This window comes from Mesorhizobium sp. M0048, from assembly GCF_040323405.1.
Taxonomy (GTDB): domain Bacteria; phylum Pseudomonadota; class Alphaproteobacteria; order Rhizobiales; family Rhizobiaceae; genus Mesorhizobium.
Genome location: NZ_JAMYUV010000011.1, coordinates 55784 through 113454 on the forward strand (window position 1 = coordinate 55784; position 57671 = coordinate 113454).

The 57671-nt window shown below is 62.3% G+C and carries 48 protein-coding genes and 1 pseudogene (2 of these 49 running past the window's edge); 23 read left to right on the plus strand and 26 right to left on the minus strand.

Annotation, left to right across the window (positions count from 1 at the left end; all coding sequences use genetic code 11):
* Positions 1-2538, plus strand: partial view of an ATP-binding protein gene (locus NKJ84_RS13595; RefSeq protein ID WP_352506853.1) — the 3' portion only. The gene continues 762 nt to the left of window position 1, outside the view; the window shows 2538 of its 3300 coding nt (coding positions 763-3300); the start codon falls outside the window, past its left edge; its stop codon occupies positions 2536-2538.
* A 19-nt stretch (positions 2539-2557) separates the two neighbouring features.
* Entirely contained in the window at positions 2558-3238 is a 681-nt protein-coding gene (locus NKJ84_RS13600; protein WP_254818884.1) for a redoxin domain-containing protein, read from the plus strand.
* Positions 3239-3324: 86 nt separating this feature from the next.
* On the opposite strand, the gene NKJ84_RS13605 is transcribed toward NKJ84_RS13600, so the two are convergent.
* A complete protein-coding gene (locus tag NKJ84_RS13605; RefSeq protein ID WP_352506854.1) occupies positions 3325-6180 on the minus strand; it encodes a trifunctional glycosyltransferase/class I SAM-dependent methyltransferase/polysaccharide deacetylase in 2856 nt (951 codons plus the stop codon).
* Between the two features lie 386 nt (positions 6181-6566).
* On the opposite strand from NKJ84_RS13605, the gene NKJ84_RS13610 reads away from it, so the two are divergent.
* The 6 genes from NKJ84_RS13610 (at position 6567) to NKJ84_RS13635 (ending at position 14370) form a co-directional block, all read left to right on the plus strand.
* Positions 6567-6758, plus strand: a complete 192-nt coding sequence (locus tag NKJ84_RS13610; protein ID WP_352506855.1) for a hypothetical protein — start codon at positions 6567-6569, stop codon at positions 6756-6758.
* 37 nt (positions 6759-6795) lie between these two features.
* Positions 6796-7461 carry a DUF3450 domain-containing protein gene (locus NKJ84_RS13615; RefSeq protein WP_352506856.1) on the plus strand — a complete coding sequence of 222 codons (666 nt, stop codon included), beginning with the start codon at positions 6796-6798 and terminating at the stop codon, positions 7459-7461.
* A 94-nt stretch (positions 7462-7555) separates the two neighbouring features.
* Entirely contained in the window at positions 7556-10126 is a 2571-nt protein-coding gene (locus NKJ84_RS13620; protein ID WP_352506857.1) for an OmpA family protein, read from the plus strand.
* Positions 10127-10141: 15 nt separating this feature from the next.
* Positions 10142-10633: a Rab family GTPase gene (locus tag NKJ84_RS13625; protein WP_254818889.1), complete on the plus strand. Its 492-nt coding sequence runs from the start codon at positions 10142-10144 to the stop codon at positions 10631-10633.
* A 3-nt stretch (positions 10634-10636) separates the two neighbouring features.
* Positions 10637-11707 (plus strand): adenylate/guanylate cyclase domain-containing protein, encoded by a 1071-nt coding sequence (locus tag NKJ84_RS13630; protein ID WP_254818890.1) that lies wholly within the window; start codon positions 10637-10639, stop codon positions 11705-11707.
* A gap of 437 nt (positions 11708-12144) precedes the next feature.
* On the plus strand, positions 12145-14370 hold the full coding sequence (locus NKJ84_RS13635) for a mechanosensitive ion channel family protein (protein WP_352506859.1): 2226 nt from the start codon (positions 12145-12147) through the stop codon (positions 14368-14370).
* Positions 14371-14635: 265 nt separating this feature from the next.
* On the opposite strand, the gene NKJ84_RS13640 is transcribed toward NKJ84_RS13635, so the two are convergent.
* Positions 14636-15532, minus strand: coding sequence for a LysR family transcriptional regulator (locus tag NKJ84_RS13640; RefSeq protein WP_352506860.1), 897 nt, complete (start codon positions 15530-15532; stop codon positions 14636-14638).
* 261 nt (positions 15533-15793) lie between these two features.
* Here NKJ84_RS13640 and NKJ84_RS13645 point away from each other — a divergent pair, with 261 nt between their 5' ends.
* Together NKJ84_RS13645 and NKJ84_RS13650 are read left to right on the plus strand one after the other, a co-directional pair.
* Positions 15794-16528 (plus strand): SDR family NAD(P)-dependent oxidoreductase, encoded by a 735-nt coding sequence (locus NKJ84_RS13645; RefSeq protein WP_352506862.1) that lies wholly within the window; start codon positions 15794-15796, stop codon positions 16526-16528.
* Positions 16529-16569: 41 nt separating this feature from the next.
* Complete coding sequence (locus NKJ84_RS13650; RefSeq protein WP_352506863.1) at positions 16570-17166, plus strand: NADPH-dependent F420 reductase; 597 nt, start codon at positions 16570-16572, stop codon at positions 17164-17166.
* 195 nt (positions 17167-17361) lie between these two features.
* Here NKJ84_RS13650 and NKJ84_RS13655 read toward each other — a convergent pair whose 3' ends face one another.
* Positions 17362-18573 (minus strand): carboxymuconolactone decarboxylase family protein, encoded by a 1212-nt coding sequence (locus NKJ84_RS13655; protein ID WP_352506864.1) that lies wholly within the window; start codon positions 18571-18573, stop codon positions 17362-17364.
* 571 nt (positions 18574-19144) lie between these two features.
* Here NKJ84_RS13655 and NKJ84_RS13660 point away from each other — a divergent pair.
* Together NKJ84_RS13660 and NKJ84_RS13665 are read left to right on the plus strand one after the other, a co-directional pair.
* On the plus strand, positions 19145-19504 hold the full coding sequence (locus tag NKJ84_RS13660) for an ArsR/SmtB family transcription factor (RefSeq protein ID WP_352506866.1): 360 nt from the start codon (positions 19145-19147) through the stop codon (positions 19502-19504).
* 16 nt (positions 19505-19520) lie between these two features.
* Entirely contained in the window at positions 19521-20000 is a 480-nt protein-coding gene (locus NKJ84_RS13665) for an SRPBCC domain-containing protein (RefSeq protein ID WP_352506867.1), read from the plus strand.
* A gap of 437 nt (positions 20001-20437) precedes the next feature.
* Here the strand turns inward: NKJ84_RS13665 and NKJ84_RS13670 are convergent, their stop codons facing one another.
* Together NKJ84_RS13670 and NKJ84_RS13675 are read right to left on the minus strand one after the other, a co-directional pair.
* The gene (locus NKJ84_RS13670) at positions 20438-21034 is read right to left on the minus strand and encodes a DUF8737 domain-containing protein (protein ID WP_352506868.1); all 597 of its coding nucleotides are present in this window, start codon (positions 21032-21034) and stop codon (positions 20438-20440) included.
* A 345-nt stretch (positions 21035-21379) separates the two neighbouring features.
* Positions 21380-21760 (minus strand): hypothetical protein, encoded by a 381-nt coding sequence (locus NKJ84_RS13675; protein WP_352506869.1) that lies wholly within the window; start codon positions 21758-21760, stop codon positions 21380-21382.
* Positions 21761-21842: 82 nt separating this feature from the next.
* Here NKJ84_RS13675 and NKJ84_RS13680 point away from each other — a divergent pair, with 82 nt between their 5' ends.
* A complete protein-coding gene (locus tag NKJ84_RS13680; RefSeq protein ID WP_352506870.1) occupies positions 21843-22814 on the plus strand; it encodes a LysR family transcriptional regulator in 972 nt (323 codons plus the stop codon).
* A 639-nt stretch (positions 22815-23453) separates the two neighbouring features.
* On the opposite strand, the gene NKJ84_RS13685 is transcribed toward NKJ84_RS13680, so the two are convergent.
* Positions 23454-24347: an NAD(P)/FAD-dependent oxidoreductase gene (locus NKJ84_RS13685; RefSeq protein WP_352506871.1), complete on the minus strand. Its 894-nt coding sequence runs from the start codon at positions 24345-24347 to the stop codon at positions 23454-23456.
* On the opposite strand from NKJ84_RS13685, the gene NKJ84_RS13690 reads away from it, so the two are divergent.
* Together NKJ84_RS13690 and NKJ84_RS13695 are read left to right on the plus strand one after the other, a co-directional pair.
* Entirely contained in the window at positions 24346-24534 is a 189-nt protein-coding gene (locus tag NKJ84_RS13690) for a hypothetical protein (protein WP_352506872.1), read from the plus strand. The genes NKJ84_RS13685 and NKJ84_RS13690 overlap by 2 nt on opposite strands.
* 100 nt (positions 24535-24634) lie before the next feature.
* The gene (locus NKJ84_RS13695; RefSeq protein WP_352506873.1) at positions 24635-25282 is read left to right on the plus strand and encodes a TetR/AcrR family transcriptional regulator; all 648 of its coding nucleotides are present in this window, start codon (positions 24635-24637) and stop codon (positions 25280-25282) included.
* Positions 25283-25640: 358 nt separating this feature from the next.
* Here the strand turns inward: NKJ84_RS13695 and NKJ84_RS13700 are convergent, their stop codons facing one another.
* From NKJ84_RS13700 to NKJ84_RS13725, 6 genes and pseudogenes are all read right to left on the minus strand, one after another.
* On the minus strand, positions 25641-26588 hold the full coding sequence (locus tag NKJ84_RS13700; protein ID WP_352506874.1) for a sigma-70 family RNA polymerase sigma factor: 948 nt from the start codon (positions 26586-26588) through the stop codon (positions 25641-25643).
* A gap of 19 nt (positions 26589-26607) precedes the next feature.
* Positions 26608-27540, minus strand: a pseudogene (locus tag NKJ84_RS13705) (alpha/beta hydrolase).
* A gap of 333 nt (positions 27541-27873) precedes the next feature.
* A complete protein-coding gene (gene guaA / locus NKJ84_RS13710) occupies positions 27874-29436 on the minus strand; it encodes a glutamine-hydrolyzing GMP synthase (RefSeq protein ID WP_352506875.1) in 1563 nt (520 codons plus the stop codon).
* 55 nt (positions 29437-29491) lie between these two features.
* Entirely contained in the window at positions 29492-30160 is a 669-nt protein-coding gene (locus NKJ84_RS13715; RefSeq protein WP_352506876.1) for a 5'-methylthioadenosine/S-adenosylhomocysteine nucleosidase, read from the minus strand.
* A gap of 152 nt (positions 30161-30312) precedes the next feature.
* Positions 30313-30771, minus strand: a complete 459-nt coding sequence (locus tag NKJ84_RS13720) for a PaaI family thioesterase (RefSeq protein ID WP_023677140.1) — start codon at positions 30769-30771, stop codon at positions 30313-30315.
* Positions 30772-30897: 126 nt separating this feature from the next.
* Positions 30898-32187, minus strand: a complete 1290-nt coding sequence (locus NKJ84_RS13725) for an RsmB/NOP family class I SAM-dependent RNA methyltransferase (protein ID WP_352506877.1) — start codon at positions 32185-32187, stop codon at positions 30898-30900.
* Positions 32188-32531: 344 nt separating this feature from the next.
* Here NKJ84_RS13725 and NKJ84_RS13730 point away from each other — a divergent pair, with 344 nt between their 5' ends.
* Positions 32532-33209, plus strand: coding sequence for an MIP/aquaporin family protein (locus NKJ84_RS13730; RefSeq protein ID WP_352506878.1), 678 nt, complete (start codon positions 32532-32534; stop codon positions 33207-33209).
* An 81-nt stretch (positions 33210-33290) separates the two neighbouring features.
* Here NKJ84_RS13730 and katG read toward each other — a convergent pair whose 3' ends face one another.
* Positions 33291-35489 (minus strand): catalase/peroxidase HPI, encoded by a 2199-nt coding sequence (gene katG / locus NKJ84_RS13735; RefSeq protein ID WP_352506879.1) that lies wholly within the window; start codon positions 35487-35489, stop codon positions 33291-33293.
* Positions 35490-35637: 148 nt separating this feature from the next.
* Here katG and NKJ84_RS13740 point away from each other — a divergent pair, with 148 nt between their 5' ends.
* Positions 35638-36546 (plus strand): hydrogen peroxide-inducible genes activator, encoded by a 909-nt coding sequence (locus tag NKJ84_RS13740; protein WP_352506880.1) that lies wholly within the window; start codon positions 35638-35640, stop codon positions 36544-36546.
* Positions 36547-36611: 65 nt separating this feature from the next.
* Here the strand turns inward: NKJ84_RS13740 and NKJ84_RS13745 are convergent, their stop codons facing one another.
* A complete protein-coding gene (locus NKJ84_RS13745) occupies positions 36612-37214 on the minus strand; it encodes a cupin (protein WP_352506881.1) in 603 nt (200 codons plus the stop codon).
* 499 nt (positions 37215-37713) lie between these two features.
* Between NKJ84_RS13745 and NKJ84_RS13750 the strand changes: the two genes are divergently transcribed.
* Together NKJ84_RS13750 and NKJ84_RS13760 are read left to right on the plus strand one after the other, a co-directional pair.
* Positions 37714-38952 (plus strand): coiled-coil domain-containing protein, encoded by a 1239-nt coding sequence (locus tag NKJ84_RS13750; protein WP_352506882.1) that lies wholly within the window; start codon positions 37714-37716, stop codon positions 38950-38952.
* Between the two features lie 744 nt (positions 38953-39696).
* Complete coding sequence (locus NKJ84_RS13760; RefSeq protein ID WP_352506916.1) at positions 39697-39864, plus strand: hypothetical protein; 168 nt, start codon at positions 39697-39699, stop codon at positions 39862-39864.
* A 26-nt stretch (positions 39865-39890) separates the two neighbouring features.
* On the opposite strand, the gene NKJ84_RS13765 is transcribed toward NKJ84_RS13760, so the two are convergent.
* The 6 genes from NKJ84_RS13765 to hisS all read right to left on the minus strand — a co-directional run bounded on the left by NKJ84_RS13765 (position 39891) and on the right by hisS (position 47481).
* Positions 39891-40994, minus strand: a complete 1104-nt coding sequence (locus tag NKJ84_RS13765) for a calcium:cation antiporter (RefSeq protein WP_352506884.1) — start codon at positions 40992-40994, stop codon at positions 39891-39893.
* Positions 40995-41398: 404 nt separating this feature from the next.
* Positions 41399-41620: a cysteine rich repeat-containing protein gene (locus NKJ84_RS13770; RefSeq protein ID WP_352506885.1), complete on the minus strand. Its 222-nt coding sequence runs from the start codon at positions 41618-41620 to the stop codon at positions 41399-41401.
* A gap of 61 nt (positions 41621-41681) precedes the next feature.
* Positions 41682-43448, minus strand: a complete 1767-nt coding sequence (locus NKJ84_RS13775; protein ID WP_352506886.1) for an AMP-binding protein — start codon at positions 43446-43448, stop codon at positions 41682-41684.
* Positions 43449-43920: 472 nt separating this feature from the next.
* Positions 43921-44622, minus strand: coding sequence for an ATP phosphoribosyltransferase (hisG, locus tag NKJ84_RS13780; RefSeq protein ID WP_352506887.1), 702 nt, complete (start codon positions 44620-44622; stop codon positions 43921-43923).
* Complete coding sequence (locus tag NKJ84_RS13785; RefSeq protein ID WP_352506888.1) at positions 44619-45740, minus strand: ATP phosphoribosyltransferase regulatory subunit; 1122 nt, start codon at positions 45738-45740, stop codon at positions 44619-44621. Before NKJ84_RS13785 ends, hisG begins: the two co-directional genes overlap by 4 nt.
* Positions 45741-45918: 178 nt before the next feature.
* A complete protein-coding gene (gene hisS / locus NKJ84_RS13790; RefSeq protein ID WP_352506889.1) occupies positions 45919-47481 on the minus strand; it encodes a histidine--tRNA ligase in 1563 nt (520 codons plus the stop codon).
* A 227-nt stretch (positions 47482-47708) separates the two neighbouring features.
* Here hisS and NKJ84_RS13795 point away from each other — a divergent pair, with 227 nt between their 5' ends.
* Positions 47709-47963 (plus strand): hypothetical protein, encoded by a 255-nt coding sequence (locus NKJ84_RS13795; protein ID WP_352506890.1) that lies wholly within the window; start codon positions 47709-47711, stop codon positions 47961-47963.
* Between the two features lie 4 nt (positions 47964-47967).
* On the opposite strand, the gene NKJ84_RS13800 is transcribed toward NKJ84_RS13795, so the two are convergent.
* A complete protein-coding gene (locus NKJ84_RS13800) occupies positions 47968-48603 on the minus strand; it encodes a DNA-3-methyladenine glycosylase I (RefSeq protein WP_352506891.1) in 636 nt (211 codons plus the stop codon).
* A gap of 222 nt (positions 48604-48825) precedes the next feature.
* On the opposite strand from NKJ84_RS13800, the gene NKJ84_RS13805 reads away from it, so the two are divergent.
* Together NKJ84_RS13805 and NKJ84_RS13810 are read left to right on the plus strand one after the other, a co-directional pair.
* Entirely contained in the window at positions 48826-49560 is a 735-nt protein-coding gene (locus NKJ84_RS13805; protein ID WP_352506892.1) for a L,D-transpeptidase, read from the plus strand.
* A 267-nt stretch (positions 49561-49827) separates the two neighbouring features.
* Positions 49828-50748, plus strand: coding sequence for a bifunctional 5,10-methylenetetrahydrofolate dehydrogenase/5,10-methenyltetrahydrofolate cyclohydrolase (locus NKJ84_RS13810; protein WP_352506893.1), 921 nt, complete (start codon positions 49828-49830; stop codon positions 50746-50748).
* 12 nt (positions 50749-50760) lie between these two features.
* Here NKJ84_RS13810 and glcF read toward each other — a convergent pair whose 3' ends face one another.
* The 5 genes from glcF to NKJ84_RS13835 all read right to left on the minus strand — a co-directional run bounded on the left by glcF (position 50761) and on the right by NKJ84_RS13835 (position 56987).
* Complete coding sequence (gene glcF, locus NKJ84_RS13815; RefSeq protein ID WP_352506894.1) at positions 50761-52092, minus strand: glycolate oxidase subunit GlcF; 1332 nt, start codon at positions 52090-52092, stop codon at positions 50761-50763.
* 68 nt (positions 52093-52160) lie between these two features.
* On the minus strand, positions 52161-52544 hold the full coding sequence (locus tag NKJ84_RS13820; protein WP_352506895.1) for a DUF4870 family protein: 384 nt from the start codon (positions 52542-52544) through the stop codon (positions 52161-52163).
* Entirely contained in the window at positions 52541-53797 is a 1257-nt protein-coding gene (locus tag NKJ84_RS13825) for an FAD-binding protein (protein ID WP_352506896.1), read from the minus strand. Before NKJ84_RS13825 ends, NKJ84_RS13820 begins: the two co-directional genes overlap by 4 nt.
* A gap of 222 nt (positions 53798-54019) precedes the next feature.
* A complete protein-coding gene (locus NKJ84_RS13830; protein ID WP_352506897.1) occupies positions 54020-55516 on the minus strand; it encodes an FAD-linked oxidase C-terminal domain-containing protein in 1497 nt (498 codons plus the stop codon).
* 136 nt (positions 55517-55652) lie between these two features.
* The gene (locus tag NKJ84_RS13835; protein WP_352475828.1) at positions 55653-56987 is read right to left on the minus strand and encodes a DUF3422 family protein; all 1335 of its coding nucleotides are present in this window, start codon (positions 56985-56987) and stop codon (positions 55653-55655) included.
* A 298-nt stretch (positions 56988-57285) separates the two neighbouring features.
* Here NKJ84_RS13835 and NKJ84_RS13840 point away from each other — a divergent pair, with 298 nt between their 5' ends.
* A protein-coding gene (locus NKJ84_RS13840) for a FadR/GntR family transcriptional regulator (RefSeq protein WP_352506898.1) crosses the window boundary here: on the plus strand, positions 57286-57671 show its 5' end (the start). It continues 418 nt past the right edge of the window; 386 of the gene's 804 nt are visible here — the first part of the coding sequence; its start codon is at positions 57286-57288; its stop codon lies beyond the right edge, outside the window.

Genomic DNA, 57671 nt, shown 5'->3' on the forward strand with positions numbered 1-57671 from the left:
TCACTGGGTGATGTCGTGTTTCGCGGCAAGGCTGGCAGCGTGCTCGTCCATCGACTGGACGCACCGCTAGCGGTGCCGCGCCCAGCGCGCGGGCTCGAGGCGCTCGGCCTCAGTGCGCCACTAATAGGTCGTGGTGCGGAGCTCAATAGAATGATGGCGAGCCTTGACCAGGCGTGCGGCGGCTCGGCCCAACTTGTCCGCCTCGTCGGAGAAGCCGGCATCGGGAAATCGCGGCTGGTGAAGGAGTTCGTCGCCCGCGTCGGCGACGAGGAGCGTTTTCGCAACGTCGTCGTGCGGCAGGCCACGTGCTCACCGCTGGGCGAACAATCTTTTGGCGCCTTGGGCGCCGTGGTGCGCAGCGCTGCCGGGATGATGCAAAACGACAATGGGGACGAAATGCGGGGGAAGCTCGCAGGCTTGCTTGCCGATCTCGGCCTGCAGGGCGAGGAGGCGAAGCGGCTGATGCCTTTGCTCTATCATGTGCTCGGCCTTGGCGACCCCGATGCCACCTTGCAGCATGTCGAGCCTGAGCAGTTGCGGCGGCAAATTCTCTACGCAGTCCGCACAATCATCGAACGGCGGCTTGCGTTGTCGCCGCTGTTGATCGTCGTCGAAGACCTGCACTGGGCCGACGCCGTGTCGCTCGAGGCACTACGTTTCGTGATGGACAGGTTAGAACGCACGCGGTTGATGTTGCTGGTCACGCATCGTCCGGCGCCGGACAACGACCAGCTCGACTCAAGTCGGGTCAGTCACACAGCGCTCAGGCTTCCGCCGCTCAATGGTGATGACGGACGCAGGCTGCTCGCGGCGCTTTTCGGCGAGAGCTGGGTAAACTCCGCAGGAGGGCTTCTCGATCAGATCCTCGAGCGCGCGGGCGGCAACCCCCTTTTTGTAGAGGAGATTGTTCGCGGCCTTATCGATCGCGGTGTACTGATGCGAGAGGGCCAGCGATGGCGGACTGTGGCCGGCGAAGTCGCAACCGGCATCCCCGCCACTATCCAGGCGATGTTGCTTGCCCGCGTCGACCGGCTGCCCCCAGAGGTGCGCCGGTTGGCTCAGGAGGCCGCGGTAATTGGCCCGCGTTTCGATGCCACACTTCTGAAATCCGTGACGGCCGACCCCGGCCGGCTTGAAGCCGGCTGCGAACTGCTTTGCGATGCGGAAATCATCGAGGAAGTTGCCGGATCAGGCTCGGTCTTGTCGCAAAGCTACCGCTTTACGCAAACATTGCTGCAGGACGTGATCTACCAGAATCTGCTCCTGCAACGCCGGACCGACATCCACGGGCGGGTCGGTGCTGCCTTGGAGCAACTGTGCGGCGACCAGCCGGAACGGCTCGAGGATTTGACCGTGCTCGGTCATCATTTCGCACAGAGCGCCGAGCGGGAGAAGGGCGCGCATTACCTGCGGGCGGCAGGCGATCGCGCTCGCATGATATACGCCAACGACGACGCCCTTCGTTTCTACGAGCGAGCACTGACAGCATTGGACGCGATCGGGCAAACACCGCTCAAACTGGCAATTGCAGAGCGCATTGCCGATTTGAGCGGCCCGGCAGGCCGCCGCGAGATCGCGCACCACCACTACGAGACCGTGTTGCAGGCATATCGCGAAGCGGCCAATCACGTCGCCTCGGCGCGAGTTTTGCGTAAGATCGGTCGGCTGCTCTGGGACGTCGGCAAGCGGGACAAGGCAGAACCCTGCTATGCTGAGGCGGCAGCGCTCCTCGATGGGGCGGATGCCCCGATCGAGCAGGCGCATCTGTGGCAAGAACGTGGCCGACAGGCGTTCCGTAGCGGAGATCACGCTCTCGCGGCAAAATGGGCAGACGCGGCGCTGGATTGCGTACGCAATCTGACAACGGAGCATGTCTCCGAGGTTGGGTGTGATGCCACTCTTGTGACCGCCGAGGCACTCAATACCAAGGCTGTCGCGCTGGCTCGCCTCGGGCGAAACCGTGAGGCCGTGCGTCAGGTTGAGCGTAGCATTGAATTGGCCGAAGCCGCCGGTCTGCTGGGCGCGGCCTGCCGCGGCTACACCAATCTCGGCGTGCTATACACGACCATCGATCCGGCACAGGCGATGGAGGTCTGTCGGCGCGGTCTTGAAGTGGCGCGCCGTATTGGTGATTTGGGTTTCCAGGCGCGCCTCCTCGCCAATCTGGCGGTCGCTTGTTGTACTTTCACGGATCGCTGTCCAACGGAGGGCATACCTGCTGCCGAGAAGGCCATCGAGATCGACAGGGCGCTCGACCAGCGCGAGCACCTGCCGGTGCCGTTGATCGTGCTTGGGCAGATCCACCAGTGCAACGGCCGTCCGGACCTGGCCGTTGGTTTGTTCCACGAAGCACTGGACGTAGCCCGCGAAACGGGCGAACCCCAACTGCTGTTTCCGTGCTATGATGGTCTTGCAACGCTTAATCTCGACCTCGACAACCTGGCCGAGGCCGAACGCTACTTTTCCCTGGCGCAGGGTATTTGCGCCCAGCACGGGCTCGACCCGGAAGCGCTCGTGGTGCTGCCTTTTCTCGACTAGCCGGGGTTGGAGGTTGGAAATGTCCGCGCGTAGTGACTTGGTGCCGCTTCAACCGGGCGACCGTGCGCCGAACGTGGTACTCGACGCCATTACCCAGGAAGGCAAGATCGCGCTTGACGACTTTCGCGGACAAAAACCGGTGCTGGTCGGCCTGTTTCGAGGTCTGCATTGTGCGTTTTGCCGGCGCCATATCGCCGCCCAGGCGCGGCTTGATCCGGAGCTGCGCGAAAAGGGCGTGGAGAGCCTGACGGTGGTCAACACGCCGATCGAACGGGCGCGTCTCTATTTCCGCTACCATCCGATGCCGAATCTGCTTGCGGCCTCCGACCCTGAACGCGCTTCACATCGTGCTTTTGGACTGCCCAATCTCGAATTCACCCAAAACGAGACGAACTGGCCGTACAAGGTCTCGATGGCAGCGGCAAAGGATATGCGGGTCGACATACCAGGCGAGTTGCCCGGTCCTATGGATCCTCTTGAGGCCAGCGAAATCCTCAACAAGAAGGACCATTACGAACTGACCGAAGCCGACGAGCAGATGATAGCAACGGGACACGGACAATTGATCGGTCAGTTCCTGCTGGACCGGCAAGGGATCGTCCGCTGGAGCTTCACGGAGGTTCCAGAGGGCGGGCGATACATGTTTGGGGCGCCAAGCCCGCAGGAGCTGATGTCAGCCGTGTCCCAAGTCGCCCAATAGACTTGCGAACGAGGTAAGCGGAGCGGGACGCTGAACAAAACGCGGAACCAACTTGTTACAAATCTAGACACTGACAAGTTCACGGTTCATGCGAGCACGGCCTCGACAACCGCAACAAAGTCATCGAGCGAACGATCCCCACGAATCTCGATGCGCGGAAGGTCGATGGGATCGCAATCGAGGTCCGCCGGCCCGTGTCTGCCGCCGAAGCCGATTCGATAGCCGCACTCCTTGGCCAGCCTGCCAAGCCGTCGGTCGGTGACTGAGAAGGGTGCCGCGAACGCCGCGGTTGGCCGACCGGTCCACCGTTCGATGAACATACGAGAGCGCAGAAGCTCGGCGGCCAAGTCAGAGCTCGACAGACCATCGATCGCGCGATGCGTCGCCAGATGGCTTCCGAAGAAGGCGCCTTCGCCGGCGAGGCGTCGCACCGTCCCGGCGTCCATAAGCTGCGTCGGCGGGCCGCTGTAGGCGTCCCACTGTGCACTTTCACCCACCAAGTCCGTCACCAGGAACACTTCCGCGGTGAGGTCGTTCGCGCGCAGGATCGGCCAGGCATGGTCGGCAAAGTTCTGGAAGCCGTCATCGAAGGTGATGAGCACTGGGCGGCCAACGAAAGGCTGACGGTTGGCGATGAACCATTCCAGCTGCTCGGAGCTAATCGCGTGAAAGCCATTGGCGCGCAGCCATGTCATTTGGCTGGCGAATGCGGCGGGCGTGAGCCGAAAACGGGCGAGCGCGGCCGGACCTTCATCGGAGACGCTGTGATACATGAGGACAGGGATACGCTGCCGCCGCTCGCTACGTGCGACGTCGCGGCGCAAGGCCCGCGCCCCGCCCCAGACGATTTTTCGCGCGACCCCCATATCGATGCGCGCGCGGATTGGCACATGATCAATGACTGGTTCCGTCGCCACGTCGCCTGGTGACAGGCGGCGGAAGCGGTCTATGCGATAGAGCTCGGTCTGGATCGATTGCTCGAGGACAAGACCTTCGGTCCCTGCCAGCGTCTCCGAGATCGCTTGTGCACCGAATGTGTTCCAGTCGAAGCCCGTCCTCTCAGGATTGTCACGTAGCACGAATGCGTGTGCGCTGATGAAGCTGCCGCCAGGCGCCAATGCCTCAACGACTTTCTTGGCGAAGCGTTGCAACTCGGCGAGATCATCCAGGTAGTAGAGCACTTCCGAACAGAAGATCAGATCCATCTCACCCGGCAGCGTATCCGCCATGAAATCCAGTACGCCGAACTCAACGTTCGGCTGATCGCTGCATCGCGCGCGCGCCCGCTCGATGGCTATGGCGGAGATGTCAGTTGCGGTCAAATGGCTCACGCGCGGCGCCAGTTGCCGCGTGAAGTGGCCTTCCGCACAGGCCAGCTCAAGCGCCCGTCCAATGGGACCGGCAGGCAGAATTTCGAGCTGCCGCTCATATTTCTCCTGCTCATAGGACGAACCGTAATTCCAGGGATCCTCGGTCGCGAAATAGCCATTCCAGAACGACGTGCGATCCTTGTCGTGCCTGGCCCGTGCGCGGCGCAGCGCCGGGGGAGGCTCTGCAGGTTCGGTGCTCGACCGAACCAGCTCCCGCGCTTCCTCGGCCAATTGGGCGAGTTTGCCGAAGTGACTGTCCGGATCGGACCGGCCTTCAAGCCGCTCGGGGGACACGACATTCAGGATCAATTCGATCCAATAATCCCTTGTCACTGTCCCAAGTACGCCGAATTGCACGACAGCCTCGATCTGGCCATCCATCATCAGATAGGCATAAATTTGATCGATTCCTTGCGGAAGTTCGACCGTGGTCGGATTTCGCGCGTCGACACGAATTCCAAGTGTCCGCGCCAGCCTGCGCGGCGCGGCGAGATCGTCGACGTCGAGCAGCATTTGCTCAAGATGATACTGGACGCGGCGAGCCGCGTCGGGATTGTTCCAGACCTTGCCGAGTTCGATGATCAACTCGGTGAGGGAGCCGCCGAACCTGTCCCACCTGGCAGCCAATTGCGCTGGCACCGACAGGCTTCCGACCGCTAGGCCATCGAAGATCACCTTGGCGATCTCTCGCGCCCCTTTGCGTCCTGGCGGGAGGGCGCGCAGGGACTGCGGGTTGATCGAGCGCGAGCCGCTGCCGCAATCCGACGCGGCGTTCCACAACGCGAACCACGCGAGTGCCTCGGAGGCGGTACCGCCGTTCGCCTCGATCGCTCCATTGGCGTGAGCCGACGCCGGGTGTTTGACCCTGGGATCGGCGGAAAAGCCGCGGGCGATCACGATTTCAGCATCTGCCAGCATCTGCGTCGAACTGCGGCTGAGCGCGTTGGGGCTGGTCCGATAGAAAGCGAGCGGCTCATCGACCATCACCCAATTTTTGCCCAGACGTGCGAGGCGCTGCCACAGGTCCCAGTCCTCGCAGGTGCGCAGCGACACATCGAAACCGCCCAACTCGACAATTGTCTCCCGGTCGACCAGCAGCGCGTGAATGGCGATGGCACGTCTGCGGGCGAATGTCTCGAAGGGCTGAATCGCAACCTCCGTTGCGATGCTCGACGGGGTGAGTTCGCCATCGGGCATCTCGCGCCGGGAACCGCAATAGGCGGCCACTGCATCGGGAACGGATTTCAGTGCGGCCAGCATTTTTGCGAGGAAGCTGGCATCCACCCAATCGTCGGCATCCAGAAACATGAGCCAGCGGCCGCGCGCTGTCGAAATCCCGCTATTGCGCGCGCCGGCGGCGCTATACGCGCAAGACCTCAACGTCCGAAATCGGGCATCGTGCTCTACATAACCGGCGATGATCGAGGGGGTGCGGTCCATGGAGGCGTCGTCGACGATGATCGCCTCCCAATCCACTATTTCCTGATCGAGAAGGCAATCGAGTGCGCGCGCGAGCGTTACCTCCGCGTTGTGCGCAGGAACCACGATTGAAACCAAGGGATCACGCGCCACGCCGTCTTACCCGCGCCCGGTTCGAACGCACAACAAGACGCGTTGATCTTTCTTGGCGTAGGTCGTCACAATCCACGCCGATCAGTCCGTCGACCCATCGTCCATCACCCTATATCCAGTATCCGGTAGGTCTGCCTGCCGGCAAGCGTTGTGCCGACGGTTTGCTCGGCATTGAAAATCGGTACCATACCGCCTTGCGGTAGCATTGTCCTGGATCATCGAGCTTTCGTTTTCTTCGGCAAGAGTCGGCGAATGTCAAAACCGGATGACGGCATCGGATGGCAGCACTGCGCTGTCAAGATCGGGGCAAATTAGAGGCGGGCAAAAAAGACTTGAACACAGGCTGAATGGCAGCGCGCATGCCCGACGGCTTGGAGCTGAGGTCGATGCGCCAGGGCATCTCCGCTCTCGCATTTCATCGGCAAAAAGATGATCGCGGGCGAAGACACGAGCGCAAGCTGATCCGGATCGAGCCGCATGTCGAAATCTATCCGAATGGGGACGCACGAACCGACTTGAGCCGAGAAAATTCCGGCTTGCGGGTCGGCTATTTTGCTGACATGTTTATCAGTTTCTAAATTAGCGCTGTGGCAATGTCAAAAGAAGGGGCATGGGATGGCCAAGGAATCTTCGAGTACCGCTTCTTCGGCAAATAAAGCGGACGCAAATCTGACAAGTAATGCAGACGGAAGCGGGCTGAACTTCATGGCGGGCCAGGCTCGCGAGAGCGGGCCTCCCGGCGACGCTGTAGGTGTCGACAAGATACGTGATCTGCTGTTCGGCAACCAGATGCAGGACTATGACCGCCGCTTTTCCAAGCTTGAAGAACGGGTCTTGCAGCGCTTCAAGGATGTCGAATCCGAGGCCAAGCGCAATCTTGAAATGTACGAGTCAAATGCAAAGAAGCAGGTCGACTCGCTTGCGGCGCAATTGCGGAACGAAAAAGACGCGCGAGCCGACGCCGATAAAGAGATTGATCGGAATCTTCGCGAGCAAAATCAGGCGCTCGAAAAGCAGGTGCGCGCGTTGTCGGATCAGTTGAGCGAGCTTGAGCGGGAAGTTGCGGACCGGATAAATCGAAACGATCATTTGCTGCGTGAGGAAATCAAGCAAAAGAATGAAAGCATTCAGATGCTGATGGAGAAAATGTTTTCCGATCTTGGCAATGTCAAGACTGACCGAAATCTTTTGGCTGGCCTGTTTGTCGAGGTTGCAAAATGTCTAAATCAGGATCCCGTCGGCAGCAAGAACAACTCGGAGCGTACCTGGAAAGTGAGTTGATGGGAACTTGACGTCGACTGTCGACCCAATCAGCCTCCCTAAAAGAGCGGCTTCGAACGATACAGAGATTGATCGCGAGGCTCTGGCTCGCCTTTTGATCGAAATTGCCCGGAACGTTGATCCGGACTATCGTGCGCGTCTCGACGGAATCCCAACCGCCGATCCTCGCATGGAAACGCTTCGCCAGTTGCTGGTCGGCCGCGAAATTTCGGAGCTTTCACGAGTTACCCACCTGCTCGACGAACCTGAGCAGCTTGCGGCGGCAGTGGGGGGCGTCCTCCCCGGTGCAGCCGCACGCGCGTCTCATGCGCAACTCGGCGAGGCCCTTGCGCCAGTTGTCGAGAGGGCTGTGCAACGGTCCATCCAGAAAAGCCCGCGCACGCTGACGGATATATTATACCCGGTGTTTCTGCCGGCTATTCGCAAGTCGATCGGCGAAAAGATCGACCAAACCTTTCAGTCGCTGAATGAAACCTTAAGACACATATTTACTTGGCATGGGCTCAAGTGGAGATTTGAAGCTTGGAGAACGGGGGCAAGCTTCTCAGAAGTTGTTCTTAGGCATTCTCTTGTCTATCGTGTAGAACATGTCTTTCTCATTCACCGCAATTCCGGGCTTTTGATCAAGCATGTAACTGCCGAAAACGCAACCAGCGAAGATCCTCAACTGATTTCCTCGATGCTTAGTGCAATTCAGGATTTTGTAAAAGACTCATTTAACGAGAAAGAACAGAGTGGCCTGGACACTATCCGTTTCGGGGAGCTTCGTCTCTGGTCGGAAGTTGGGCCGTTTGCGACCTTGGTTGCGGTGATCCGGGGAAATCCGCCGGAGGAATTACATGAAATAATTCGCGATGTATTGCTTCGCATCCATGATGAATGCTCACAGGCCCTGGAGCAGTTTGACGGCGACAGTTCGCAGTTGGCCGGCGTCGAGACGCAGTTGCAGACCTGCGTTGATCTGAAGCAGGAGGAATCAAACCAGGGATTTCCGTGGCTGGTCCTGGCTGCAGTCCTGCTGGTTTTGATTCCCGCAGGCGGTTGGTTCTTTCTTTCCTGGCAATCCGGGCAGCGCTGGCAGGCGTATGTGTCGCGACTGGGGATCCAGCCGGGCATCATCGTTGCCGACCAAAAGGTGCGCGATGGCCAATTCTATATTACCGGCCTGAGAGACCCTCTTGCCGCCGACCCGCAGTCGCTGTTGGCCGGAACGCAGGTCGATCCCGCCCGCGTTCATTCACACTGGCAATTCTATCAGAGTCTTGAGCCGGAGTTCGTGTTGAAGCGGCTGACGGCGTCGCTGGTTCCGCCGGATTCAGTACGACTTTCGATCGTCAATGATCGCATCGTTGCCGAGGGGGAGGCTCCCGACACCTGGATAGATCGGGCGCGCGCAGCAGCCCAGCAACTTTCGGCAGGTGGACCGGAATTCGATATCTCCAGGGTTCGTGATGTGAGCCCCGAAGCACGCGCGGCGGAGCGCTGGCAGACTTATGTGTCGCGACTGGAGGCCCAGCCGGGTATTATCGTTGCCGAACAAAAGGTGCGCGATGGCCAATTCTATATTGCCGGCCTGAGAGACCCTCTTGCCGCCGACCCGCAGTCGCTGTTGGCCGGTACGCAGGTCGATCCCGCCCGCGTTCATTCGCAGTGGCAATTCTATCAGAGCCTTGAGCCGGAGTTCGTGCTGAAGCGGCTGACAGCGTCGCTTAACCCGCCGAAATCGGTTCGGCTTTCGATCGTCGAGGATCGCATCGTTGCCGAGGGTGAGGCTCCCGACACCTGGATAGATCGGGCGCGCGCAGCGGCCCGACAGCTTTCGGCAGGCGGACCGGAATTCGACATCTCCAAAGTTCGTGATGTGAGCCCCGAAGCACGCGCGGCGGAGCACTGGCAGGCCTATGTGTCACGACTGGAGGCCCAAGCGGGAATCATCGTCGCCCAGCAAACGGCGAGGGGCGGACATTTCTATATTTCCGGCCTGAGAGACCCGCAGGCCGCCGACCCGCAGGTTCTGCTGTCCGGAACAGGGGTCGATCCTGCCCGCGTTCATTCGCAATGGCAATTCTATCAAAGCCTTCATCCGAAGTTCGTGGTGAAGCGGCTGATGGCGTCGCTGACTCCGCCGGATTCAGTACGGCTTTCGATCATCAAGGATCGCATCGTTGCCCAGGGTGAGGCTCCTGCCGCCTGGATAGATCGGGCGCGGGTCGCCGCCCAACAGCTGTCCGCGGACGGACTCTCTCTAGAACTCTCCGAGCTGCGTGAGTTGACCCCTCCGGAACTGACTCATTTGAGGGAGGCTATTCAAACGGTCAGCATTTTCTTCGATTCTGGCAAGGCTGTACCGGGACCAGAGCAACTGCCGGTTCTCGACAAATTGGCGAGTCAGTTGAAGGAATTGGCCACGGACGCCCGCAAGGCAGGGGTAACAGCACAATTCATGTTGACCGGCCATTCGGACGAGACGGGCCGTGAAACGGCCAAGTTGTCGATCAGCGCGGCGCGCGCGGAAACAGTTCGTGCGCTTCTCAAGAAACGCGGCGTCGATCCGGAATTGCTCTTGGTTCGCGGCGCGGGCACCTTTGAGCCAGCGGAGACTGAAAATAGCCGAACCGGGAGCTCCGCGAACCGCAGAGTTTCGGTTACGGTAAACTTCCACTAGGCGGAGCCCAGGATATTGCAAAAGAAGATCTGCATGTTGGGCGGGTTCGCTGTCGGAAAGACGAGTCTGGTTCGCAGGTTTGTGCAAAGCATCTTTTCAGAAACCTACTTGACCACGGTGGGAGTGAAAATCGACAAGAAGAGTGTCGCATTCCCGGACAAAACCGTGGATCTGATTTTGTGGGACTTGGCCGGCGAAGACGATATCGGCTCATTCCGCGTCAGCTATGTGCGAGGTGCGAGTGGGCTCGTGCTTGTCGTCGATGGAACACGCGCTGCTACTCTTGCCGTGGCGCTCACGTTGCGCGAGCGGGCCGAGGCTGAATTCGGCGCTATGCCGTTTGTATTGCTGTTCAACAAATCCGATCTGGCCGATCGGTGGGCAATATCGGATAGTGAAATTGACGAACTGAGGCAACTTGGATGGCAAATCTATCTAACAAGTGCGCTTTCGGGTGAACATGTTGATGATGCGTTTCGTCAACTTGCTTCGATGGTCAGCAAATAAACCATGCATGTCTTGCCAAGAGAAGTTAGAAGCTGGATTTACGATTTCTTCTACAACGAGCGCTCGGTCGCATATCTAAAAATCGACGCCCAGCTTTGCGTAGCTGCGAAGGGCGGTAACGTTAAACATTACGGACTCTCGTCAGTTCGCATAGGTAAGCCTGTTGCCGAGCAGCTTGAATTCATGGAAGGTTTGTTGCCCTGCCCGGAGCTTCCATTTGATATGGACATGGTCGAACTGCCCGGCGGGCGTGTCGCGGACCTCCATCTTTTTGCTGACAATGCCTGCGTGTGGCTGCTCTTTCTTGACGCCGCTGCCGAACGCGACAATAGGCAGCGGCTTCAACAGAAGGCTTATGAAATGACGCTTCTGCAAGAGAGGGAGCGTCAACTCAACGAGAAATTACAATCGATGAACGAGGCGTTGAGGGCGAGCCAAGAGGGATTGTCGCGTGAATACCAACGCGCCGAAGCCCTACTCCTCAACATTCTTCCGGCGTCGATCGCGGAGCGCTTAAAAGCGGACGAACAAATTGCAGACAACCATGCTGACGTGAGTGTGCTTTTTGCCGACATCGTCGGTTTTACGGAAAGAGCGCGGAGCGTCGGAGCCGTAACGACGCTCGCTATTTTAAATTACTTCTTCAAGGCGGCGGATCTGCTCTCGGAGCAATACGGCTGCGAAAAGATCAAGACAATCGGCGATTGTGTAATGGTGGTCGCTGGCCTGCCCGCCGCGCGATCCGATCATGCGGAAGCCCTTGCGCACTATGCACTTGAACTGCGCAACGAGGTCAAGCGCGAACGCTTCGCAGGAGAACCGATAAGACTCAGAATTGGAATTCACTCAGGACCAATCGTGGCGGGCGTCATAGGCAAAAGGCGGTTTGCCTATGACCTATGGGGCGACACCGTTAATCTCGCCGCACGTATCCAAACGTCCGCGGAGCCCGATGAAATCCGCATTTCGGATGCAACTCATCAACTGCTTGGACCAAATTTTGCTTGCGACCCACTCGAGGAAACGGAATTGCGTGGTACAGGTCGTGTGCGAATGTGGCGGCTCCCGGCCTGATTTGCCGCATGGCAGCGCCGACTCGGAAGCGCATTGCATCTCAAGCAACATCATGGTTTCCAATGTCCGCAGCGGTGCGCGAAGCAGTTGACCACCGAGCGACCGCCAAAGGTCTGTCCTAGTCAGTTCAGGAAATCAGTTCCTGAGGTTTAACGTCGATGCCCAGTTTATAGAACGGCCGGAGACCTGGGCCGAGGTCGGAATGCCCTGCCCCCGCGGCTAAATAAACACCGCCAAGTACCCGGCGCAAGGTCCGGCTCGGAACGATGACGTCTTGCACCGCAACATCGGTTTCTTCAAGGTAAGGCAACAACGGACATAGATGTCGTTGCTTGCCGATTTGACCGGAAGGTTACAGCACGATGCCACGCATCACTCGACGATTGGGGGCCAGGAATCTGGCGCGCCCGGCACGGCGTCTCGGAGACCTGACTGCGATGCTTGCCTTGATTGCCAGGCCGCTCGTCTTTGGGATCGCCCTTTTGTTGGCTGGTCAGGCACAGGCGCAGGCGCCGGCGACGGTCCCGCCTGAAAGGGTCAAACGGCTGTTCGAGCTTCTCGACGATCCGTCAGTGAAGGCCTGGGTGGCCGAACAGCGAAATCAGGACGCCGGGTCAACGGGAGCGCCTGCCGAGCCAGGGGCTTCGCCGACCGACGCATCGTCCGGCGCCGTGGCCGCACCAGGCCCGATGAATACGATGGCATCCTCGACGCTCGATGGGATCAGGCATCATATCGAAAGAATCGTGCGAACTTTGCCCTTGCTGCCAAGCCAGTTCGCGCGCGTTCGGGCAGAGACAATGGAGGATATGTCCAGCAAGGGGCCTGCCGGCGTATTTGTGCTGATTGCAATGTTCATCGCTGCCGGCCTGGCGCTCACTTGGGCAACGTACAAGCTCACCCGCCCATTTCGTCTGTGGATTATCGCGCAACCCAAGGATACGCCCGTTGGGCGAGCCAAGAAGATTGGTGGCCGCCTGCTTTATTCCAGCATGCTGATAGTCTCATTCGCACTGGGCAGCGCCGGCGCATTCATGTTGTTCGACTGGCCGATGCTTATCCGCGAGATTGTACTGACATTTCTGATGGCGGCAGTCGTTACTTGGGGTGTGCGCATGTACGTCATGGCCATGCTCGTTCCTTCCTTCATGAACGTCGAGAACGCCGTCGAGGTTCGTGCTTTGCCGATCACCAACGAAGCGGCTGACCATTGGTCCTTTTGGCTACCCCGGATCGTCGGCGTCTTCGCCTTCTTCGGCGCCGCGTTTATCCTCTTGCCAGGTCTCGGCATCGATCAGGACGGAATGATGGTCCTGTCACTGGGCGCCGATTTCGTGCTGCTGTTGCTCCTGCTGCTTGCCATTTGGCGTCGGCCAAGAACGCAGCGAGACGGTGCGAGCCACATCGGTCACACGGAAGCGACATGGCTATTGACTGCTTATTTCGTCGTCCTGTTCCTGCAGCGTATCGCCGGCCTTAATACATACTTCTGGTTCACCTTCGCCGCATTCTTCCTGCCTTTGGCAATCGTGGTGACGCAGCGCGGGGTTAATTTCGTTCTGCGGCCAGGTTCGGAAGATGTCGGCCGGCCCACGATCCCGGCGGTGACGATCGCTGTCATCGATCGCGGAATCCGAATGATTTTCATCCTGGCGGCGGCTTACCTTCTCGCACGTGTCTGGGGTCTGGACATGCAATCCATGCGGGACAGCGATACGACGACAACGTTCATATTGCGCGGCTTGATCAATGTCGTGGTGATTGCCCTCGCCGCCGACTTCGGCTGGTCGATCATCAAAGCTTTGATTGAACGAAAGCTCGGCATCGAAACACCGCACCCTGTGATCAGCGACGAGGACGTTCCGGTCCTCGATCCGCAACAGGCGCGGCTGCACACGCTCTTGCCGATCCTCCAGAACATTCTGCTCGCATCGATCATCGTGATGGCGGTGCTTATGATGCTCGCCTCGCTGGGAATCCAGATCGGCCCATTGATTGCCGGCGCCGGCGTCGTCGGCGTCGCCGTGGGCTTTGGCGCACAAACCATCGTCAAGGACGTTATTTCAGGCGTGTTTTTTCTGCTCGATGATGCGTTTCGTGTTGGCGAATACATTTCATCGGGCAATTACAAGGGTACCGTGGAAAGCTTTTCGCTGCGCTCGGTGAAGCTGCGCCACCATCGTGGTCCGCTGTTCACGATACCTTTCGGTGAACTCGGGGCAGTCCAGAACCAGAGCCGTGACTGGGTTATCGACAAATTCAACATCACCGTTGGTTATGACACCGATATCGACTTCGCTCGCAAGCTGATCAAGCGGATCGGCCTCGAACTGGCGGAAGATCCAGAGTTCAAACACTGGGTGCTCGACCCGATCAAGATGCAGGGCGTACAGGAGTTCGGCGAATACGGCATCGTGTTGAGGGTCAAGGCCACAACCAGACCGGGAGGCGCCTTCGGTATGAAACGCAAGTTCTATGTACGCCTGCGCCAGGTCTTCAAGGAGCAGGGCATCGAACTCCCATTTCCGACCGTCCAGGTCCAGGGGCTACAGAACCCACATGGAGCGGAGAATGCGCCGTTGGAGCTCACACCCGAGTTGAAAATGGCCGTCGCGCAGTCGCATACCAATCGGCGCAGAAAAAAAGCTAGCACAACGGAATAGGGAAGCTGTGACACCTGCCGGTCACAGCGCCGCTTTCACGACGAAGAACGTCTTGCCGATCCGTCAGAAATTTGCGCTCTTGATTTCGAACACCAATTTCGACGGTCCACGATTGCTCGGTTTCAGCGACTATCGATATCAATCAGTCGATTTCTTGCTGACGACCGCCGACCGAGCCGTACCGGCAGTTCCCAAAAAGACCGTCGCGAGATTTACATCGGGCTGGGGTACGCTTGAGACCGCGCCATCGGCTACCTGGCGGACGTCAGTCGCGCGATACGGACAGTCCCGCGAGAAGCGGCGCGTACGCGGCGAGCCTGCGGGATACGAACTCCGTGAAGAGCCGCACGCGCTTCGTCTTGCGTGTCTCCCCCTGCGTGAGAAGCCAGAGCGTTCCATGCATGTGCAGGTCGGCGCCCGGCACCCTCACCAGTAGGGGGTCGGCATCCCCGACGAAGCACGGCAGTGTCGTCATCCCGAGCCCTTGCCGTACTGCAACGATCTGCGCCTCGCCGTCCGTGGTCCTGAACGGAACCCCCGTGGTGCGAACCTCACCCTCGCGGGCCCAGTCCGGGACGCCATGAATGCTTATGACGATCCACCGGATGGCATCAGACGAACCCGCACGCCATGCGGTTAGTCGATCGCGAGACATGTAGACGCCGCCGAACAGCTCCGGTCCCTTCAGGCCGTGAAGATTGAGCGGCAGGGTTTTGCGGTCGTAAACGACGCGGATCGCGACATCGGCCTCTCGGTTGGTCAGATTTGCCAGCTCGCCGGACGACAAGATTTCCATCTCGATGTCCGGATGCAGGCGCGCGAAATCGGCGAAGTCCCGCATGAGCAGGTGTGTCGCGAGGGGCGGTGCCAGCGTCACCCGCAAGAGTCCGCGTACGCCCTGGTCGCGCCCGAAGATTCGCGTCTCAAGCCGGTTCGACGACGCCTCCATCTGCTCCGCGAACTCGAGGACTTCCTCGCCCGCAGCCGTCAGGCGGTAGCCCGAGGGCAGCTTCTCGAACATCTGCGCCCCCAGCCGCTCCTCCAGTTGGGCAAGGCGCCGCAGCACCGTGGTGTGGTTAACCCCGAGGCGCTCGGCGGCAGCCCGCACCGAGCCTCCGCGCGCGACGGCAAGAAAGTAGCGAACGTCGTCCCAGTCGATCATGGTGCAATCCCGCACCGCGGGGTGCGCCTTCCAAAGCCCGTATCTAACACATCGAACAGCAATACGCGCGGTCATCATAGCCTATGTCGGCGAGCGCGGCCCAATTCCGAACGGCGGACACCGGTCATAGCGCCAGTCGTCCAGCCGGATCGATTTCGCACCACCGATGTGCGCGCTTCCGCACTCAATAACTGACGCCGGCGGACCCATTTCGAGGTTCTCGGAGGCAGATGCTGTCCCGACACCACGAAAGGAGAAGTCATGGGAAAGCTTGAGGGTAAGGTTGCAGTCATCACGGGCGGATCGAGCGGCATGGCGCTGGCGAGCGCCAAGCGGTTCGTTGAAGAAGGCGCCTATGTTTTCATCACGGGCCGGAGACAGGAGACGCTGGACGAGGCCGTCAAGCTGATCGGCCGAAACGTGACCGGCGTGCGCGGCGACGCGGCCAACCTCGACGACCTCGACCGCCTGTTCGACACAGTCAAGCGGGAAAAGGGCAGGATCGACGTCCTGTATGCGAGCGCCGGCACGGGCGAAGCTGTCCCACTGGGCGAGATTACCGAGCAGCACTTCGATGCGGCCTTCGGCCTGAATACGCGCGGCACGCTGTTTACGGTGCAGAAGGCGTTGCCGCTGTTCAACGATGGCGGATCGATCTTCATGACCGGGTCAGTTGCTTCGGTAAAGGGTTTTCCTGGTTACAGCGTGTATGCGGGGAGCAAGGCGGCGCTGCACGCATTCGCACGCGGGTGGCTCAACGAACTCAAGGGCAGGAATATCCGGGTGAACGTGCTGCATCCGGGGCCGATCGCCACACCGATGCAGGACCAGGTTCTCACCGAGGAGGCGAAGCAGATGTTCGAATCCCTGATCCCGCGGGGAAAGATGGGGCGTCCCGAGGAAATTGCGACGGCCGCGTTGTTTCTTGCTTCCGACGATTCGAGCTTCGTGAATGGGGTGGAGTTGTCTGTTGATGGCGGCTTCTCGGCCATCTGAAGGCCGGGGGAATCAATACCAACACGGATCGGAGAAGTATTATGAGCTACGCGATTGTAGGATTCGGTAAGATAGGCCAGGCCCTCGCCCACGCCTTCGCCCGTAAAAACATCGACGTGACCATCGCGAGCCGCCGGCCGCCCGAGGCGTTGGCGCCGCAGGCTCGGGCGATCGGCCCCACGGTCGTCGCCAAGTCGCTGCGGGAAGCACTCGAGGCCGACACGATCATCTTGGCAATCCCGTTCTGGGAGCACCGCGAGGTTGCGAAGGCCCTGCCGAGTTGGGAAGGCAAGACAGTCATCGACGCGACGAACGTGTTTCCAGTCCCTGAAGAGCTGGACGGTCTCCCGTCCTCCGTCGTCCTCGCGAAGGCGTTCATCGGCGCCAAGCTCGTCAAAGCTTTCAATCACCTGGTTGCGGCCACCCTGGCTGCGGATCCGGTCGTCGACGGCGGCCACCGGGTCGTCTTTCTGTCGAGCGACGACGAGGACGCGACCGCTCCCGTGGCGGCCTTGGCCAAACAACTCGGGTTCGCACCCGTCAAGCTGGGAAAGCTCAACGAGGGTGGCGCGCTGGTGCACGCACGCGGCCGTACTTGGGGCCAGCTTATCTTTCAGGATTTGTTCAAGAAGGAGTGACTATCGACATCAATTGGTCGATTTTTCGCTTCGCAGGCACGCGCACATTCGGCATAGCGCCTGATAAAAGACCGTCAGCAGTAAAGCGCATGGGCGAGAGAGACCGTTTCGCGACGGCCTCTCCTACGTCCGCTCCACCGTTATCGGCCGTCGTCCGCCGTTTGAAAACCCCTAAGGTGATCTGCCCTTTTGGGACTAACCACGCTTAGAGAATTCCTCGGCTGCGATACGAACCGCCTGCTGTGTCGCGGGATAGCCGCTGTAAGGAGTGAGGTTTACGAGCGTTTCCAGGATTTCTTCCCGCGTCGCGCCAACGTTCAACGCGGCGTTGATGTGCACGCGAAGCGGAATCTCTGTCGTGGCAGAACCAACGGCTGCCAGAGCAGCGCAGGCGCTGAGTTCCCGAGACTTCATGTCGATTCCGCTCCGCGAAAACACCTCACCATAAGAATGCTCGACGATCATTCGACCGAGATCAGGTGCGACATCATCGAAACTGCGGACCACGGCATCGCCCGATGAACCGGACGTTTGTGCAAGCGTAGCACGCCCGCGTTCCAACCGGTCTGCGCGGCTCGCGACCACGGCGGGTGGGGGGACGTTTGCCGCAATCGTTGGCGACCCGGCAGCGAAGATATCCTTGGCGACGGCGAACGCGTTGAGCGCTGCCGGAAAACCCCGATAGACGCTGAGCTGGATCAGCACCTCGATGATTTCCTCTCGCGTCACGCCATGGGCAAGCGCGCCGGCGAGATGAAGACGGAGCGCCGCCGCACGATTGCCGCTGGCAGCAAGCATCGAGATGATTGCTAACAGTTTGGCTTTTTGTTCGAGGCCGTCGCGCGCCAGCATTTCACCAAAGGCGAACTCGATGGAGAGTTGCGCGAGGTCAGGCGAACCGGCAGCAAAGCCATCGAAATATGCCTGCACATCGCCTCCAGAGAGCCGGTCGAGCGCCTCCAACCCGGCCTGTCGGCGTGTCGATCCATCGCCTGCGGAGGGCTCGATGGGTTCAAAAGCGAGCTTGCGCTCAGCGAACACCGCACGAATAAGGCCGATCGCATTTACCGTTGGCGGGAAGCCGAGGAGCGCTACAGATATAAACATGAGTTCGATGAGCGCCTTTGGCTCGCCGCCGGCGTTGAGAAAGCCCGCCATATGAAACTTCAACTGCGGCTGGGCGCTTCCGTCGGCAAGCAGCATTGAAATAGTGCACAGCTGACGCAATGGGAGGTCGAGACCTGGCCGCGATAGAATGTCTCCGTATGGGTATTCTACGGTGAAACGAGAAAGGTCGACGGATGTCTCGGCAAGACTATTAATCGGCGCGTCGAAATTCTCTCCGCCAATCTGCCGTAAGATTTCAAGACCGCGCGAATAACGACTATCTTGAGATGTTGTTGTCATTGCATATGCCTTCTGATTGATCGTGGCGAGAGTCCCGCCCACGGCGACAAGGGCAGCTCCAAAAAACTCTGGCCGGCGGCGGGTGCGTTGTGCTCGGTTATTGCTGCGTTAGGGCGACACGACATCGGCGATCTCTTTCACGAAGCGTCCCGGACTTGGCCGCGAAACCAAAGAAGGCATCGCGGAACTAGCCATAGTCGAAGGCGCTCGACAAGGAATGCTGGTCGCGACCGCCCCACACCAGGCACAGCCGGATTTGATACAAACCCTCGGAACGTGACCTCTGCAGTCGAGGGTTTGTATCATCGGAGCCGACGCTAATGCCGGCTGATCCCAGTCATCGCGAATTGAGAACTATCGGCTACTTTTGCTGTGCTGGTATCGCCTACAGCGCGATATCCTATCCTACTTTACTCCACAGCACGCCCCTCACTCCCACTCGATTGTTCTTGAATATGGCAACGCACTGATCTAACGGCGCAATTTTTTCTACACTCAATGGAGAACCAACGCAGCGCGCGCTCGGTCTCCCCTTGAATGCCGCTAATCCATGTGTTACATACTGAACCACATGGTTCAGTATGCTCGGACCCGCTTCGATGCCTCGTTCGCCGCGCTCTCGGACGCCACCCGACGCGGCGTTCTGGAGCAGCTCGGACGTGCAGACGCTTCGATCACGGACCTTGCCGAGAAGTTCCACATGACCCTCACGGGCATGAAAAAGCATGTCGGCGTCTTGGAGCAGGCGGGGCTCGTCACCACGGAGAAGGTCGGACGCGTGCGGACCTGCAAGCTCGGCCTGCGCCGACTAGAGGAAGAGGCGGCATGGATCGAGAGGTACAACCAGCTCTGGGACGCACGCTTCGACGAGCTGGATAAGGTTATCGAGGAACTGAAACAGAAGGAGAAGGTCGATGGACGCAGGAAGTGAGAGTGAGCCTACCCCCATGAAGAACCGCACGACGGTGGAACGGAAGTCCGAGCGTGAGCTAGTCGTTACGCGTACCTTTGACGCCCCGGCGCGCATCGTGTTCGAGGCGTGGACCAAGCCCGAGCTGTTCAAGCAGTGGTGGGTGCCGAAGTCGATGGGCATGCTCCTGCGTTCCTGCGAAATGGATGTTCGTGTCGGGGGCAAGTACCGTCTCGAGTTCGAACCCGATGCTATGGTGTTCTTCGGCACGTACCTCGAAGTGACAGCGCACTCGCGCCTCGTCTGGACCAATGAGGAAGATGGTGAGGGTGGGCCCGTGACCACGGTGACCTTCGAGGAAAAAGGTGGCAAGACGCTGCTGGTCCTGCACGAGCTCTATCCCTCGAAGGAAGTTCTCGACGCTGCCGGCACCGGGGCGGCGGATGCAATGGTCGAGACGTTCGAGCAACTGGACGAGCTTCTTATCACCCTGGGCGCGCGCGTGGGACGGTCATGAAGTCGTCGATCTCGCGGTCGGCCGCTTGGCTCTTCACTACGCGGAAGAGAACCCCGACGAGGTCGTCGCCGCCCTCTGCGGACCTACGAGACCATCATCAACCTCATTGACAATACGACCAACCGAGGTGTCTCGTCGTGCGCGTCCGCCTCAACCACCTTTTTGCGCGCCATTCTACGCTGGAGCACTACCGCATTCGGAAACGCATTCTGAGGCCGACGTGCGCGGTGGGCCGCAATCAAATGTCCTCGTCGAGGATAGTTCGGCCGCACAGTCGGAACGGTGGTAGCGCCAGAAGCCTGACCGCCATGCTGATTGCAAAGCTGGCATCGCGCAGGCGGCGAAAAATTCGATGCATTCGTCCCCTTCGTCAGACATTTTCGATCTTGAATATAAAGGGAAAATTCGCCAAGTCGAAACTTGCTCGGTTTCAGAGACTACCGGCATCGATCGATCGAATTTCGAATTGCGCCTTGGCGAAGCATCGTTTGCTCAGCTGCCGGAATACCGTCAACAACGGCCGAATCGCTGCCGTGGGCCCGAGCCGGATTGGACTGCGGACGCACCAGCAGATAGAGCGCGGCGAAGTGTGTGATCATGAGCAAGGGCACATAGACAATCGGGATTACATAAGTGGCGGCCAACTGTCCCGAAAGCGCCGCAAGATTGAACACGGTGCCGTGATAATAATCGACGAAGAGATCGACTATCCCCACAATGTTGTAAGCAAGCACGAGTGGCCAGAAGAAGAAGCGCGCCCTGATCGTGAGAAGCGCCAGGATGGCCAGCAGTCCTGTTGCGAAGTCGCCATATGCGGCGAACTCTGCAAAGCCAGCGGGCAGATCGGGGCCGACAACGCCCGGAAGGATAAAGACCAGCCCAAAAAAGCGGAAAGCGTGCAGGATCGCGATGGCGCGCTGCGCCTCAACGCGGTCCATCGACTTGAGCCTGGGCCAGAAATACACACCGAAGCAGATGAGCCACGGCACGTAGCCCAGAACAAGTTGAATGTCGAAGATCGTTGCCGGTGACATGAAATCTCCTATCGCGACTTGATTCATGCGGCCTCAAGCACCGCTATCAGAATACCGCGCCGTTTCCGCCCGGCTGCGCCGGATTAACTGGCGCAGTGACAGCGTGTGCAGCAGGATCGAGCATGGCACCATGAAGCCGGGGTCAGCACATCGGGATAAGCGCCGGCGCCTGCGCTGTTCAGCACATTCGGAACACGATACCAGCGGGAACAGCGGCGACGGGCATCAGCGGTCCTTCCATATGCTTTCTCAAATCAGATGTTGATTGACGCGGCCTCGAACACCGGAGTCAGAATGCCGAGCTGGCCTTCCATGAGACTTCGCCCCAGCGCCGAGATTCATGCACTAAACGCTGGGTTCACGGTCTGCCGAGTTATTGCTTGGCTGACTGGCTCCCAATAGCAGGCGCAATGGCATCAGCGGACCGGCGGGAATGTACTCGTGATCCATCAGATTCTCTTGAGCGAGCGGCAGGGCCTCCATGATCGAACTCGCCTCAGCCACGTCTTTGACGTTCAGAAGGAAGACGGCGCCTCTGCCGTCTTCCCGCGAGTGCCATTCGCGGATTTTGCCTTCAAGATAGAGTTGGACCGTCGCGCGTATCTCAGCGGGTATAGCGGCCATAACCTGCTCGCGCTTCACGCCGGGCTTTGCCGTCAACAGTGCAAACACGCCAGTGGTCGTTGCGGTGGAGGTCTGGGATTGGGTGGGTGACGGCTCGGCCATCGGGAAATCTCCATTCAGGATTTGCCCATCAAATCTAGGATCGCTTCCGGTAAGCGACTATCCGCGATAATATTGATGGGCCATGAAGCAGAACTTCACAGTGAGGCAAGGCGCGCTCGACGGCGTCGAGGCATTCCTGAGCGTTGCTCAGCACCGCAGCTTTCGCAGAGCAGCCGCGGAACTCGGGGTGACTCCATCGGCGATCAGCCAGGCGGTACGCGCGCTCGAGGCGCGCCTCGGCGCAGCACTCTTCATCCGCACAACACGCAGCGTCGGTCTGACCGAGGCCGGCGAACGTTTCTTGTCGCGCGCAAAGCCCGCCTTCGAGGAGCTCGTCGCCGCAAGCGAGGCCGCGCGTGACCTCGGGCAGCGGCCGGCTGGACTATTGCGTCTCTCGGTACCGCGCGCGGTGGTGCCGATCCTGCTGGAGCCACTGATCGCATCCTTCTGCCAAGCCAATCCCGAGGTCGAGGTGGAGATCGCCGCGAGTGAGGAACTGGTCGATATCGCGGCCGGAGGATTTGACGCAGGCATCCGGCTCGGTCAGTTCATCGCAGCGGACATGATCGCGGTGCGGCTCACGCCGCCGTTTCCGCTCGTCGTCGTGGGCAGCCCCGAGTATCTACGCCGGCAGGGGCGGCCGGAGCGTATCGAAGATCTGCGTGAGCATGCCTGCCTGCGCATGCGCCGCTCGAACGGGTCGATCGCGCCTTGGTCCTTTGTCAACGGCAACAAGCCGGTCGAGGCGCTCATCTCGGGACCGCTCGTCGCCCACGACTTTCCCACCGTACTTGGCGCGGCAGTGGAGGGCATGGGGCTCGCGCAAGTGCCTGCGCCGATCTCAGCTGGGCCAGTGAAAGCCGGAAAACTCGTGCGCGTTCTGGAGCGGTTCGCGCCGATAGCGCCGGGCGTGTTTCTCTATTATCCCAGCCGCCATCAAATGATGCCGAAACTGCGAGCCTTTATCGATCACGTAAAGAGCGGATCGGACGCTGCCAACAAAAATCCAGTTCACATCGATAACAAGCGAACAGGCGACGTGAAAGTGCGCTGACGTGGGAAGCGCGGACCAATAGAATTGAGAAGCCGACCTATGGGCCGTCAAAACGTTACAGTCTTGATTTCCGAGGGAAAAATAGCACGAAAATTTTTTGTGCGGTTTCGGCATCTATCGAAGTCGATCGCCTTTCCGGACCCACTTTGGGCAACTCAGGTGGTTTCACAGCGAACGAAGAAAGTACCCGTCACTAACTTTCATAGCACAGCGCGCCACAACGCGACCCGCCGCGGCAGCGTCATCCAGGCGCCATCCCCTCTCCGTTTTGTAGGTGAACTGGATACCGCTGGCAGTGCAAACTCGACACTCCCGGCAGCATAAACTGGACACCTCAAGACCCACCCGCTCCGAGGGCGCGACAGCACGGTTCAAGGTTCAATGCCGCGCCCTCGCTTGCTGAACTTCTTCCCTGAGGGGGCCGGGGGAGGTTGAATAACCTGTGGAAAACCTGTGGGTCTTTTGGGACGGTTTGCGGACCGGCCTGAGCCTGGGAATCGTTTTGCTCAACTGCCCCTTCGAGACGGCTGACCGGCCAAAGACGCCCCTCAGGGGAGAGGGGGCCTGCGTTCCGTGGCACCGGCCCGCAACCTTCATAATATGATGGCCCGCGGCAACCGGAGAAGGGAATCTGTGCTCTCAAACCAGCATCGACTGCTGGGCGAAGATACCCGCCATCGCGCCGTGCGATGATGCCGTGGTGACCGAGGCCATGAGGGGGTTGGCGAGGTCGCCGGCGGCGTAGATGCCGGGAATGCTAGTTTCGCGGCGCTCGTCGACCTTGAGGGCGATGCCGAGGGGCGTATCGACCGTGGCGAGGCCCAGTGATTCATGCAGGCTTGCGGACGGCTTGTTGCGCGGATGGGCGAACAGGATGTCGACCGCGACATTGCGGCCAGTATCGAGATTGACGGTGGCGATATGGCCCCCGTGATGGGCGATCTCGGTGATCCGGCCGTCGACGACAGGTATGTTGCGGCGCGCCAGATCGGCCCGGATATCGGGTGGAATGTCGTGACCATCGGCGAAGAGCGTCAACGTGTCGGTCCAATCGTGGTACAGCCTGACATAATTGTGCGACTGCGGGCCGGACCAGACAAGGCCCCAATGCTGGCCGGCGACTTCAAAGCCGTCGCAATAGGGACAGGGCACGATGGACGTGCCCCAGCTTTCGGCAAAGCCCGGAACATCAGGCATCTGGTCGGCGACGCCATAGCTCAGGATCAGGCGGCGCGCCGCAAGGCTTTCGCCATCGCCAGTGAGGACGGAGAAATCGTCGATGGCGCCGGAAACGCTGTCGGCCCGGGCACTGACCAGCCTGATCGTGGGATAACGCGCCAGCTGCTGCCGCGCCTCGGCCAGGATGTCCAGCGGTGGCTTGTGATCGTGACCGAGCAGGCCATGCGAGTGGCTGGCGAAGCGATTGCGCGGCAGGCCGGTATCGAGAACGGTAACCTTGCGGCGGGCACGGCCGAGCTGCAGGGCGCCGGCGAGACCGGCAAAGCTGCCGCCGATGATGATGACGTCATCCATGGTGATAAACTCCGTGTTGTGGATGGAGGGGGTTGGGCTGGGCCTGGCGCGAAATATCGTCCAGCGATACGCGCTCGAGACGGGCAGCGAGCAGGGCTTCGGCATCGACGAGAAAGTCGCCCATCACTGTGTTGACCGGCCGGACAATGCCGCATTCGATATCGCCGGGCGGCCCAGGGAAACTTGATTTGGAGACAGGTTGAAACCTACCCATTGGCTTGCACATTTCAGATACTACATGGTATCGTAATGCAAGAATTAGGATACTGTCAAGTACTGGAATTGTCGTGACCGAAAACAGCCAGGGCCGGCGAGGCCGGCCCGCCAACGAGGCGCTTGGCCAAACGATAGTCGACGCCGCGTGCGAACTCTTTGTGGAATTGGGTTTTCAAGCGACGACATTGGACAAGGTCGCCCAGCGGGCGAAGATATCCAAGCTCAGCATCTATCGGCACTTCGAGAACAAGGAGGCGCTGTTCAGCGCGGCCATCGCGACCCGCTGCCATCAGTTTGCACCACAGGCCCTTTTTGAAGGCGTCGACGGTTCGGCCGAAGATCAGCTCATGGCGGTGGGATCATCCCTGCTTCGCACGCTGTTGAGCCCGGACGTCCGCAGTGTCGAAGCCATGATCATGGCCGATAAGACGAATCAAAAGTCGTTAAGCAAGCTCCATTACGAAGCCGGTCCCGCCCATGTCATCGCCCAAATCGAGGCCCTGTTGCGTCAGTTGCACGCGAAGGCGGTTCTGAACGTGCCCGATCCTCTCCGGTCCGCCCGCTTGTTTGCCGCGCTTTTCAAAGGATCCGATCTCCTGATTATCGCACGCTTCGATGAGGCGAGAGCAGAGGACGACAACGAAATCGAATCCTATTGCCGGTCGGCCGTCGCCATGTTCATCGCCGCGCACGGTGGCAACGACCACGCGGGCGGATAAGCATTTGATTGCTCCGGGCAGCTTGGCCGGGACCGTCGTCCAGGCGCTTCGTAATATTGGGCCGGCGCGCGCGGCCGAGCTTGCACAGATCGCGGCACCTCATCTTTCTCCCAACGATAAAAGACGCTCGCATCTACCGCGGTCCAAGCTCCCGGCTGGATGCGGTCGACGCTTCTCTCCATCGCAGATCCGGCAGCAGTCGGGACAACATTTGATAGGTGATGCGACGGTGCCATCCGACGATATGCGATCAGGTCCGGAACACCGATCGGTACCGCAGCCAAAGCTGCACGCCACGATTTTTCGTTGAGGACGCACCATCGTAACTCCGCCAGGCCAGAAGTGAGAAATCGTCGCCTTATGCTCTTCCCAAAATGGCTGGCCCAGTCATGAGATTCAGGTCGGTTTCCGCGGCGTTTTCCAACATCCATGGACAGGCATAATAATCTTCGATGCGATCGATGACGCGACCGGCGACATGGACACGAACCGGCCACGCGACCTGCCACCGGTCGCCTCGCTGGAAGAGCACGATCAGGACAGGCTCTCCGTCGATCGCCCCCAACTCCATGGTCCACGTCTCCGGGTTTCGCTCGTATTCGACGAAATAGGGAGAACTTCTGAGCAGGCCGTCGAAGCAGTCGGCGACCCGCAACCGAGCATCGGCGCTGGTGAGGCTCCGCACGCCATCCCAGTCATGGCGGTTGAAGAGGTCAACATAGCGCTGCAAGAGCCCCGCGGTGTCGGGATCAAGCGGACGGTTCGGTTCACCGGCAGGTTCAGGGGGCAAGTCGGCGAGCTTCGCCCGTCCGCGGGAGAGCGCGGATTTGACGCCCCCAACCGTCGAGTCCACGAGTTCTGCGGTCTCTTCCAGCGAATAGTCGAACACGTCCTTCAGGAGGATGCAGGCGCGCTCCTTGGGCGGCAAGTGGCCAACCAGCCGTTCGATGGCGCGGCGTGCATCGGTCGCTGCCGGCTCTGCAGAGACAACGCCGATGTCGTCCGAATAGGCGTGCTCCGCGCGCTCGCGCACATCGCGTCGCCTCAGAAAGTCGATGCAGCGATTGTGAGCGATGCGAAACAGCCAGGGCTTCAGCCGGCGGGCATCGTCGAGGGTCTCAATGTTCGTATAGGCCTCGAACAGCGTCTCCTGCACGAGATCCTCACCGTCGAGGCGTGAGGCCGTCATGCGGGCGCAGTAGCGATGCAGTTGGGCGCGGACGCCTGACACCGTCTCGAGGAAGGCGCGATATCTTGCATCGAACAGGCCGGTCGGTCGCTCGGGCATGTCCTTCAGCTGCCACATCTGGGTTTCAATTTGCCAGTCATGCGACCTCCTGACCTTCCGCGCGTGTTTCCGCGGTTGCGGCCAGACCAAGCTTGGGGCGAACCCATTGTGCCAACCGCGCGATCGCGTCGTCGGCTTCGGGAGCGCGGCCGGCCATCATCTGGAACGAGTGCAGCATCCCCGGAAATACGTCTATGCGCACCTCGACGCCGGCGGCTTTCGCGCGGTCGGCGAGCGCTCGGCTGTCGTCGAGCAGGGTTTCGTCTCCGCCCACTTGCAGATAGATCGGCGGCAGGCCCTTCAGATCGGCAAAGATGGGGCTGGCGAGTGGATGCCGGGGATCGGTCCCTGCAAGGACTTGCGATACCAGCATATCCACGACCGCCTTCTGGAAGAAGGCGTCCTTCTCGCGGTTGCTTTCGTAGGAGTGCCCGCTCGCCGACAGATCATACTAGCCAGAGATGCTGAGGATCGCGGCCGGCAGCGGCCGTCCCGCATCGCGGAGTTTCATCGTCGCCGCAACGATCAGGCCAGCACCAGCGGAATCGCCTGCAGCTATGGTGTGCTTCGGCGCGACACCCTGCTCGGCGAGCCATTCGAACGCGGTCACGGCCTGCTCGATTTGGCGCGGAAACTTGCTCTGGAAAACGTAGTCGTACGTAGCGAGCAGAGCGTAACAGCCGATCGCCTTAGCAAGGTGTCCGACCATCTTGCGATGGGTCCAGATCGATCCGCCGACATAGCCACCGCCGTGCAGGTAAAGCATGACCCGGTCTTTGGCTGCCGTTTTTGGCTGAATCCACAGCGCGGTCTTGTCGCCGACGTTCGTCTCGACGTAATCGACGCCGCCCGGTTCTGCCGTCAAAACGGACCACTCGGATGCTTCCTGTGGCGATTCTCGACCGCGGCGGAAAGCCTCCGCGAGCGTTTCGTAGTGTATCTTGTTCGCTAGGCTCTGCTTGCTGTTCATTTGTCACGCTCCAATTCGTCCAGGAGGGCGATGTCAAGGATGACCGTGCCCATGAACAGCTAAGACGGATGAACCCAGCGAAAGGATACGTGGCCGGCAGATGCAACGCCTCGCCGGTGGCCGTTGCCGCGGACCCCGGGTGTCAAACCCAGCAAGGCTAGGCTGCTCCACGCTTCTCTGTGGGACGTTCGTTCCAGACATTCGCCGATCGGCCAGATGCTTCGTCTATGCCGTCGCCGGGTGGCCGGGGGCTGGGACTATTGACTATTATCGCCGAGCCAACATCGCTTTAAACATGCTGCTCTATCCTCTTCTACTCCGCAGTACGCCCCATCACTCCCACTCGATTGTACCTGGGGGCTTGCTCGTCACGTCGTAGACGACGCGGTTGATGCCGCGCACTTCGTTGATGATGCGCGTAGCGGCGGCACCGAGGAAGGCCATGTCGTAGTGGTAGAAATCCGCTGTCATGCCGTCGACCGAGGTGACGGCGCGCAGCGCGCAGACGAACTCGTAGGTGCGGCCGTCGCCCATCACGCCGACGGTCTGCACCGGCAACAGCACGGCGAAGGCCTGCCAGATGGCGTCGTAGAGGCCGGCCTTGCGGATCTCGTCGAGATAGATGGCGTCGGCCTCGCGCAAGATCTCCAGCTTTTCGCGGGTGATGCCGCCCGGGCAGCGGATGGCGAGACCGGGACCGGGGAACGGATGCCGGCCGATGAAGCTGTCGGGCAGGCCGAGCTCCTTGCCGAGCGCCCTCACCTCGTCCTTGAACAATTCGCGCAGCGGCTCGACGAGCTGCATGTTCATGCGTTCGGGCAGGCCGCCGACATTATGGTGCGACTTGATCGTCACCGACGGGCCACCGCTGAAGGAGACGCTTTCGATGACGTCGGGATAGAGGGTGCCTTGCGCCAGAAAATCGGCGCCGCCGAGCTTCTCGGCCTCCTCCTCGAACACCTCGATGAACAGCCGCCCGACGGTCTTGCGCTTCTTCTCGGGGTCCGATTCGCCCTCGAGCGCGCCGATGAAACGGTCCGCAGCGTCGACCAGGATCAGCGGCAGATTGTAATGCTGGCGAAACATCTCCACCACGCCTGATGCCTCGTCCTTGCGCATCAGCCCATGGTCGACGAGGATGCAGGTAAGCTGGTCGCCGACCGCCTCGTGGATCAGGAGTGCTGCGACAGAGGAATCGACGCCGCCTGAAAGCGCGCAGATCACCTTGCCCTTGCCGACCTGCTTACGGATCGTCTCGACCGCGTGCTCGCGGTAAGCGCGCATCGTCCAGTCGCCCTCAATACCGGCGATATTGTGGACGAAGTTTTGGAGCAGCCTGGCGCCGTCCGGCGTATGCACCACTTCGGGGTGGAACATGAGGCCGTACATCTTGCGTTCGACATTGCCGAAGATGGCGAAGGGCGAGCCCTCCGATTTTCCGAGCACCTCGAACCCCTTGGGCAAGGATATGACGCGGTCGCCATGGCTCATCCACACCTGGTGGCGCTGGCCGGGCGCCCACAGGCCCTCGAACAACGGGCTGTCCTTGGCGATCTCGACGAAGGCGCGGCCGAATTCGCGGTGATCGGAGCTTTCGGCGACGCCGCCCATCTGCACGCACATCGCCATCTGGCCATAGCAGATGCCGAGCACCGGCACGCCGGCGTCGAAGACGATCTGCGGCGCGCGCGGACTGCCGATGTCGGCGGTCGAGGCCGGGCCGCCGGACAGGATTACCGCCCTCGGATCGATGCGCTTGAACGCCGCCTCGGCCGACTGGAAGGGCACGATCTCGGAAAAGACGCCGGCCTCGCGGATGCGGCGGGCGATCAGCTGGGTAAACTGGCTGCCGAAATCGACAATCAGGACGGTGTCGGGATGATTGGCTGTTTTCATGGCGAGCGTTTAAAGAAAGAAACGAGTCGGCGCAATGGGTTGCGAGGCCTCTCTCTCACTCCGATTCCGCATCTTCACGCGACAGATCAAACTCGATCGCCCCGGAAGCGATCGCCTGTTCCAGCAGTTGCACCGCCCCGGCCAACTTCTCGTCGATGACGTGCAGATATTCGGTCCAGTCGCCGACATGCCTCAGATCGGCTGCCCCGTCGGAAATACCGCGCAGGCCAATAAGCGGCACGTCGAACAGCTGGCAGGCGCGCAGGCAGGCGAAGGTCTCCATATCGACCATGTCGGCGGCGATCGCGTCGTAGGCGGCGCCGGTGACGATTGCCGCACCGGTCGACAGCGTCGCTTGCCCGATGCCAGGAATTCTGAACGGCAGCGGCACGCTGACAGGCAGATCGAGGAACGGCGTGGCGCCCTTCTCGAACCCCAGGGGCGAGGCGTCCATGTCGCGGTAGGCGACTGAAACGGCCTGGTAGATTTCGGTCTGCTCCAGCGTCCGGCTGCCCGCCGACCCGAGCGACACGACGAGATCGGGCAGCGCCTTTTCGGTCTTCAGCCGGGACAGTTCGGCGCTAAGTCCGACGCCGGCCTCGACCGGTCCGACGCCGGTCATCAGCGGCGTGAACAGCCGCTGCAGGTGTGGACCGTATTCGGCCTCGGCCGCCATGACGAAGAGAACGGACTTGCCGGACAGGCGAGACACTTTACCGGTCACGACGATCTACTCCTTTCTGGCCCGACCATCGGAGCCGGAAGGTAAGAAGGGCGACGTGCCCTCACCGACCCCCGGCCCTTCGCTATGGCTCCGGGCGTTCGTCGCTCGAAAAGCCCATTTAGGGGCTTTTCGTCCGCTGCGCGGACCGCTCCTCACCCCTCGATGCCGTCGCGGCCGAGCACTGTCATCATCGTTCCGGTCATTGTGGCAATCAGCTTGGCCTCGCCATCGACGGCGAACGCATAGGCCTGGCCATCGGCGACGATAATGGTGCGGCCAGGCTTGGTTACCGAGCCGCGGAACAGAAAGCGCTCGCCCCTGCCCGGCGCCAGCAGGTTGACCTTGAACTCGATGGTCAGCACGCCGGAATTTTCCGGCATCAGCGAGAATGCCGCATAGCCGCAGGCCGAGTCGAGAGCCGTCGAAATGACGCCAGCATGGAGAAAGCCATGCTGCTGCGTCAGAGCCGCCGAATAGGGCATTTCGATCTCGATGATGCCGGGCGTCACCAGCGTCAGCTCGGCGCCAATCGTCATCATCGCGTTCTGGCGCGCAAAGGACGTCCTGACGCGGTCCTCATAGTCGGGAGCAGGAACGATCTTTGCTGCCATGGCCGTCGCCCTTCGTTTCTCGGCAAATCCTATTGCAAAGGCATTTATCGCAGAGGGGTGGGCGGCAGGCAATCGCAAATGCTGCACTGCAGCATTCGGCCCCGGCTCTGTATCCATGGCAAAGGTTCAGCCAACGCGGCGCAGCGCACAGAAATAGAAACCGTCGGTGCCGCTCAGCAACGGTGACAGCGAAATGCCGCCCGCAGCGCCTATCCGCATGGCCGCTTCGTGGCCCGCAAAACGGCTGTCCCAAAGCTGGCGGTGATCGACAGGGACAAAACCGGGATGGCGGTCCCGGAACGCCGAAACCTGGTCGCCATTTTCCTCGTCGAATACCGAACAGGTGATGTAGACCAGCAGGCCGCCGGGTTTGACGAAGTCGCTGGCGGCATCGAGTATCGTCTCCTGCTCGCCCTTGCGCGCGTCGAGTTGCCTCTGTGTCAGCCGCCATTTGGCATCCGGCCGGCGCCGCCACGTGCCGCTGCCGGTGCAGGGCGCATCGATCAGGACGATGTCCATATGCCTGCTGAGCGGCGCGAGTTCGGCCGGCCTGGTGACGATCTGCACATTGCGGTTTTCCGAGCGGCGGATGCGGTCGAAGATCGGCGCCAGCCTGGCCTTCTCGGCGTCGTGGGCGAAGATCTGGCCGCGATTGTCCATCGCCGCGGACAGCGCCAGCGTCTTGCCGCCGGCGCCGGCGCAAAAATCGAGCACCTGCATTCCAGGTTCGGCGCCGGCCAGTTCGGCCGCAATCTGCGAACCCTCGTCCTGAACCTCGAACCAGCCTTTCTGGAAGGCCGGCTCGGCCTGCACGTTCGGGTGCCTGCCGTCGCCTTCGATCGGCGGGATGCGGATGCCGTGCGGCGCGATCCGCGCAGGCTTGGCGCCGGTCTCCGCCAACTCGGCCAGCACCTTGCCGCGATCGGCCTTGAGCGTATTGACCCTGAGGTCGAGCGGCGGGCGTGTCGCCAGCGCGGCACCCTCTTCCACCCAGGCCGTGCCGAACGCGCGCTCGAACAGCGGCATGCACCAGTCGGGGATATCTGCCCTGATAGCCGGCGGCGCATCGGCGAGCCGGCGACCGCCGAGCGTTGTCAGTTCGTCGGCGGTAAGCAGCGGCGGCGCGAACTTGTCGCCCTCGAGCGCCTCGTTCAGCGACTGCGCCGTCTGGCCCCATTCGAGCAGCAGCGCGCCGAAGCCGATGGCGCGCGGCGTGTCCTCGCCGAGCAGCCAGCCGGCCGAGCGCTTGCGGCGCAGCGCGTCATAGACGATGTTGCCGATCGCGGCGCGGTCGCCGCCACCGGCGAAGCGGTGCGACAGGCCCCAGTCCTTCAGCGCATCAGCCACCGGCCGGTGGCGCCGGCCAATGTCGTCAAGCACTTCAATGGCTGCCGCCAGCCGCCCGCCCAGTCTCATTGTCGTCTTCCATTACTCAGCAAAACAAAATCCGGCCCTGCTCTTAGAGCTTTTCGTGTCCTGATTGAAACAGTTCTGTTTCCCCGACGGCGAGACAATCCATGCAAGGGGTGACGAGGGTGGGTTGGTGCATCGCGAGCCGCCGCCACCAAGCGGGCGCCGGCATGCGTAACCAAACAATTCATTAATATATTACAAGTCTCTAATGTGCATGTCTGGCGCTCACAAGCATAGCGGCTTGCGAAACTGCTCTGCTTTCCAAGTTTTCCGGTTGCGAATACTCTTTGCGCGGTGATTCGCGTCGCAGAAAAAGCGGAGCCGCGGGTCGATACGAGGAGAGGGCAATGAAGACTTATCTGGCGGAAGTTCTAGGCACGTTCCTATTGGTGTTCATCGGCACGGCTTCGGTGGTGACGGGCGGCTTCGGCGGCGCGCTGCCGCTTGGCCAGGAAGGTATCGGTCTGGCGTTCGGCATCGGCCTGATCGCGGCGGCCTATGCGATCGGCCCGATTTCGGGCGCGCACCTCAATCCGGCGGTGACGCTCGGTGTATTCCTCGCCGGGCGGATGCCGGCCAGGGATGTCATTCCCTATTGGATCGCGCAGGTCATCGGCGCCATCATCGCGTCGCTGGCACTGTGGATCATCGTCTCCGGACAGGTGGGCGGCCACACCGGCGGCTTCGGCGCCAATGGCTGGGATGTGACGAAATGGGGCGTCAGCTCGGCCTTGCTGTGGGAGCAGATCGGCACTTTCACCTTCGTCACGGTGATCCTCGGCGTCACCAACGCCAAGCACACCACGGCGTTCGCCGGCCTCGTAATCGGCCTGACGCTGGCCGGCCTGCACTTCGCCATCATCCCGGTGACCGGCACATCGCTCAACCCGGCCCGTTCGATCGGACCGGCGCTGTTTTCGGGAACTGCGGCGATCGGCCAGCTGTGGCTGTTCATCGTCGCGCCGCTGATCGGCGGCGCCATTGCCGGCGTGGTTGCCAAGGCCGGTATCTTCGAGAAGGACTGACTTTTCGGAAGCCCAACGAACAAAGGCGCGGGTCGAGGCCCGCGCCTTTTTTTGTTGCGTCGAGAAATTCGTATGCCCGGATCAGGCCGCCAGGTCAAAACGGTCGGCGTTCATCACCTTGGTCCACGCGGCGACGAAATCCCTGACGAACTTCTGCCCGGCGTCCGCCGACCCGTAGACCTCGGCCAGCGCCCGCAGCTGCGCATGCGAGCCGAAGATCAGGTCCGCGCGGGTGCCGGTCCACTTGACCGCCCTGGTCTTGCGGTCGCGCGCTTCGTAGACTTCATCGGAGCCGGCCGCCGGATCCCAGACAGTGTTCATGGAGAGCAGGTTGACGAAGAAATCGTTGGTCAACGTGCCCGGCCTGTCGGTGAACACCCCGTGCTTCGACTGACCGGTGTTGGCGCCGAGCACCCGCAACCCGCCAACGAGCACCGTCATCTCCGGCGCCGTCAAGGTCAGCAGCTGCGCCCGGTCGACCAGCATCGCTTCGACCGACATCGGCGGCTTGCCCCTGACATAATTGCGGAAGCCATCGATTTTCGGCTCGAGCGCGGCGAAGGACTGGACATCCGTCTGTTCCTGCGAGGCGTCCATGCGGCCTGGCGTGAACGGCACCCCCACGTCATGGCCGCCGTCTTTCGCCGCCTTCTCGACCGCGGCCACGCCGCCGAGAACGATGAGGTCGGCAAGCGAGATCTTCTTGCCGCCGAACTGCGCTGCGTTGAACTCGCTCTGGATGCCTTCGAGCTTTTCGAGCACCTTGGCCAGTTGCGCCGGCTGGTTGACCTCCCAATCCTTCTGCGGCGCCAGGCGGATGCGTGCGCCATTGGCGCCGCCACGCTTGTCGGAGCCGCGGAAAGTCGAGGCCGAGGCCCAGGCGGTCGAGACCAGTTCTGAGACGGACAGGCCGGAGGCCAGGATCTTCGCCTTCAGCGAGGCGATATCCTGCTCGCTGACCAGTTCGTGGTCGACTGCCGGTATCGGATCCTGCCAGATCAGCTCTTCCTTCGGCACGAGCGGGCCAAGATAGCGGACGGCCGGACCCATGTCGCGATGGGTCAGCTTGAACCAGGCGCGGGCGAAGGCATCGGCGAACTGATCAGGATTCTGATGGAAGCGCCGCGAGATCTTCTCATAGCCCGGGTCGACGCGCAAAGCGAGATCGGTGGTCAGCATCGCCGGGGCGCGACGCTTCGACGGATCGTGCGCGTCCGGCACAGTGCCTGCACCGGCGCCGCCCTTCGGGGTCCACTGATGGGCGCCGGCCGGGCTCTTGGTCAGCTGCCATTCGTAGTTGAACAGATTGTCGAAGAAGTTGTTGCTCCATTTGGTCGGCGTCGTGGTCCAGGTCACCTCGAGGCCCGAGGTGATGGCGTCGCCGGCAATGCCGGTAGCGTGCTTGCTCGACCAGCCGAGGCCCTGCGCCTCGATGCCGGCGCCTTCCGGCTCCGGGCCGACCAGCGATGCATCACCGGCGCCGTGGGTCTTGCCGAAGGTGTGACCGCCGGCGATGAGCGCCACGGTTTCCTCATCGTTCATGGCCATGCGAGCGAAGGTTTCGCGGATGTCGCGCGCCGCGGCCAATGGATCGGGCGTGCCGTTCGGCCCTTCCGGGTTGACGTAGATCAGCCCCATCTGCACGGCGCCGAGATGGCCGTGAAGTTCGCGGTCGCCGGAATAGCGCTCGTCGGCGAGCCACTTGGTTTCCGATCCCCAGTCCACGTCCTGCTCGGGCTCCCAGACATCGGCGCGGCCGCCGGCGAAGCCGAAGGTCTTGAAGCCCATCGATTCCAGCGCGACGTTGCCGGTGAGGATCAACAGGTCGGCCCAGGAGATCTTCCTGCCGTATTTCTGCTTGACCGGCCACAGCAGCCGGCGCGCCTTGTCGAGATTGGCGTTGTCCGGCCAGCTGTTGAGCGGCGCGAAACGCTGCTGACCGGCGCCGGCGCCGCCACGGCCGTCGCCGATGCGATAGGTGCCGGCGCTGTGCCAGGCCATGCGGATGAAGAGCGGGCCGTAATGGCCGAAATCGGCCGGCCACCAATCCTGCGAATCGGTCATCACCTGGTGCAGATCCCCGATCACCGCATCGAGATCGAGGCTCTTGAATTCCTTGGCGTAGTCGAAGTCCTCGTCCATCGGATCCGAGAGGCTGGACTGCTGGTGGAGGACGCCAAGGTCGAGCTGGTTTGGCCACCAGTCACGGTTGCTCCTCCTTGCCGATCCATGTGGGACCGGGCATTTGCCGGCGCTGTTGTCGTCGGTTTTCGCGTCCATCTTTGCCTCCGATTTGTTGATTTTCCGGGATTTTGTTGATTTTCCGGGCAGGGCCAGCGAGCCGCGCCATCCTGGAATGGTTCCAGACTAGCCTGCCCGGCCGATAAACACAAATTGCCTTTGCTGTTTATTCTGATAGGTTTTTCTTATGATCGGTTTGACCGTCCGGCAGATGCATTATTTCGAGGCGCTGGCGCAGACGCTGCATTTCGGCCGCGCCGCCAAGCTCGCTGGCGTCAGCCAGCCGGCGCTGTCTTCGCAGATCGCCGAGATGGAGCTGCGGCTCAATTGTCGTCTGTTCGAGCGCGGCGGCAAGGCGGTGCGGATGACGGACGAGGCGCAGGGCTTGCTGCCGCGCATCGAGCGCATCCTTGCCGACGTCCGCGACATCGAGGCGACGGCCCGGCGCGGCCGCCCGGCGCTGGAAGGCCGCTTCCGGCTCGGCATCATCCCGACGGTGGCGCCCTATCTGCTGCCGCATGTGCTGCCGGAGCTGAAACGGCATTTCCCGGCCTTACAGCTGGAACTGCGCGAGGCGGTTACCGCGTCGCTGGTCGACGACACCAGCTCGGGAAAGCTCGACGCCTTCGTCGCGGCACTGCCCATCGATTACCCGGGCCTGGTCACCGAAGAACTTTTCTCGGACCGGTTCTTCCTTGCCGTGCCGGCCGGCGACCCCGCCTTCGCCTCACCGCCGGTGCCGCCGGAAAGCCCCGCGCTGGAAAGGCTGATGCTGCTGGAGGAAGGCCATTGCCTGCGCGAACAGGCGCTCGCCGTCTGCGGCAGCGTGCGGCCGGTGGCGATGGCAAGCTACGGCGCGACCAGCCTGACGACGCTCTTACAGATGGTGGCGCACGGGCTCGGCGTCACGCTCATCCCGGAAATGGCGGCAGGGCCGGCGAGCGCCATGCGCGACCTGAAGATCGTGCCGTTCCAGGAGCCGATGCCGCAGCGCACGATCTGCCTCGCTTGGCGGCGCAACAAGGTGCGCCACGACGAATGCGTCGAACTGGCCAAGATCATCCGCGGGCTGGATGCGGCGGTGCTGGCGGCGTAGAGCGGCGGATGTTGGATCCGGTTAGCCCGAAGCGGACCCGCAGGCCCCCTTCGAAAGGGACGACTTCAACCTTTTTCCCAGGCTGCGAGCAACGGGCCTTTGCTTCCGTAGACAGGGTCCTTGCGCGGCCGGCCGACCCTGGGGATCGTGACGACCGCCCTGTCATGATCGGCAGCGGTCGTACACAGGTCATAGGTGCCGGATGGAGGATAGGCGCCGACGACCAGAAAATCGTCGGATGCGGAAAGACGCTGGTGCCCGGTGCCGGCCGGAAGCACCGCGACGTCGCCGGCCTTCAGCGACAGCGTTCGCCCCTTGCTGCCGCCAAAGCGGACCTTGGCCGTGCCGCGCGCAACGCCCAGCACCTCTTGGATGCGCGAATGGTAGTGGACGTAACCGTAGATGCCGTTGCGCCAGCTATCGCCCCAGCCATTTGTTTCGAAAAGCGCCTCCATGACGGCCGCCGGATCGAAGTCTTCGGGCAGCTTCACAGCGCCGCGATAGACGACAAGCGGCCAGAACGGATGGTTGGGCACCAGGCCATCATCGCTGAACCGAAACGTGTTTGGTTTGCGCGGCCTCAGGAGGTCGGCAACCTCTCGCCTGTCCGGTCTGGCGATGCCGGTGACCTGCTCGACGGCTTTCTTCGTGGTCTGCAGAATGCTCATGGTGGGCCCTTGGGGTTGGTGGAAGCTTCATGCCGATTAACCGGTTGGATGGCGGTCGGTTCCGCTGGCGGCAGAGATCCGCGAACGGTGCGGCGGTCATGGCGGGCGTCGTGCCGCGACAAGGTCCCGCACGACGAATGTATCAAGCCGGCGAAGATCATCCGCGGGTTGGAGGCGGCGGTGCTGGCGGGTGCGCCGTACCCTCCAGCGAAAGGTTGGTGTTGACCCGAAGTCGACCTTCGCAGCCTGAATGGCTGCTTTGCGCCGCATCACAGCCGTTGGGGAGAGAAGATGGTCATGCCGAAAGCCGAAAGTTCCGTTTGTTCGAATGATGACAACTAAGGAAATACGAAACAGCCTTTGCGCGCAATTCCGTGCTTTGGCGTTGCCGAGGATGCTTCACTGGCATTGATCTTTTGGTGCGGCATCCACGGCGCCGCGGCGTGCAGTAAGTGGAGAATACAATAGCGGTGAGGGCTGCGATCGGTGAGGTTCAGTGATGAATCATGTGCAGACTACCAGGTCAAAATGTCTCCGCTCTGACTTCACCTTTATTAAACGACGGCCCTTGATTTTACCTCACGAGATAAGCGGCAGGAGGTGTAACGGCGCGCCGTCCGTCATTCCGTTATGCCTCGTTCTGCTGTTGGCATCTCCGGCAAATGGTCAGTTGGCCCCCGAAGCGCCAGCAGTTGCCATAGCTAACGACAGCTCGTCGGTCGTGGTTTCCGAACATACCAAGGTCGACAAAGAACCGGGCAAGCCACAACCGAGCGCGCTCGGATCTAGAGAGCTGGTGCTCAGCGAAACACAGGCACTCAAGGAGGGTGCGCAAACGCGCCTGGGCGAGCATGAAGTGGCTTTACGCCGCGAATTGGCCGCAGCACGAGCGGAGCTACTCGTCATGCAGCGCAGCATACGTGAGCTAAGCGCCCAAGCACACGTGCTGGCAGACACGGTGGCTCAGCAAGCACAAGCCCTAAAAGAGCAGCAGCGAACAGACGAAGCGCTCGCGCTCGATCTGGAGACGGCGCAGCGCGTTATCGAAAGCTACAGGGCTGAAGCCAGTCTCTGGAACAGCGAGAAGGCTGCCGCGCTTGGCGCGCACCCCTCTATGGAAGCCTCCCAGCTTGCTGCGAAGCGAGCGCTTGATGACGAGCGGCACAAGGTTGAGTTCCTGGAACAAGAACTTGCCACGGCTCGCCAAACTATCGATGCTCTTAAGACAGGCGCAAATCTGGCAGCCGTCGAGCAGGCCACCGCCATAAGGGACCGACAGGTGGCCGAGGCCGCTCTAAAGCAGGTTCGAGAAAGACTCGAACGGGGACGCGAACGAGCAGATTCAGCTGTACGTGACCTCGATATTGTTCGCCAGGAGCGCGATGCTTTAAAGCAGAATTCGGTAGCATTGAGTGCGGCGCTCGACCAAGAGCGTGAAAGGGCTATCGGCCTGGCCCGCAGCCTCAGTGCGGCGCGTGAGGCAATTGATACTGTCAAGGGTAAGCGTCGGACTGCGGCTGTGGAGCGCGCGCCGAAAACACGTACCCCCGCGAGTGCACTTGCAAGTAGGTTATCGCGTTCGGGCGCCAAACCAGCCCGTAAACCGGGCTTGCCGGAAAAACAGAGAGTGAAGGTCCAAAAGTCGCCGCAAACTGCTCTGCTGGCAACCATACCTCTTCCCGCAGCATTGCTTCCAACACGGCCATCAAAAAGCTCGAGCCGCGCGAGTGAAGACTAGTGAGCGAAAGCCGCAGGGGAGACGACTATGAACAAGTATGTCGCAGCTGCGTTGGTGATCGGGACTACAATTGGGCCTGCCTCGGCACTTGAAGCAGGCGTGGGCGGTAGCGCCGGCGGTGTCGGAGTCGGTGCTGGAGTGAGCGCCGGTTCGCAAGGCGTATCTGTCGGGGCGGGCACGAGCGTCGACGGCGTAGGCGGAGCAAATGTTGGAACTTCGGTCGGTGCAGATGACGGGTCAGTCGACGCAGGCGTTGGTGCCGGCGGCAACGTTGGTGACACAAGCACAAGTGCCAGTGTGGGCGACGATCCGTCCGCCGAAAACGAGGCGGCTACCGCACCCGACAGTTCGACTGCAGCGACGGCCCCTGCCTCTGCCAAGACGGCCAGGCAATCCATCGTCCTGCCACCCGTCCTCAGGCCTTCCAAAGCCGGTGAGGGTGACTCCACCAAGGGGTATCCGTTTGGATCTCTGGGGCCACTGACACCGAAACCCGGTACGCCGATTGCGGTCGTGCGAACCTGCCGCGCGGCGATCATGGCCGCTGCAACGCCGCTGGGCGCCGTCCGTGTCCACGCGGTAAGCGCAGGCGCCTTGCATCAACGTCGGGGTGCAATCACGGCGCCGATCGAGGTGCGAATAGACTACGCAAGAGAAGACGGCATCGAAGTCCGGCAGGCGCAAGTCAGTTGTCGCCTCGATGCGTCGGGCAGGGTCACTGCAATAATATAGCACCAAGCCTGATTGACGGGGCTGCACGTCGACAGAGGGACGATCCGCTTCGCCATCTACAAGGCGGCGTTCTTCGGCGGTGGCGCCGGAGGTGAGGGCACGCTGACCTTCATGATCGCCGCTATCCCATCTCGGCTCGGCGGCATTTCGGGCGACCTCGCCTTCGAGCTTCTAAACTAGTCTAGCCCATCTGCGCCTCCCACCCCTCACGGCACAAATATCAAAAACACCCAGGTAAAAAACACCACAAGGTGCACCAGCCCGGTCAGGAACGTCGTTCTCTCCGTGCTAAAGCTCACATTGCAGATGAAAAGCGCCAGGACCAAAAGCACCGTGTCGGTCGCCGGCAGCCCCAGGGTCAGCCCTCTTCCGGTGAGCAGGCTGGCGGCGGCTATGCCCGGTATTGTCAGGCCGATCGTCGCGCAGGCCGAACCCATGGCGACGTTCAGGCCGCGCTGCAGCTCGTTGCTGAGTGCGGCACGGACCGCTGAAATCGCCTCCGGCATCAAGACGAGCCCGGCGATCATCGCCCCGACAATGGCGTCGGCCTGGGGCACCTCATAGGCAATGAGCGCATCTTCGACGCTTGCCGCGACTTGCTCGGCCAGCATGACAATGCCGATCAGCCCGATCAGCAGGAGAATAGCGCCGGCGGCGAGGCTTTCGTGAGCGTCGGTTCGCACTGTGGCGCCGTGCGCTTGTGCGTCGATGAAATCGTCGCGGTGGCGGACAGTCTGCGCGAACAGAAAACCGGCATACAGCAGCACCGAAAGCACGCTGACGAAGCCAAGCTGAGCTGCCGAGAACGTGCCGGGATCGGTGGTTCGCGTGTAGGTCGGCAGAATGAGCGTCATGACGCTCAGCGCGACCAGAACCGCCAGATAGGCGCTTGTGCCTTGGCGCACGATCGCCTGCTTGCGATGGCGCCAGCCGCCAAACGTCAGGCACATGCCGACGACGCCGGTGGAGGTGATCATCACCGTCGAGAACACGGATTCGCGTGCAAGCGTCGGGTTGTTCGCGCCATGCAGCATGATGGAAACGATGATCGACACTTCGATTGCGGTCACGGCGATGGTCAGCACCAACGTGCCGTACGGCTCGCCTACCCGCCGGGCCACCGCCTCGGCGTGGTCGAGCACCACAAAAATGGTGATGAACATGATCGCGCTCGACAGCGCGCCGATAAATATCCTGGTACCCAGCGACCCTTCGTCCACCGACACCCCGCTGGCCCTGACCGCGACAGCCATCGCCAGCGCGGCCAAGGGCATGCCGTAGGAAACCGCCGATCTTGCGAAACCACTCATTGTCACCGTTTTGCCTTCCCGCGAATCCCGTGGAAGGGCGATTTGCAACCACTGTTGCGCACCGCGACCATCCAGAGGAATCGCATATGACAGGTCATGACGAGCTCCATCGCAGCGTACCCCACCCCTTCAAGGGGAAAGGCAATCGCATTTGGAGTCTTGCGAAAATGGACCCCCACCCTAACCCTCCCCACAAGGGGGAGGGAACGCTGCCGCGCGCCCTTGCTTTCCTTTTGGCGACGAAACGCAGGCAATTTGCAAAGGTCGGCGCCACCGAAAGTCCCCCTCCCCCTTGTGGGGAGGGTCAGGGGTGGGGGTCCTCTTCGCAAGAATCCTCCTGCCCCCGCACACCTCGCCTGTCCCCTGGTCCGAAACATCATGTCACCCGCAGGCAAGCTCGCGCGCTAGCCGGGCGTGTTGGCCTTGACGACCTTCTTGCATTCGGGCGTCAGCTCGCTCATGTGACCGGCCAGGCATTTGACGACGCGGCCACCGCCCGGCAGCACGCCTTTGCACAATCTCTGGTAATCTGCCTGGCAGGCCTCACGCTCGGCCGCCGTCTGCGCCAGCGCCGCGGTGGCTGCCAGCTGCGTTGCCAGGAAAAGCACGCCTAACCCAATCCGCATGGAACACCCCCTCAATACGTTGCCCAAACAACGCCTCCGTCACGCGTAGACGCAAGCCTTCTCAAGCTGTCTTCTGCGTCACCAATCCCAGTTCGTCGATCATCGCCTGGCGCATCAGGAATTTCTGCGGCTTGCCGGTCACCGTCATCGGCAATTCGGTGCGGAAGCGGATGTAGCGCGGGATCTTGAAATGGGCGATCTGGCCGGCGCAAAACGCCTTGATGTCTTGCTCTGTGGTGATCTGGCCGGGCTTCAGCACGATCCAGGCGCACAGCTCCTCGCCGTATTTCGGGTCGGGAATGCCGAACACCTGCACCTCCTTGATCTTGGGGTGGCGATAGAGGAATTCCTCGACCTCGCGCGGATAGACGTTCTCGCCGCCGCGGATGACCATGTCCTTGACCCGGCCGACGATGTTGCAATAGCCGTCTGCGTCGATGGTGGCGAGGTCGCCGGTGTGCATCCAGCCCTCCGCGTCGATGGCCTCGCGGGTCTTCTGCTCGTCGTCCCAATAGCCCTTCATCACCGAATAGCCCCGCGTGCAGAGCTCGCCCGGCGCGCCGACCGCGACGGTGGCGCCTTCGGCGTCGATGGCCTTGACCTCGACATGCGGATGGACGCGGCCGACGGTCGAGACGCGCTTTTCCAAGGGGTCGTCGACGCTGCTCTGGAACGACACCGGGCTGGTCTCGGTCATGCCGTAGGCAATGGTCACCTCAGCCATATGCATCAGCGACACCACCTTCTTCATCACCTCGATCGGGCATGGCGAGCCGGCCATGATGCCGGTACGCAGGCTGGTGAGATCGAAGGAGGCGAACTCCGGGTGGTCGAGCAGGCCGACGAACATGGTCGGCACGCCGTAAAGCGCGGTGCAGCGTTCCATTGCCACCGCCTTCAGCGTGGCGCCGGCATCGAAACCCTCGCTCGGGAAAACCATGGTCGCGCCCTTGGTGACGCAGCCCATCGTGCCCATCGACATGCCGAAGCAGTGGTAGAGCGGCACCGGGATGCACAGCAGGTCGTCGACGGTAAGCCGGATCGCCGCGGTGACGAAATTGCCGTTGTTGACGATGTTGTTGTGGGTCAGCGTCGCGCCCTTCGGCGCGCCGGTCGTGCCAGAAGTGAACTGGATATTGATGGCGTCGTCCGGTTTCAGCCCGTCGGAAATGCGGTCGAGCCGGTCATGCTCGTCGCGCCCGGCCATCGCCAGCACATCGGCGAAATTGAACATGCCCGGCGAACTCTCCTCGTCCATGCGGATGACGATCTTCAACGCCGGCAGCTTGCTGGCGTCGAGCTTGCCGGGGGTGGCCGTGGCGATCTCCGGCGCCAGCGTCTCGATCATGCCGAGATAGTCGGAACTCCTGAACTTGGCGGCGGTGACGAGCGCTCGGCAAGCGACCTTGTTCAAGGCATATTCCAGTTCGACCAGCCGGTAGGCCGGGTTGATGTTGACCAGGATCAGGCCGATGCGGGCGGTGGCGAATTGCGTCACCAGCCATTCCCAGCGGTTCGGCGACCAGATGCCGACGCGATCGCCTTTCTCGAGGCCGAGCGCCAGGAAGCCGGCGGCGAGCGCATCGACGGTCTCCGACAGCTCTTCCCAGGTAAAGCGCTTGTCCTGCTCGACGAAGACAGCGGCATCGAGCGTGCCGTATTTGCTGACCGTATCGGCAAACAGCGCCGGGATCGTCAGGTTGAGCAGCGGCACGCTGCGCTCGCCCGAGACATGCGCCGTGCCGTCGACCGGCGCAATGAACGAGCCGCCATCGCGCTTGCCGCGCAGGCTGGTGGCATTCTTCAACTCGTCGAGATTGATCGGCATCGCCGTGTCCTCCGCAGACCAGCCGAGCCTATCAGCCCCGCGGGGTGGTGGAAATCCCGTCGATGGTGGGGCTTGCGCTGGAACTCGCCTGTCAGGGCCGAAAACAAAAAACCCGCCTCGGCGGGCGGGTCTTCTGGGCCAATTGGCACCATAGCGAGATTAGTAGCATAGCTGCCGGCACAAAGCAAGAACAAAATTGCTGTGCTTTAGGGAAATCGCTTCGGCTTGGCGTCAGCGGCTTGGCGAAAGCCGAGGCGATATCCGATCTCCCCCCTTGCGGGGGAGATGCCCGGCAGGGCAGAGGGGGGTGTGAAGGATCGCCAAGTTCGACTTCAGCACCCCCAACCGGGAACGGATGAGGCTCCGATTGGCTGACAGGTCGGCGGGACAGCACCCCCCTCTGGCCTGCCGGCCATCTCCCCCGCAAGGAGGGAGATTGGCATCTTGGCCGACGGCGCCTGCTCCGCAATCGTCAACCCGAGTTCACCAACGCCATCCTGGCCGCAATATCGCGCAAGATCGCCTCGTCCGCCGCCGCGCGCGCCTTCCTCGACGCCACGAGACAGGCCTGCGAGCGCAGGATCACGCCATCGGCCAGCACTTTGAGATGGTTGGCGCGCAGTGTCGAGCCTGACGTGGTGATGTCGACGACGATATCGGCCAATCCGGCCGCCGGCGCGCCTTCGGTGGCGCCCAGGCTTTCGACGATGCGATAGACCTGGATGCCGTGCTTTTGCGAAAAGAACTGCTGGGTCAGGCGCCAGTATTTGGTGGCGATCCTGAGCCGCCGGCCATGGCGCTGGCGGAACTCGGCGGCGACGTCGTCGAGATCGGCCATCGTGTCGACATCGAGCCAGATGTCGGGCACGGCGACGACGACATCGGCATTGCCGAAACCGAGGCGGGCGATGATTTCGGCGCGCGCCTCGCAAGCGGCAAGGTTTTCGCGCAGCAGATCCTCGCCGGTGATGCCGAGATCGACCGAGCCCTGGCCGATTTCGCCCGCGATCTCGGAGGCCGACAGGAACGCTATTTCGACGCCGTCCATGCCATCGATACGGGCGCGGTATTTGCGCTCATCGCCGGGCAGGCTGACGGCAAGCCCGGCCTTGGCCAGCACCTCCAGCGCCTGCTCCTTGAGCCGGCCCTTCGACGGCAGCGCCAGCGTGATCATGGCGCCTTCTCCCGCAGCGCCTCGATGCGGTCGAGCCAGACGGAAAAACCGACGCCGGGGATCGGCGTTTTTGCGCCGAGCAGCGTCAGCAGCCGGTCGTAGCGGCCACCACCGGCGAGCGGCCGGTCGCCATCCTGCGCCGCGATCTCGAAGACCAGGCCGGTGTAGTAATCGAGCGGGCGGCCGAAGGCAGCGTCGTAGCGGATTTCAGACATGGGCAGGCCAAGGCTTGCGATCGCCGCCGCGCGGGCGGCAAAATTGTCCAGCGCGACGCCCAGCGAAAGGCCGGCATCGGCGGCAAAGCTTTCGAGCGCCCCGGCGGCGCTGTCGAGCGGCACGTCGATAGCCAGAAACCCCTTCAGCGCCGCAAATGCCTCGTTCGACAGCCGCACGCTGCGCAATTCGGCCTTCTCGACCAGGCGCCGCGCGATTTCGGAGGGCGAACGCCCGGCCGTTGCCGACAGGCCGGCCTCTTCCATGCCGCCGGCGATATGCGCCGAAAGAGCGTCCAGATCGCCATCAAGGACAAGGGCGGCGACCGCGCCGGCGAGCTGGCTGTTGCGCGGCGGATTGGCGAGGTCGGCAAGGGCTGCCTCCAGCATCGCCGCCGAGCCGAAGGCGCGCGCCAGCCGCATGCGCCAGCCGCGCGGCAGGCCAAGCGCTGCCAGCACCGCCTCGAAAATGGTCTGGTCGCCGAGCGTGACCACCAGCTCGCGGCCGGGCAGCACCAACGAGAGCAGCGCATGCGCATCGGCCAGCGAGCGGGCGTCGGCGGCGGCCGTGTCGCGGTCGCCGAGGTCCTCGATACCGGCCTGGAAGAATTCGTTGCCGCCCTCGCGGCGCTGGCGAAACACCTCGCCGAGATAGGAATAGCGGCGCGGCGTGCCGGCCTGGCTGGCAATGTGGTCGAGGCAGACCGGAATCGTGAATTCCGGCCGCAGGCAAAGCGTCTGCCCGGTCTCGCTTTCGGTGAGAAAGATGCGGCGGCGCAAATCCTCGCCGGCCATGTCGAGGAACGGGTCGGCCGGCTGCAGCACGGCGACTTCGACCGCATGGGTGTTGCGCGCGGCGAAGAGCGTCGCGATGTCGGATGCGATGGCGGGGTAGCGGGAGGTCATTGATCGGTTGGGCGCGAGGCACCCCCCTCTGTCCTGCCGGACATCTCCCCCGCAAGGGGGGAGATCGGCAGCTTGGGCCCCGGCACCTTTTCTCCAACGCCGGAGATTGGCGAAAGCAGGCGCGACATCCAATCTCCCCCCTTGCGGGGGAGATGGCCGGCAGGCCAGAGGGGGGTGTTCACGCGCCACCCTTCGCGCGGTCAGCCGCCTGCGCCGCAAGTATCTTCTTCACTTCGGCAACCAGCTCACTCTCCGCCACCGTCACCTGCGCCGGCCGTGCGGCGCGCCATTCGGCGTTATCGGCGATCTCGGCCGACATCCGTGCGCCCTCGATCAGGTCCTTGATCTGCACCTCGCCCTTGGCGCGCTCGTCGCCGCCCTGGATGACAGCGACGGGGCTGCCGCGGCGGTCGGCGTATTTCAGCTGCGCCTTCATGCCGGCGCCGCCGAGATACATTTCCGAGCGGATGCCGGCGGCGCGCAGCTCGGCCACCATCTTCTGGTAGCGGCCGAGGCTTTCCGTATCCTTGTCCATGGTGAGCACGACGACCGGCGCGATGACATCGGAAATATCGAGCTTGCCCAGGTTCTTCAGCGCCGTCATCAGCCGTGAGACGCCGATGGAAAAACCTGTCGCCGGCACCGGCTCGCCGCGAAAGCGCGAGACGAGACCGTCATAACGGCCGCCGCCGCCAACCGAACCGAAGCGCACGATCTGGCCGTCCTCATTGGGGATCTCGGCCAGCAGCTCGGCCTCGTAGACCGGGCCGGTGTAATATTCGAGGCCACGCACGACGGAGGGGTCGATGCGGATGCGATCCTCACCGTAGCCGCTTTGTGCGACCATGGTTCTTATCTGCTCCAACTCTGCAAGACCCTCAACAAACGAGGCGTTCGTGATGCCCAGATGTTCGAGTTTCCTTTCCTCGATAAGATTGCTGACACCGGGGTTGATGGATCCCAGTGTCTGGATAATTTTTTCGGGATCATGCTGCGCCATGACTGTGAAATAGCTGATGACAACGTCGATTTGCGCATTGTCCAGCCCGGCGCCTTTGGTGAAATCACCGCTCTCGTCCTTGCGCCCGGCGCCCAAAAGCAGGCGCACGCCCGCGACGCCAAGCTTGTCCAGCTTGTCGATGGCCCGCAGCACGGTCAGCCGGCGGCCCGCATTCTCGTCGCCGCCGAGGCCGATGGCCTCCAGCACGCCGTCGAGCACTTTTCGGTCGTTGACGCGGATGACGTAATCGCCGCGCTTGATGCCGAGCGCCTCCATCACGTCGGCCATCATCATCGCCATCTCGGCGTCGGCGGCGACGCCCGGCGTGCCGACCCTGTCGGCATCGAACTGCATGAACTGGCGGAAGCGGCCGGGCCCGGGCTTCTCGTTGCGAAACACCCAGCCGGAGCGATAGCTGCGATAGGGTTTCGGCAGACGCTCGTAATTCTCGGCGACGAAGCGCGCCATCGGCGCGGTCAGGTCGTAGCGCAGCGACAGCCACTGGTCGTCGTCGTCCTGGAACGAGAACACGCCCTCGTTCGGCCGGTCCTGGTCGGGCAGGAACTTTCCAAGCGCATCGGTGTATTCGATGAGCGGCTGGTCGACCGGCTCGAAACCGTAGAGCTCGAAGACCGAGCGGATCGTCGCCATCATCTTCTCGACAGCGCGCAGGTCGTCGGCGCCGCGGTCGACAAAGCCGCGCGGCAGCCGCGCTTTCATCTTTTCGGATTTGTCGGCCATGGGATGGGTACTCGGTGTTTCGTGGCGCTTCGGGGATCGGTTAAATAACCGATTTCCACGGCGCCGGTGTCCTAACCGATGCAGCCGGGAGCGGCAAGGGTTTGCGCTTCTCCTTCCCCCTTGTGGGAGAAGGCAAGAAAAAGAAGCTGAAACAATTACGCCATGCGCGCGGCATCGTGCCGACACAATCCGGGCCGATAAGCGCGCCGAAACAACGGGTTCGGGCCATGGCCACGCTACAGAAGTTCGACATCATCGATAGCGGCGCACGCGACGCTTCGGTCCGGTTGCGGCCGGCCGATGGCCATGCGCCGAAGGCGACGAAGCAAATCGCGGGACCGTTCGAGATCGCGGCGCAACAGCGCAACGGGCCGACCATGCGCGACGTTCTGATGACCGGCCTGCTGGTGATCTATCCGGTGTTCGCCGCGCTGGCGGCCATCCTCGCCGGGTTTTTCCTCGCCGGCGCCGGCGGCGCCTGAGCCGCTATTTCGGCCGCTTGAAGGCTTTCCGCTCCGCCTCGACCGGCTCGCGGCAGACGCAGCCCTCGAGATGGTCGTTGACCAGCCCCATCGCCTGCATGAAGGCGTAGACGGTGGTCGGGCCGACAAAGCTCCAGCCGCGCTTCTTCAGTTCTTTCGAAATGCGGACCGAGACGGCCGTCGTCGGGTTGGCGCGCAGATGGGCGAGATCGACGATCTCGGGCCGCTCGTCCGGTCCTGGCTCGAACTTCCAGAACCATGCCGCCAGCGAGCCGGCCTCGTCGATGAGCTCGCGGGCGCGTTTGGCGTTGTTGATGGTCGACACGATCTTGCCGCGATGGCGGATGATGCCGGCATTGCCGAGCAGGCGCTCGACATCGGCGTCGGTGAAGGCGGCGATCTTGTCGACATCGAAGCCGGCGAAGGCCTCGCGAAAATTGTCGCGCTTGCGCAATATGGTCAGCCAGGACAGGCCCGACTGGAAACCCTCGAGGCAGATCTTCTCGAACAGCCGGCGGTCGTCGGCGACCGGCCGGCCCCATTCGTGGTCGTGGTAGTGCAGATAATCCGGCAGGTTGCCGTGCCAGAAGCAGCGGGCGACGCCGTCGGGACCGGCAAGCAGACCTGTCTTTTCGTCCATGGCGGAATTCCGTTCTTGTCCTGGCGTTAACGCGTTTTGACGCGGCCTTTACCGTGGCTTTACCAGATTCCTGAACCGGGCGGTAACCACACCAAAAGCTTTACTGACAGATCGGCATTTTACGCATTCCGATTCATGTTTCGGTGGCCGCTTCGCGCTCATTGTCGGCGAAATCGGGGAGGCTTTGCACCCCGGCATGTTCGACGATCAAGGTGCGTTGCGATGAAGACATTCTTGTTCCCACTGTTCGGCGCCGCCGCCGTGCTTGCCGCCGGTGCCGCCAATGCCAACGACCGCTATGCCGAGAGGCCGCCGGTGGTGGTCAGTCCCGACCTTTCGGCGCCCTGGGTGCTGCAGCTCGGCCATGCCCCGGGCACCGTGCGGCAGAGCCGGCAAGAGGCGCAGCCGCAACGGCGCTATCGGCGCCAGGCCGAACCCGATCAGCTGCGCACCGCAGCGGTGCAGGCACCGGCCAAGCGCATGATCATGCGGCCGCAGATCGACCCGATCTATCTGCCGCAGGAAGTCGCCTATGACGGCCCGCAGAAGCCGGGCACGATCGTCATCGATACGCGAGAGAATTTCCTCTATCTGGTCGAGAAGAACGGCAAGGCGCGGCGTTATGGCGTCGGCACCGGCAAGCCGGGCTTCGAATGGTCCGGCACCCACAAGATCACCAACAAGCGCGTCTGGCCGGACTGGCGGCCGCCGGCGGTGATGATCGCCCGCGAGGCCGCCAAGGGCCGTTATCTGCCGACCTATCTCGCCGGCGGCATGGAAAACCCGCTCGGCGCACGCGCGCTCTATCTCGGCTCGACCGAGTACCGTATCCACGGCACCAATCAGCCCTGGACGATCGGCGGCGCGGTGTCGTCGGGCTGCATCCGCATGCGCAACGAGGACGTGGTCGACCTTTACGAGCGGGTCAATGTTGGCACGACGGTTGTAGTGATGTAATCTGCGGTTGACCTCACCGATGATTCTGCTCAGAAGCCTCGGGAGTATTGAATAACGGGGGACGGGCCGTGTGGGGATGCGGCCAGTCACGAAAGGGCAGCGCGGCAAGCCGTGCTGCCCTTTTTGTTTCCGCCAACGCCAGCAAGAATTGACGGGAAGATTTCGCCGGCACGTCGCGCGACGGGCATGGCGGTTCGTTTTTCGCACTGCCTGTTCGCGGTTGCTTTGCTATGTGGCGGCTAAGTTCCAGACAAAGGCCCTATCTCGATGACCCTCTCCGACGACAGCCGCTATCTCCGAGGCGGCCCGGTTGCCCAACGCATCATCGCCGGCGTGCGCGAGGACGCGGCGATCGCCACCGCCGAAGGCTTTCCGCCCAAGCTGGTGTCGATCACCGTCGGCGACACGGCGGCGGTCGACGTCTATGTCCGCAACCAGCGCGCCAAGGCGGGGCTTGCCGGCATCGGCTTCGAGGAAAGGCGCTTTCGCGCCGACATCACTGCCGGCGAACTCGAAGCGGCGATCCACGGCCTCAACGCCGACCCGCGCGTCACCGGCATCATCATCCAGCGACCGGTGCCGGTGCACATCCCGATCAAGACGCTGCAGGCGGCGGTGCATCCGCTCAAGGACGTCGAAGGCATGCATCCGGCCTCGATCGGCAACATCGTCTACAACCAGCTCGATCTGGCGCCCTGCACGGCGGCTGCCTCGGTCGAACTGCTCAAGGAAACCGGCCTCGACCTGAAGGGGCTCGAAGTGGTGGTCGTCGGCCATTCCGAGATCGTCGGCAAGCCGATCGCTTTCCTTTTGATGAGCGAAGGCGCGACGGTGACGGTCTGCCATCACATGACGCGCTCGGTGGCGGCACACGCACGCCGCGCCGACGCGCTGTTCGTCGCCGTGGGCAAGCCGCGGCTGATCAAGGCCGATATGGTCAAGCCGGGTGCGGCCGTCATCGATATCGGCATCAATTCGGAGATCGGGCCAGACGGCGAGAGCCGCATCGTCGGCGACGTCGATGCCGAGAGCGTTAGGCATGTCGCGTCGTGGATCACGCCGGTGCCTGGCGGCGTCGGCCCGATCACCGTGGCGATCCTGCTGCGCAACACCATGGTGGCGCTCAGCCGCCAGCGCGCGCGCTACCAGGCAACCTACGGCACGGCGGACAGACTGGCGGCCGAGTAGACGACTGGCGGATCACTGGGCCGCGATAGCCGCCCTCTCTTCGCGAACGCCTTCGGGCTTCGGCCCGCCATAGGCCCAGTCGAGCAGCTTTATCGTATGGACCACCGGCAGCTTCGCGGCAGAGGCGATCTGGGTGATGCAGCCGATATTGCCGGTGGCGACGATTTCAGCGCCGGTCGCCTCGATATTCCTGACCTTGCGGTCGCGCAGCGTCGCCGAAATCCCGGGCTGCAGGATGTTGTAGGTGCCGGCCGAACCGCAGCAGAGATGCCCTTCGCGCGGCTCGCGCACGACGAACCCGGCTTTGGCCAGAAGCTCCTTCGGCTGGCGGGTGATCTTCTGGCCGTGCTGCATCGAGCAGGCGGAGTGATAGGCGACGACGGTGCCCGGCTTGCGCACCGGCTCGGGCAGGTCGAGGCTCACGAGGTATTCGGTGATGTCCTTGGCCAGCGCCGAGACGCGCGCCGCCTTGCCGGCATAGGCCGGATCGAGGCGCATCATGAAGCCATAATCCTTGATCGTGGTGCCACAGCCTGACGCGGTGATGACGATGGCATCGAGCCCGCCTTGCTCGATGGCGCGCGTCCAGGCGTCGACATTCTGCCTGGCCGACGCCAGGGCAGCCGCCTCGCGGCCCATGTGATGCACCAGCGCGCCGCAGCAGCCCTCGCCCTCGGGCACCACGACCTCAACGCCAAGCCGGGTCAGCAGCGAAATCGTCGTGTCGTTGATGCCGGGATCGAGCACGGATTGCGCGCAGCCGGTGAGGATGGCGACGCGGCCATTTTTCTTCGCGCCCTGCCCGGCATGGACGCCCGGCGAGGCCATCGGCGAGACTGCCGGGACCGACGCGGGTGCGAGCTTGAGCATAGCGCCCAGAGGCCTCAAGGCCTGGATTTTCTCAAACAGGCCGGCGAATGGCTGGCCGAGCTTCGCCAGCTTGAGCGCCGCGCGGAAACGCGAGGGATAGGGCAGCACGAAGGCCAGCATGGCGCGGGTCAGACGATCGGCCAGGGGACGCTTGTAGGTCTCCTCGATGTGGGCGCGGGCGTGGTCGACCAGATGCATGTAGTTGACGCCCGACGGACAGGTGGTCATGCAGGCGAGGCAGGACAGGCAGCGGTCGATATGGGTGACGATCTCCTTGTCGGCCGGCCGGCCATTTTCCAGCATGTCCTTGATCAGGTAAATCCGGCCGCGCGGCGAATCCAGCTCGTTGCCGAGCGTCACATAGGTCGGGCAGGTGGCGGTGCAGAAGCCGCAATGTACGCATTTGCGCAGGATCTTCTCCGATTCCGCGACATGCGGATCGGCGAGCTGGGCAGCTGAGAAATTGGTCTGCACGTAAACAAATCCTTACCGTTTGAGCATGATCTTTTCCCAAAACCGGTACCCACTTTTGGGGATCACGCTCATAATCCTAGAAACCAGCTTTCGGGGTTCTTGACCGCTTCGCCGCGCTGCAGCGCCTGCAGGCCGAGAATGCAGCGGGCGATGAACCAGACGGCAACGGCGAAAATCAGCACGACACCGATGACCACGATCATCAGCAGCGCCGAGATCAGTGCATAGAGCAGGCCGATCCAGAAGGTGCGGATCAGGAATGTGTAGTGGCCTTCGACGAAGCCGCCGGCCTTGCCGCGATTGATATAGGCCAGGACGATGCCGACAATGCCGCTGACGCCGATGGCCAGGCCGGCGAGATAGAGGATGTAGATGACCAGCGCGTTGGTCGGGCCGGGCTCCAGCCAGCGGTCGGTCTGGCGTGACGTACCGTTTTGGCCTGGATCGCTCATTGTGCTCCTCCCTCGGTTGCCGGCGCGAGAGTAGCAGAGCTTGCGCCCGGCGCCATACGGCCGGGATTGAGGATATTCTTCGGGTCGAATCCGGCCTTCAGCCGCGCCGACAGTGCTGCCAGTTGCGGCGCTTGCGGTTCGAACACCGGTACGGCGGCGCGGTGCGAAGGGGTTGCGCGCACCAGCGTCGCATGGCCGCCGCCATGTCTTCTGATCAGGCCGCGCAACAGGCCAGCCTCGGGATCGTCCTGCTGCATGCGGAGCCAGATCAGCCCGCCCTGCCAATCATAGAAGGCATCGACCGGGGCCTGCATGCGCAGCGCCAGCACCATCTGGTGGCCCCGCGACGGCGCCATCGAGACGCGCCACACCGGCCTTTCGCTGCCATCGGCGAACGGCGCGCAGTCGCGGACACCGCGCCAGACCGAGTACGAGACCGAACCGGAAATCTCCTGCAGCGGCCCAGCGTTTTTCAGCAGGTCTTTCAGCGCGGCAATGCGGTAAGCGACCGACGGGCCGAAGCCCTCGATGCGCAGCAGCGTCGCGGCATCGCTGCCGAGACTGCCGCCGGCGACCCTGGCTGCGACCCGTTCGGGAAGATGGGCAGCACTCGACACTTCGGCGCTGGAACCCAGCGCCAGCGCCATGGCGGCGGCGGCGTGATCGTCGAGCAGGCCGCGGATGGCAAGCGTGACTTCGGTCTCGGCAGCAGGCAGCACCTTGAAGGTGACGTCCGTGAGCACCGCCAGCGTGCCCCAGCTGTTGGCCATCAGCTTGGACAGATCGTAGCCGGTGACGTTCTTGACGACGCGGCCGCCCGACTTGAAGGCCTCGCCGCGCCCGGAAACGGCAGATATGCCGAGAATGTGGTCGCGCGCAGCACCGGCCTTCAGCCGGCGCGGGCCGGAAAGGTTCGCGGCGAGTGCGCCGCCGATCGTGCCTCGCGCTGGCTCACCGCCGAGCAGCGGGCCGTAATCCATCGGTTCGAAGGCAAGTTGCTGGCCGTTTTCGGCAAGCAGGCTTTCGATTTCGGCCAACGGCGTGCCGGCTTTTCCCGACAGCACCAGTTCGGCCGGCTCGTAAAGCATGACGCCGGAGAGTTTGGAAAGATCGAGCGTATGCTCGCTCTGCTGCGGCCGGCCGATGCCGCGCTTGGAGCCGTGGCCGAGGATTTCGAGCGGCGAGTCTTCCGCCGCTGCCCAAGCGACGGTGGAGACGGTTTCCGCTGATGTGGTCGGGGTGAAGGTGGTCATGCGGCAGAACCACCAGTCGTAAATGACGAGAGGCCGCGATCCTTCCCACCCCCCTCTGTCCTGCCGGACATCTCCCCCGCAAGGGGGGAGATCGGATGTCGCTTAGGCTTTCGCCAACCATCAACGCTTGAAGGCGAGCAGGACGTTGAAGCAGCCAATCTCCCCCCTTGCGGGGGAGATGTCCGGCAGGACAGAGGGGGGTGTCCAAGCGCCAACATACCCTCAAAACCTCGGAATGTCCGGAAACGCCACTTGGCCGCGATGCACGTGCATCCGCCCGAGCTCGGCGCATCGCCTCAATTGCGGGAAGACCTTGCCGGGATTCAAAAGATGGTTGGGGTCGAAGGCGCATTTGACGCGCATCTGCTGGTCGAGGTCGATCTGGTTGAACATTTCCGGCATCAGGTCGCGCTTCTCGATGCCGACCCCGTGCTCTCCGGTCAGCACGCCACCGACCTTGACGCAGAGCCGCAATATGTCGGCGCCGAAACTCTCCGCCTTGTCGAGTTCGCCCGGCACGTTGGCGTCATAGAGGATGAGCGGGTGCAGATTGCCGTCGCCGGCGTGGAAGACATTGGCGACGCCGAGCCCGTATTTCTGCGACAGCTCGCGCATGCCGGCGAGCACGCGCGGCAGTTCCTTGCGCGGGATGGTGCCGTCCATGCAATAATAGTCGGGCAAGATGCGGCCGACCGCCGGGAACGCCGCCTTGCGGCCGGCCCAGAAGCTCAGCCGCTGCTGTTCCGACTGCGAAATGCGGCATGTGGTCGAGCCGTTCCTGTAGGCGATGGCTTCGACCAGGCCGATCAGGTGATCGACCTCGACACCCGGCCCGTCCAGCTCGACGATCAGCAGCGCCTCGACATCGAGCGGATAGCCGGCCTGGACGAAATCCTCGGCGGCGTGGATGGCCGGACGGTCCATCATCTCCATGCCGCCCGGAATGATGCCGGCGCCGATGATGTCGGCAACGCATTGGCCGGCCTGCTCGCTGGTCGGGAAACCGATCAGCAGGGCACGCGCCGTCTCCGGCTTCTTCAGGATGCGTACGGTGACCTCGGTTACGACGCCGAGCAGTCCTTCGGAGCCGGTCATGACGCCGAGCAGGTCGTAGCCTTCCGCGTCGAGATGGCTGCCGCCGAGGCGCACCACCTCGCCATTCATCAGCACCATCTCGATGCCGAGCACATTGTTGGCGGTGAGACCGTATTTCAGGCAGTGCACACCGCCGGAATTTTCCGCGACATTGCCGCCGATCGAGCAGGCGATCTGGGAGGATGGATCGGGGGCGTAGTAGAAGCCCTCCTGCTCGACGGCGGTGGTGATGCCGAGATTGGTGACGCCGGGCTGGGCGACGACGACGCGGTTCTGAAAATCGATCTCGAGGATGCGGTTGAAGCGGCTCATCACCAGCAGCACCGCGTCTTCGAGCGGCAGCGCACCGCCGGAGAGCGAGGTGCCGGAGCCGCGCGGCACGACGCGGATGTTGCGTTCGCTGCAATATTTCAGCACGCGCGAGACCTGGGCCACGGTTTGCGGCAGTACAACGACGAGCGGCAATTGCCGGTAGGCGGTGAGCCCGTCGCTCTCGAAGGCGCGCATGGCATTGGCGGCGTCGACGACGCCCTCGCCCGGCACCATGATGCGCACATCGGCGACGATCTCGTCGCGCCGGCGCATCGTGGCGTCGTCTGGTTTCGGCATGGCAAGGCCGGACATCGACAGCCTCCTTCGATCGACTGGTAAAAATCTTTTACCAGCGACAGTGGTCGCTTGCAAATGCCGCGTTGGACGGGATCAGAGGCCTATGGCCGAGACCGCCTTCCGCAGCGGCAATCTGCCGCTGCGCCCCACATTACTCGCCCGGCTGCTTGCCTGGTTCGGAGTGCATGCGGCGGACGCGGCGCACGCCCCACCAGACGAGCACGACGGCGAGCGGCACCGAGGCGGCGGTGACCATTTCCGGCGCGAAGGCATGGCCGAAGATCGAGGCGCCCTTGGCGACGTAGCCGATGAGGCCGACGACATAGTAGGAAACCGCGGCGACCGAGAGCCCCTCCACCGTCTGCTGCAGCCGCAATTGCAGGCGGGCGCGATTGTTCATCGATGCCAAAAGATCGCGGTTCTGCTTCTCGACCTCGACGTCGACCCAGGTGCGCAGCAGTGTGGTGGCACGGGTGAGCTTCGTCGACAGGTTGGCCTGGCGCTCCTCGACCGAACGGCAGGTACGCATCGCCGGCGCCACGCGGCGCTGCAGAAAACCGCCCCAGGTGTCGTAGCCGGGCACCGCCTCTTCATCGAGCGCTTCCAGCCGTTCGCGAACGATGCCGTCATAGGCGCGGCTGGCGCCGAAGCGGTAGAGGCTGGAAGCGGCATCGGCCTCCAGCTCGGCGGCCAGTTCGGTCAAGTCGGCAAGTAGCGTCTGGCTGTCGCGGGTCTCGGCGACCTTCATTTCCAAGGTGGTCTGAGCCAGCCTGTCTTCGATGCGGCGGGCGCGACCGGACAGCGTCAGCGCCAGCGGCAGCCCAAGCATGGCCAGCGTGCGGTAGGTCTCGATGTCGATCAGCCGCTGTGACAGTGCCCCGGTGCGCGCCGGGGTCAGGCCGCGGTCGAGCACCAGCATGCGGGTCAAGCCGTCGCCGTCCTGGCGGAAATCGGTGACGATGGCGGCGTTGCCGCGCTCGACCAGCGAGTAGCACAGGCTGGTCGGGTCGAAGCCGGCGATCAGCCTCTCGTTCGCCGGCGTCCATTTGCGGATTTCGAGCCTAATGCCGGAAATCACCGTGCCCGGCGGCGAAAACCCGTTGCCGAAGGGTGTGTCCTCTTGCCCTCTGCCGTTTTCGGCGAGCGGTCCTTCCCAGAGGTAGGTCGAGAACTCCGTGTGCCGTTCCCAGCGCAGCGAGCCCTTGCCCCATTTCATCGCGTGATGGCGGGCGTGGGGGTCGGGCGCGGCGATGCCGAGGCGTCGCGACAATTCGGAAAGCACGGCCTGATCGACGCCGGATCCAGCTTCGGTCATGAAGGAAAGCTGCACCAGCACGCGCGGCTTTTCGACCAGCGGATGCGGCCGGGCGTGGACCTCGCCGAGCGCGCCGGGCCGACCTTCATGCGCCGGAAAGCCCATGACGGTGCCGCCCACGGCTTTGGCGCGCAGCTGGAATTCGAGGTTGGACGGGTCGGCGTCTGGCACGGCTGGTCCCCCGGGCTTCTCTGAGCCCTTTGGCGATGATGTCTCTCTTGTTCACGGAAACGCCGAACCGCTCTATCTCTTTGATTCTGCGCAATTCCGGACGGAAAACCGTTTCACACTTTTCCTGGAATGCTCTAGAGGCAATCGCCCGAGGACGCAAACGCCCAATTTAGCTGAAGATGATATGGCGCCGCGGCTTCGAAATCGACCCGGCCCCGGCGAATTGGATAAATAATTTGACCAGTTGGCGACGCTGGCTTTATCTTGCGCGACTTCGGTTCAACCCCCAGGACCCCGTTTGAGCGACATTTTCTCCCGGATCGAGCATTCGCGCACCGCCGACGAGGTGGTGCAGCAGATCGAGAGCCTGATCCTCGAAGGCGTGCTGCGCACCGGCGACCGGCTGCCGGGCGAGCGCGAGCTGGCGCGCCAGTTCGAGGTGTCGCGGCCGATCCTGCGCGATGCCTTGAAAGCGTTGGAAGGGCGCGGGCTGTTGACGACACGGCCAGGCGGCGGCACCTATGTCGCCGATGTCATCGGCCAGCTTTTCACCAAGCCGGTGACCGACCTGATCTCGATGCATCGCAAGGCGGTGACCGACTATCTGGAGTACCGCCGCGAGATCGAGGCGGTGGCTGCCGAATATGCGGCGCGGCGTGCCACATCGGACGATCTGGCGCTGCT

Excerpts from the sequence above, each read along its gene's own strand:
- NKJ84_RS13635 (WP_352506859.1), top strand. The coding sequence starts at position 12,145 with ATGCTTGCCTTGATTGCCAGGCCGCTCGTCTTTGGGATCGCCCTTTTG.
- NKJ84_RS13665 (WP_352506867.1), top strand. The coding sequence starts at position 19,521 with ATGAAGAACCGCACGACGGTGGAACGGAAGTCCGAGCGTGAGCTAGTC.
- NKJ84_RS13795 (WP_352506890.1), top strand. The coding sequence starts at position 47,709 with ATGGCCACGCTACAGAAGTTCGACATCATCGATAGCGGCGCACGCGAC.
- NKJ84_RS13820 (WP_352506895.1), bottom strand. The coding sequence starts at position 52,544 with ATGAGCGATCCAGGCCAAAACGGTACGTCACGCCAGACCGACCGCTGG.
- NKJ84_RS13730 (WP_352506878.1), top strand. The coding sequence starts at position 32,532 with ATGAAGACTTATCTGGCGGAAGTTCTAGGCACGTTCCTATTGGTGTTC.
- NKJ84_RS13645 (WP_352506862.1), top strand. The coding sequence starts at position 15,794 with ATGGGAAAGCTTGAGGGTAAGGTTGCAGTCATCACGGGCGGATCGAGC.
- NKJ84_RS13785 (WP_352506888.1), bottom strand. The coding sequence starts at position 45,740 with ATGACCTCCCGCTACCCCGCCATCGCATCCGACATCGCGACGCTCTTC.
- NKJ84_RS13720 (WP_023677140.1), bottom strand. The coding sequence starts at position 30,771 with ATGGCAGCAAAGATCGTTCCTGCTCCCGACTATGAGGACCGCGTCAGG.
- NKJ84_RS13830 (WP_352506897.1), bottom strand. The coding sequence starts at position 55,516 with ATGTCCGGCCTTGCCATGCCGAAACCAGACGACGCCACGATGCGCCGG.
- NKJ84_RS13685 (WP_352506871.1), bottom strand. The coding sequence starts at position 24,347 with ATGGATGACGTCATCATCATCGGCGGCAGCTTTGCCGGTCTCGCCGGC.
- NKJ84_RS13600 (WP_254818884.1), top strand. The coding sequence starts at position 2,558 with ATGTCCGCGCGTAGTGACTTGGTGCCGCTTCAACCGGGCGACCGTGCG.
- hisS (WP_352506889.1), bottom strand. The coding sequence starts at position 47,481 with ATGGCCGACAAATCCGAAAAGATGAAAGCGCGGCTGCCGCGCGGCTTT.
- NKJ84_RS13825 (WP_352506896.1), bottom strand. The coding sequence starts at position 53,797 with ATGACCACCTTCACCCCGACCACATCAGCGGAAACCGTCTCCACCGTC.
- NKJ84_RS13650 (WP_352506863.1), top strand. The coding sequence starts at position 16,570 with ATGAGCTACGCGATTGTAGGATTCGGTAAGATAGGCCAGGCCCTCGCC.
- NKJ84_RS13725 (WP_352506877.1), bottom strand. The coding sequence starts at position 32,187 with ATGAGACTGGGCGGGCGGCTGGCGGCAGCCATTGAAGTGCTTGACGAC.
- hisG (WP_352506887.1), bottom strand. The coding sequence starts at position 44,622 with ATGATCACGCTGGCGCTGCCGTCGAAGGGCCGGCTCAAGGAGCAGGCG.
- NKJ84_RS13615 (WP_352506856.1), top strand. The coding sequence starts at position 6,796 with ATGGCCAAGGAATCTTCGAGTACCGCTTCTTCGGCAAATAAAGCGGAC.
- NKJ84_RS13750 (WP_352506882.1), top strand. The coding sequence starts at position 37,714 with ATGAATCATGTGCAGACTACCAGGTCAAAATGTCTCCGCTCTGACTTC.
- NKJ84_RS13745 (WP_352506881.1), bottom strand. The coding sequence starts at position 37,214 with ATGAGCATTCTGCAGACCACGAAGAAAGCCGTCGAGCAGGTCACCGGC.
- NKJ84_RS13655 (WP_352506864.1), bottom strand. The coding sequence starts at position 18,573 with ATGACAACAACATCTCAAGATAGTCGTTATTCGCGCGGTCTTGAAATC.
- NKJ84_RS13660 (WP_352506866.1), top strand. The coding sequence starts at position 19,145 with ATGGTTCAGTATGCTCGGACCCGCTTCGATGCCTCGTTCGCCGCGCTC.
- NKJ84_RS13670 (WP_352506868.1), bottom strand. The coding sequence starts at position 21,034 with ATGTCACCGGCAACGATCTTCGACATTCAACTTGTTCTGGGCTACGTG.
- NKJ84_RS13770 (WP_352506885.1), bottom strand. The coding sequence starts at position 41,620 with ATGCGGATTGGGTTAGGCGTGCTTTTCCTGGCAACGCAGCTGGCAGCC.
- NKJ84_RS13610 (WP_352506855.1), top strand. The coding sequence starts at position 6,567 with ATGCGCCAGGGCATCTCCGCTCTCGCATTTCATCGGCAAAAAGATGAT.
- NKJ84_RS13680 (WP_352506870.1), top strand. The coding sequence starts at position 21,843 with ATGAAGCAGAACTTCACAGTGAGGCAAGGCGCGCTCGACGGCGTCGAG.
- NKJ84_RS13800 (WP_352506891.1), bottom strand. The coding sequence starts at position 48,603 with ATGGACGAAAAGACAGGTCTGCTTGCCGGTCCCGACGGCGTCGCCCGC.
- NKJ84_RS13675 (WP_352506869.1), bottom strand. The coding sequence starts at position 21,760 with ATGGCCGAGCCGTCACCCACCCAATCCCAGACCTCCACCGCAACGACC.
- NKJ84_RS13630 (WP_254818890.1), top strand. The coding sequence starts at position 10,637 with ATGCATGTCTTGCCAAGAGAAGTTAGAAGCTGGATTTACGATTTCTTC.
- guaA (WP_352506875.1), bottom strand. The coding sequence starts at position 29,436 with ATGAAAACAGCCAATCATCCCGACACCGTCCTGATTGTCGATTTCGGC.
- NKJ84_RS13740 (WP_352506880.1), top strand. The coding sequence starts at position 35,638 with ATGATCGGTTTGACCGTCCGGCAGATGCATTATTTCGAGGCGCTGGCG.
- NKJ84_RS13805 (WP_352506892.1), top strand. The coding sequence starts at position 48,826 with ATGAAGACATTCTTGTTCCCACTGTTCGGCGCCGCCGCCGTGCTTGCC.
- NKJ84_RS13810 (WP_352506893.1), top strand. The coding sequence starts at position 49,828 with ATGACCCTCTCCGACGACAGCCGCTATCTCCGAGGCGGCCCGGTTGCC.
- NKJ84_RS13640 (WP_352506860.1), bottom strand. The coding sequence starts at position 15,532 with ATGATCGACTGGGACGACGTTCGCTACTTTCTTGCCGTCGCGCGCGGA.
- NKJ84_RS13700 (WP_352506874.1), bottom strand. The coding sequence starts at position 26,588 with ATGTGGCAGCTGAAGGACATGCCCGAGCGACCGACCGGCCTGTTCGAT.
- NKJ84_RS13690 (WP_352506872.1), top strand. The coding sequence starts at position 24,346 with ATGGTGATAAACTCCGTGTTGTGGATGGAGGGGGTTGGGCTGGGCCTG.
- katG (WP_352506879.1), bottom strand. The coding sequence starts at position 35,489 with ATGGACGCGAAAACCGACGACAACAGCGCCGGCAAATGCCCGGTCCCA.
- NKJ84_RS13765 (WP_352506884.1), bottom strand. The coding sequence starts at position 40,994 with ATGAGTGGTTTCGCAAGATCGGCGGTTTCCTACGGCATGCCCTTGGCC.
- NKJ84_RS13775 (WP_352506886.1), bottom strand. The coding sequence starts at position 43,448 with ATGCCGATCAATCTCGACGAGTTGAAGAATGCCACCAGCCTGCGCGGC.